Consider the following 56218-nt stretch of genomic DNA (forward strand, 5'->3'; position numbering starts at 1 on the left):
CATCTTCAAAAATACCTCGATGAATTCTGCTACCGATTCAACCGCCGTTTCTGGCCTGGGCAGGGCTTCGACCGCCTCTTGAGGGCCTGCTCCAGTGCCACCCCTGTCACCTATGCGGAGTTAAGGGGATAGCCACGTTTTTTTATGCTTTACCATAGGTTTGCTTGATAGTATGGATAATCGCTATGGATATCAGGCGGCTTGAAGCCTTTAAAAAGGTGTATGAACTCGGCAGTTTTTCCAAGGCGGGAGTTGAACTTTTCCTTTCTCAGCCCACCATCAGCGCCCACGTCCTTTCTTTGGAGCAGGAACTTGGCACCCAGCTTTTTGACAGACTGGGGAGGACCATACTACCTACTCAGGCTGGAGAAATTCTCTATCGGCACGCCTTGCAGGTTTTTGCATCCATCGACAGCGCCACAGCGGAGATAGGTCTTCTGCAAAAGCGGGTGGCAGGCGAACTCCTCCTTGGCGGAAGCACAATTCCGGCCACGTATTTGCTTCCCCAGCGACTGGCTGAGTTTACCAAGCTCTATCATGAAGTGCGCGTCCGCCTTACCGTGGGCGACTCCCAGGACATCATCAATGCGGTACAGGATGGCAGGCTTGCCCTGGGCGTGGTAGGCGCCGCGGCAAACGACCCTGACCTTGTGTTTTCCTCGCTGCTCGAGGATGAACTGGTCATAGTGGCGTCCAAGAAGCTGCCCGGCATGCAGGCTTTGATCGAATCCGGCGATCCCGTGATTGCCCCGGATCAGCTTGCGGCCTGGCCATGGGTGTTGCGCGAACAGGGGTCTGGAACCCGGAAGGCTTTCGAGAACGCTTTGGCCGAAAAAGGGTTGGACATTCGCTTCCTGACCCCCGTCATCGAGGCCAGGAGCCACGAAGCAGTGGTTCAATGCTCCTTGCATGGGCTTGGCCTGTGCGTCACTTCCAAACTCGCCGTGGGCCCATGTCTGACCAAGGGTGACCTTATTCCGGTGCGAGTGCCTGGCTTGACGATCCATCGCAGTTTCTACGTCGTTCGCCACGCCAAGCGGCATATCTTCCCGGCCATGCGCTACTTCATCGATTTCCTCAAAGACACTCAAGGATAACACGTCATGCTGAGCAGCCTGCGCCTGGTCGATACCGTCAAATCGGCCGGTTGAGCCGCCAAGCTGGCCCCAGGGGACCTGGCGGCGGTTTTGCGGGAACTCGACATCCCCGAGGACCATCGTTTGCTCACCTCCACAGGGGACAACGAGGACGCGGCTGTTTTGTCTTTTCCGCCTGGGAAGGCGCTCATCCAGACGGTCGATTTCTTCACTCCGGTGGTCAACGATCCCTTCCGTTTTGGTCAGATCGCCGCTGCCAACTCCCTTTCCGACGTGTACGCCATGGGCGGAGAGCCGTTCGCGGCCATGAACATCGTCTGCTTTCCGGCTAAGTGCATGCCTCTTGATGTGTTGAAGGAAGTGCTGCGCGGCGGGCTTTCCAAGATCCGCGAAGCAGGCGCCGCCATCGCTGGCGGACACAGCGTGGAGGATGCGGAAATCAAATACGGACTGGCGGTTTCCGGAACCGTCGATCCGAACAGGTTCGCATCCAACAGGGGGCTTAAGCCCGGAGACAGGCTCCTGCTGACAAAGCCGTTGGGCACTGGTGTCTTGGCCACAGCGGTGAAAGCCAACGTGCAAAATGCCATTCAACTGGAGGAGACCATCTGGCAGGTCGCCTCGCGGCTTAACGCCGCCCCGGGCGAGGCCATACAGAAGTTTGGTCTTGTTGCGGCTACGGATGTCACTGGGTTTGGCCTGGGCGGGCATGCCCTTGAAATGTCCCAAGCGTCCGGCTGGGCTATCGAGTTGACCGCCGCGACCGTTCCTTTGCTTCCGGACGCTTTGGATCTCGCCAGCAAGGGATATCTGCCTGGAGGGAGCCACTCAAACCGCCGATTCTTCTCGCCTAAAGCCCAGGTGTCGCCAGAAGCGGTTTCTTTACATGTTGACCTCATCTTTGATGCCCAGACCTCCGGAGGCCTTCTCCTGGCCGTGCCCGAACCCTTGGCCGATCAGGTCGCAAACTTCCTTGTCAGCGCCGGAGACATGGCGGCCGAAGTGGGCAGAGTGCTTGCCGAACCTACGTCCACGGGGCTATTGCGCATTCTCTAATCACATCCTGGGTCCTTCTGGTCCTGGACACCACCGCCGAAAAGTGCGAATAGGTTTCCTGCGGCATTGCCATGTTTTTTGCCGTTCAAATTTCTAGGAGGAGAGTCAATGAAGCCTGAGGAAAAGGTCGTATCCATGGATAATTACCGGAATCCCAAGGAGAATGAAGTGCCTTCAATGCAAGATGTCAATGCCAAGACTTCACAAGACATTAGCCGGATGGCTCTGTTGTTGGCTCTTCTGGCTGTTCTCATGGCGGGCGTATTGTTCTTTAAAGCCAACCAGAATCTCAACGTCCTCTCCCAGGATGTTTCCGGAATAAGCTCGAAGATAGGCACCATGGACGCCCGCATGGCGGAATTGGAAAACCTGCCCGCCAAGTCCAAGCGTATGGTCATGGGCACCATGATCATGGAAATGGCTCAGAAGGCCTCATACCTGTCCACTCAGATCGACAACCCCGAGCAGGCCGCCAAGCTCCTTCAGGCCATGGAGTTGCTGCAACAGGCCAAGCCCGAGTAATCGTTTTACGTTTCCTATTAGCCCAGCGCTGTTTACGCAGCGCTGGGCCTTTATTTTGGAGGATTCCTTGTCCCCTCGTCTCCTTGTTCTCCTGTTCTGTCTCGCGCTCGTCCCTACCGCCACCTCCGCCGCCGAGCCGCTCCAGAATCCCGATCCAGCGTATGCCCAAATGGCTGAATCGCTGAGCAGGTTTTATGAAAAGGACATGGCCAAGCATAAGGTGAAGGGCTTGTCCGTGGCTGTGGTGGATGGAGGGAAGGTGGTCTGGTCCAAGGGCTTCGGTCTGGCGGACGAGGCCAAGAATATCCCCATGGAGCCAAGCACGGTTGTCAATTTGGGGTCTGGCGCGAAGCTGTTTACCAGCCTCGGAGCCATGGCTCTGGCAGGCCAAGGCAAACTGGGTCTCGATGCGCCAGTGACGGGCGTCCTGCCGGGGCTTAAACTGGCCGGTGCCGTAAACGGCGAGGATTCGGGCGTGACGGCAAGAAACATCATGACCCATCACGCGGGTTTTCCAGCCAACTACTTGAAGGGGCTTCAGTCCCGTTCACAAAAACCCGCAGCGCTCACCCTGGACAATCTGGCCGACGTGCACATGGCCTTCACTCCCGGAACGGTCTTCTCGCATTCCAACATGGGCACGGCGGTCCTTGGCATGATGGTGGAAAAAACCGCTGGCGAGCCTTTTGCCCAATGGATGGACAAGTCAGTCTTTGCACCCTTGGGCATGACGGACACTGCCTATGTTCCGACCCCGAAGATGGAAGGGCGCATGGCTGTAAGCTATGGACACCAGGGGCCATACCCGCCGCTTGGCTCCAACCAGCCTCAAGCCGTGTCTCTCTTCACCACCGCCCTGGACCAGGCCCGTTTCCTGAACGTGCTTTTCGGGGCCGACCCCTCTGCGCTTCCTGAAGGCATAACGCCCGCCTCTCTTGAGTCCATGCTCGCCCCACAGAACTCAGGTGTGCCCCTGGATATGGATATGCGTGTCGGGCTTGGCTGGAACCTGAACCGTCCCGCCTTTGGCCCGCCCGGAACCGTAGCCTGGAATTTTGGGCGAAGCGGTGGGTTCCGTTCATTGGTCATGGCTGTTCCCAGCGCGAAGATCGGCGTTGTGGTTCTGGCCAACTCCAGCTCCGCGGAAGAGCCGCGCAACTGCATGATCGATCGGGTGGCCGAGGAAACCCTGCGCCAAGCTCTCGCCGTGAAGGGAGTCGCGCCTGCCAAGCCGGCCGGACCGTCGGTCTGTCGGTTCCTGCCCCTGGAGCAAGTGGCCGGATTATATGCCACGATCATCGGCGTGGTGCGTGTCACGGTGGAGGGCGGCAAACCCGTGGTGCGTCTGGATGGAAAAAATCTCGATCTGGATCCATGCGCGGAAGGCGTCTATGGTGTGAAATACCAGATGCTTGGCATCACCCTGTATGACGTGACCAAGAATCAGAGCGGCCTCAAGTTCTCCTTCGATGAGAATCAGGGGCGCACCTTTCTGGTGCTTCATCAGGGCGGGGAGCGCGAGCTGTTCGGGGTGAAGGTCGATCCTTACGAAATTACACCGGTATGGGAGGCGAGGTTCGGGAAATGGATCCTGGAGAACCAGGGCGACGATCTCCCCATGGTCAAGGAACTGGCCATACGTCTTGAAGACGGACTCATGCTTTATGAGTCCCGGCTGCCGACGGTTATGGATTTCAAGCAGACCATTCCGATTGTTCCCCTCGGGGAATCCTCCGGCAAGTTGGCAGGTATGGGCAGCTTCAGTCAGGCCATGGGCGATTACTTTCGCTTCGTGTCTGGACCGGACGGAGAGCGCCTGCACTATGCCGGCTACGTGTTCAAGAAGAAGCAGGGAGGAGAATCCGCGCCAGCGAAAGATGCATCCTAGGACGGACAAATGCGTTCGGACCGGACGCGAATTGTCCGCAATGCATTCAGCTGCTCTATGTGATGTCGAGAAAAGATAATTGGTCCGAGTAGTTTACAATTCGGAGACATTGGCCTAGAGAAAAAGGACCATAGGGGGGAATTTTTTCACAAGGGGCAGTCATGCGTATTTCGTTTTCTTTGAAGATCGCGATGCTGCTTGTTGTAAGTATCGCTGTGGTGAGTTTAGGAATTTTCTTCACAACCTATTATTTCATAACGGATGGCTTTGACAGCCAAGCGGTCCTCGAACTGGATGCGCGCCAAAAGGCCGTCCAGTCGAAGCTTGACGCTCTCAAAGAGGCGACACTGGCCGAATCCTTCCTTATCGCATCCGACCTCGCCATTGCCCAGGCCATTGAGAGGCGCGACGTCGAATTTCTGAAAAAGCTTGCCAAGAACATTCTTCAAAAAACCAAGATAGACTTCCTGACCATCACTGACACCGCAGGAAATGTCGTCGCCCGGGGGCATTCCGACAAGGTCGGCGATTCCGCCATGGACCAGATAGCCATCCAGAAGGGCCTCAAGGGCGAAGAGAACGTCGGCATAGAAGAGGGCACGGTGGTCAAGCTCTCGGTGCGCGGTGGCGCGCCCGTCAAGCTCGACGGAAAGATCGTGGGCGCCGTGGCCCTGGGCGAGAACCTCGGGAGCAATGACTTTGTCGACCAGGTGAAGCGCGACATGGGCGTGGAGTGCACCATCTTCAACGGCGACACCCGCATGAGCACGTCCATCATGCGCGAAGGCAAACGTGCGGTCGGCACCAAGATGGACAATCCCAAGGTTCTGGAAACAGTGCTCCAGAAAACCGGTATTTTCAACGCCCGGAACGCAATCCTAGGCCAGCTCTACGACACCGTGTACTGGCCCATCATCACGGCCAACGGCAAGGTGGGAGGCATGCTCTTCATTGGGAAGGACCGCAAGAGCATCGACTCCGCGCAGCGTGGCATTGTTCTTTCCATAGTCGGCTCCGCCGGTGTGGTGGGCCTTCTCATGCTGGGCTTTGGCCTCTTTGTGGCCGGCCGCCTCACCAAGCCGATTTCCACCACCACTGCCTTCGCTCAGGCCGTGGCCTCCGGCAAGCTCGACGAGGAATTGTCCATCAAACGCAACGACGAAATCGGCGACCTGGCCGACGCTTTGCGGGGGATGGTTACATCCATTAAATCCAAGATCTCGGAAGCCGAAGAGAAGAGCGAAGAAGCCAAAAAGCAGGCCGCCATGGCCGAGCTGGAAAAATGCAAGGCCGAGGAAGCCACGAACAGGGCCGAGGCCGCCAGGTGCGACGGCATGCTCCAGGCCGCGATCCAGCTTGAGAGCGTGGTGCAGGGAATAAGCGTGGTGAGCACGCAGCTGGCCAAACAGATCGACATGACCACTGAGGACATGGCGGTCCAGGAACGCCGCACCGCTGAAGCGGCCACGGCAATGGAGCAGATGAACGCTACCGTGCTGGAGGTGGCCCGCAGCGCGTCCAACGCGGCCCAGCAGGCTGCCCAGGCAAAAACAAAAGCCCTGGAAGGCCAGGGAGTGGTGAGCAAGTCCGTGAGCGCGATCGGGCAGGTGAACAAAATGACCGCCGAGCTCGAACAGGACATGTCATCTCTTGGAGAACAGGCACGTTCAATCAGCGGCATAATGGGAGTCATCTCCGACATCGCGGACCAGACCAACCTTCTGGCATTGAACGCGGCCATTGAAGCGGCTCGCGCGGGCGAAGCCGGACGCGGGTTTGCGGTGGTGGCCGACGAGGTGCGCAAGCTCGCGGAAAAGACCATGACCGCCACCAAGGAAGTGGGCGATTCCATCCGGGCCATTCAGGACGGAACCACCAGCAACGTGAACCGGGTCAAGTCTGCGGCAGAAGCGACCAAGAATGCGGCTACACTGGCGGAAAAATCGGGTGAGTCGCTGGTGGAGATCGTCGAACTCGTGGACGAAACCACGGGCCAGGTTCAGTCCATCGCTGCGGCCTCGGAAGAACAGTCCGCCTCGAGCGAAGAGATCAATCGCATCGTGGAGGAGGTCAGCAGGATTACCGCGTCCACGGCCACCGGCATGCGCGGTTCGTCTCAGGGCGTGACCGAACTGGCCGAACGCTCAAGGGAGCTGGAAGCTCTCATCAACTCGTTCCGTAGCGGCTAGGAGAGTATTTCGGCAAGCTCCGCCGGGGTATTCACGTTGAAAAAAGGGCGTGAGTCCCTGACGGAATAGACCACACAATGACGCAAGGCTGCCGGGATCGCTCGCGAGAGCTTCCGGCAGCCTTCCTTATTGGCGCGGCGCAAGATGGCGGCGGCTTCCGGCTCGTACACTGCCACCAGGGCCTCAATGAAGCCTGTCTCGGCCTGTTCGAACGTGGTGAGCACCGCATTTGCGGGGCGGGTGCGCCAGGCGGCCAGGAGCTTTGCCAAGGTGGAATCGTCGAGCAGGGGGAGGTCGCAGGAGAGCACAAGGCAAGGTTTTTGGTATCGTTCCAGGGCGGTGATTATTCCGCCCATGGGGCCGAGCCCGGGTTCGAGATCCAGAAACCAGGTCAAGCCGCTTGCCAGCAGAGAAGGGTCGCGCCCCGAGACTGCCACAACCGGACAGAAACGCCGGGCGAGCTCCACCATGCGCGCCAGCATGGGAATACCGTCCACCAGCACCGCCGCCTTGTCCTGGCCCAAACGGCGGCTTTTGCCTCCGGCCAGAATAACCGCGACTTCAGGAACCGTCACCGATGCGTCCATGAGTATCGGTGAAGATGCTGAAACGGTTTTCCCTGGAAAAGCCGACAAGGGTCATCCCGGCCCGGCGGGCGATGTCCACTCCGGACGTGGTCACTGCGGAGCGGCTGACCATGACCGAATAGCCGGACCGGACGGCCTTGCCCACGAGTGTGGACGTTGCCCGGGCTGTGACGAAGAGCACTTGCCCGCCCAAAGGACGCCGCTGTGAAAGAGCCCATCCGGCCAGCCGGTCCAGGCAGTTGTGGCGGCCGATGTCTTCCACGTGATGAACGAAAGCCTTGCTGGCTGGTTCGTAGAGGGCGGCCCTGTGGAAACACCCGGTCGCGTCCCAGCGGCCGGCCATTTCCATGAACACGGCAGCGCCGCGCAAAATATCTAGAGGACTGAGCGGTCCGGACCAAGGTACGGGGGGAGGGACGGCTCCGGGAGAGAAACGGACCCGGAATTCCTGCGGTCCGAGTTCGTCAACCTGTGGGAGCATTCCTTCCTGGCCCAGGTCCAGCAGGGCATGCCCCAGGGCCAGGCCGGCCAGGCCGTCCGGAAAGGCCCAGAGTTTTTTTTTGCCTCCGGACTCCAGTACAAGGTTTACGGGTATTTCAGGGGCTGCTTCGTCCTGGAAGGATCGCCAGGAGCCGTCCTTGAACTGCCTGCACGGGAGAAGCGCGAGATCGGTGGTGTTCTCTTTCATCTGTCAATCTTGACATAGTAAGGCGTCCGCTGGCAAGTATAGTGAAATTCTTCCCAACAAGGAAAGCAGTGATGAAAATAGGTTTTGTGCTGGTTTTACTCGCAACGGCCGTGATGAGTTTTACCCCTCTGGCACAGGCTCAGGAGAAAGTGTTGATGATGGCTACGACCACCAGCACAGAAGATACGGGGCTCCTGCCCGTGCTTGCAGGAGCATTCAAAAAGGCCTCCGGCATCGAATTGCGCTGGGTGGCCGTGGGAACCGGTAAGGCGTTGGAGATAGGCAAAAGCTGCGATGCCGACCTGCTCATGGTGCACGCTCCCGATGCCGAGAAGAAATTCATGGACGAGGGCGCGGGAAAAGCTCGTACCCAGGTCATGTACAACGATTTCGTTCTTATCGGGCCCAAGGCCGATCCGGCCAAGGTGAAGGGCAAAAGCTCGGCCGAGGCGCTGAAGGCCATCGCCGGGAACAAGGACACGTTCGTGAGCCGGGGGGACAAGTCCGGCACGCATATGGCTGAACTCTCCCTGTGGAAGGGCGCAGGCATTGAAACCCCGGACAAGGAGGCCTGGTATGTCTCCAGCGGGCAGGGCATGCTCCAGTGCCTGCGCATGGCGGGCGAGAAAGGCGGTTACGTCCTGGCCGACAGGGGAACCTGGATCAAGTTCGAGGCCACTCCGGAAGCCAAGAACCTGGGCATTCTCGTGGAGGGCGACGCATCCCTGCGCAACCAGTACAGCGTCATCACTCTGAACCCGGAGAAATGCGCCAAGGCCAAGCATGACGACGCGAATGCCTTCGCCAAATGGGTATCGTCCCCTGAAGGCCAGAAAGCGATCGCGGACTTCAAGCTCATGGACAAGCAGCTCTTTTTCCCCAACGCCGGGAAGTAATGGGCTACCTTGTAGACGGTCTTTCACGGGCCTTGGATCTATTGGCCAGTGGCGACGCCGAGACTTTTTCGGCCGTGGCCGCCACGCTTGAGGCCACGGCCCTTTCCATGGCGGCGGCGTTGGCCCTTGGCCTGCCTGCCGGGTTCTGCCTCGGCTATTTCCGTTTCCCAGGAAAACGGCTTGTCCGGATGGTCTCCGACGCCTTCATGGCCTTCCCCACGGTGGTCATCGGGCTTCTGGTCTATGCCATGCTCTCCAGACGCGGGCCCTTGGGCGAACTGGGACTTCTGTTCACCATAACCGGGATGTCCGCCGGGCTCACGCTGTTGGCCCTGCCCATGGTTGTGAGTCTCACCGCGTCGGCCGTCGAGCAGATGGATTCACGTCTGCGTCTGACGCTCCTCACACTGGGCGCGGATTCCCGGCAGCTTCTGCTGGGCGTGCTCTGGGAGGCCAGATACGGCGTTCTTGCCGGGGCAGTGGCGGCTTTCGGACGCGTGGTGTCCGAGGTGGGCATCGCCATGATGGTCGGCGGCAACATCAAATGGCACACCCGGACCATCACCACGGCCATAGCCCTGGAGACCGGCAAAGGGGAGTTCGCTCAGGGCATTGCCTTGGGCATGGTGCTCCTGCTCATCGCCATGATTCTTAACGCCGCGTTGGCTGTGCTCAGGCGAAGGGGGGGGCGATGAACACCCTGGTGTACGACATCCGGGATGTGGAACACCGCTATGGTGAGCGCCTGGCCCTTCGTTGCAACCGTTTGACAGTCGAGCCGGGACGGGTTGTGGGAATCCGCGGGCCCAACGGCGCGGGGAAAAGCACCCTGCTCGCGATAATGTCCTTTCTCATGGCGCCTGCCAGCGGAGAAGTGCTGTTTTGCGGCCAGCCCGGCCGCTGCGGCGATGTCGGCCTGCGCAGGCAGGCGGTACTTCTGCCCCAGGACCCTGCCCTCCTTGGCCGGCGTGTTGAGGCCAACGTGCTCTACGGGCTGCGGGCCAGGGGCGGAGTGGACAATGGGGCCGCCTCCAGGGCCTTGGAATTGGTGGGGCTTGAGCCAAAGCGCTATTTGCGGCGGTGGTGGTGGGAACTTTCCGGCGGCGAGGCCCGCCGCGTGGCGTTGGCTGCGCGTCTGGCGTTCAAACCCAAAGTGCTGCTTTTGGATGAACCCACGGCCAGTTTGGACCCCGAGAGCGCTGAATTGGTGCGCCAGGCAGTGCTGGCGGCGCGGGACCAGGAGGGATTGACCACCGTTGCGGTCAGCCATGACAGTGATTGGCTGGACTCGCTGTGCGACGATATGTACCGTCTGGACCCACGCAAAGACATTGAAAAGCTTTCCCAGGAAGGTGCCGCATGAGAGCCGTGAACATCGTCGGATTCAAGGATACGGGCAAGACAACCCTCTGTGCGGGGATTATTCGCGAGCTGGCGGCCATGGGAATGCAGGCCGGATCGCTCAAATTCACGCACCAGGCCGGTTTGGATAAGCCAGGCACCGACACCTCGAAGCTTTTGGAAGTCAGTCCGGCCGTGGCGGCCATTGGGGAATCCGAGTCGGCCATATTCTGGAAACGGAAGCGAAGCTTCGCCGAAATGCTTCCGCTATTAGGCCATGACCTGCTGGTGGTGGAGGGGGGAAAAGACCTGGGCGTCATGCCGCGAATCGTCATCGCCCGAGACGCTGCCGAAGCCCGTACGCTCGGTGCCGGGGAGCCAGGCCTCGCCCTGGCCGTATTCGGGCCCGAAGGTGTGGACCAGACCCCGGCCGTGAACGACATCCGGAAACTGGCTGAAATGATCATTGAACGGGCTTTTCTGCTGCCCGGACTCGATTGCGGCGGCTGCGGTCGCTCGGATTGTCGCGAATTGGCCATGGAAATCGTGGGCGGAAAGGCACGGGTGTCTGACTGCACGGCAATGGGTGGAGACATCTCCGTCATGGTGAACGGCGCTCCGTTGGGAGTGAATCCGTTCGTGTCCCGCATCCTGAGGGCGGGCATAGTGGCCATGCTCGGCGAACTCAAGGGATACGCTCCCGGAGACACTGTAATTACGCTTAAGGGTTAGTTTTTACACTTCTTCTTGTGTTCGATTTGGCTTGTGTGTACTGATTTGTTATCGCTCTAAAGTGTGCAGGCCAGGAGCCGGACATGGACTTACCAGGCAGTACCCATCCCCCGGCTGCGGAGCCGAACCAGCACGAGGTGCATCAGGCTCGTCTGGAGTTGGTTACCAAGCGCATTCAGGACAAACTGGGCAGCTACAAGTCGTACAACTTTACGCAGCTGCAAAGTGTCGCCCTGAACATCTTTTTCGATCTTGCCCAGGAATTTCCCAACATGGAGGACGTGTACGCCGTATGCGTCATGATCCCAAAATCCTTGTTCAACCTGGAGTGCACGCTCTACCTGATAGACGGCCAGCACGACATCCTAAGCTGCTGCGCTTCGCATTGTCCCCGTCCGGACCCCGCAGTCCACTTTACTGATGAGATTACCGTCAAGGACGGCCATCTGCTCATCCCCATCAAGGGCAACAAGGAACTCATCTCCCAGCTGCCGTTCACGCCCCACGGGGATATAATCGGCATGCTGGAGCTCTTCCCGGGGGACAGCCTCACCGAGCACGATAAGCTTTTCTGGGGCCGTTATGCGAACCGGATAGGATTTCAGCTGCACAACAGATTCGTGAGTTTAAAGAACAAGGAGCATGTTCAGTTCATACGAAATCTTGTGAAGGATATCGGGCACAATGTCATCGTCCCAAACATGTACTTCAAACTCTTCTACAAACGCCTTGAGGCGAGAATAGGCCTGATAAAACCCTTCCATGTGAAATTTCGACGCCTCATGGCCGAGTGCTGCAGGGATGACAAGACGATCATTGACGAGTTCGAACGCCTCGATCGCGATATCGATTACGTCTACAATTCCATCCAGGAGCAATACAAAGAGATCTTCAGCCACTACCAGAACACGAGCCTGTTTCTGGAGACCCTCTTGCGCACAAGCCATTTCGAGGAAGGGCGTTACGTTCTGGAAAAGCGCAAATGCAATTTCAAGAGCCAGATCATAGACCCCCAGGTGGAGCGTTTCCGTTCCCGATTCTCGGACAGGGGGATCGAAATAGACACCTCCATGGGAGGCGTTCCCGACAGGGAGACTGAGGTCGTTGTCGATCTGGGGCTTATCTCGCAGGTGTACGCCAATCTATTTTCCAACGTGGTCAAGTACACCAGGGAAGTGGAAGAGGGTGGGCGCAAGCGCAAATTCATGTCATACGGGTGGGATATTTTGAAGGATCACTTCGGCCCGGGGCTCGACGGCATTAAACTCAATGTCTTCAGCTCGGGCCCGCCCATTGGAACAAAGCAGAGCGAAAACCTGTTCAGCGAGGGTTTCAGGGCGGACAATTCCCAAGGTGAGTACGGCACGGGGCATGGGCTGTACTTCATCCGCGAAGTGGTGCTGCTTCATGGCGGGGTGGTCGGCTACGAGCCCACCGCCCTAGGCAATAATTTCTATCTCATTTTGCCCTTCGAACCCCCGGGGCAAGAGGAACAGCCTGAGGTTTAACCGCAAATGCCTTCGCGATATCTTGACGCGGTCCGCAAGCCCGGACAGACAGTGAACCCCCTCTTCAACTTTCTCGGTATTGATTTCAGGGAAGTAGGCCCGCAGCGCGTGGTGCTGGCGCTCCCGTTCAGGCCGGAATTCATTCAGGGAGCCGGGGCTGTGGCTGGCGGGATTATGGCTGCCCTGGCCGATGAAGCCATGGCCCATGTGATTCTGGCCAATCTTGCCGAGGGCCAAAAAACAGCCACCATAGAGATGACCGTGCGCTACCACCGTCCGGTGCTCGAGGGCGGGCTTACGGCCGTGGCCGAAGTGGTGAACAAGGGGCGTCGCATCATTTCCGCCGAGGCCGTGGTCTCGGATTCCAAGGATCGCAAAGTGGCCAAAGCCGGAGGCTCTTTCTTCATTTTGGAATAGCCGGGGAACGTGGTCTGGCTCTGAAGGCGCAAAGGGAGAGCCCCGGTGAGTGGATCCTCATCGGGGCCTTTTCATTTGGAAATTGGCGGATACGAAATCAGCGTATAACCAGCACGGAACACTTGGCATGGGCCACCACTTTGCTGGCCACGCTTCCTATGAGGAACCGGTCCAGACCGGTCTTCGCGCGGCTGCCCATGACGATGAGGTCCACACCTTCCTTTTCCGCAAAGGTCAGAATGGAGTCCGCCGGCGACGAACCGTAGTCCATCACCGTTTTGGCCTCCACGCCCAGGGATTTGGACATGCGTCCGGCAGACTCCAGGCTCTTTTCAGCCTGCTTTTTAATCTGCTCGGTCAAGGCCAGGGTGATCCCCTCGCCGAAATCAATGAAGTCTTCAGCCACGGTGAGCAGAATAAGCTCCGCCTTCTGCCATTTGGCCAGTTCCACGGCTTTTTCCACAACGAGCTGGATTTGAGAGGAGAGGTCGAGACAGGCTAAAATCTTCATGGTGCACCTCCCGCCGGTTCAGCGAACCGGGCTTATGATTCGGCGTCAGCCCCGGGGAGGGGCGAATCGCCGGAAGAGAGAATGACCATGTCGCCAATTTTGCAGGAGCCCGAGACAATGCGCGCGGTGGCGTCTTCGGACATGCTCGCGGTCACTTGAGCTTCGCCGATCGCCTGGCCGGCCGTGTCGTAAATGCGCACGGTCATTCCCGGAGAAAGGCCCTGTTTTGATCCAAGAGAGAAGGCGATATCAGAACCTTCCTCGGTCTTTTTCAACATGTAGATTAGCGCCTTTCCTTCAAGAGTCAACATCCTGTCGATACGTCTGCTCAGAAGAAACCCTCCGAACCCTCCGGGCACGGCGAGAAGAACGCAGAAAACGCACGCCGCGAAGGGATTGTAGCCGAACGTGCGAGTGATGAAAGATTGGGAGGCCAGGCGCAATGAAAGCTCGTCTTCGTGAACGGTGACCAAGAACGTTATGGGACCAGAATTTTTGGAAGGCTTTTCAAGAGGAGGTCCTTCGATGACTATGGTTCTCGCCCCGGGCTTAGCAGTGCTGGACACGACGAAGGAGCCGCGCCACATGTTGCCCCCGAGCCAAAAACCGGAGAACAGGCTTTCGGGTACCAGGCTGACCGCCTCGTCCGCGCCCCGGATGCGCATCTCCTCGATGGTGGTGGCCCCGGGTGGGAGATAGGAAGTCACCGGAATGGTGGTCCCGGGGATGGCCTGGAATTCGCGCCCCTCGCCCTTGAAGCCCATGGCCAATGCATCAGCCAGGCACGCCAGGGCGGCGAAAAGCAGCGCTGCAGTTACCCAGCCGAGTGCTTTTCGGAGTTGCAGCGCTTGATAAATGTTCATGAACCCGAGGCTGCTTCCGGCGTGGGGCTATTCTTGTCGCGCAGAAGCCTGATCAGGGTAAACCCGGCGATCAGGGTGGGCACGAGGAGCGTGAAGAAGCTTCTGCAAAAGGCCACAGTAAAGTTGTCGGGATCGAGGGAGGCGGAGTGCATGCCCACGCATAACTCGGCCAGTATGGCTACGTCTACCGCGATTACCGTCAACTTCTGCCGAGTGTTCATGTCTTGATCTCCTGTTGGAATCCGGGGCCGGAGGGCCGGTGGAGTTGGGGGGGCCGATTGAACCGGCCCCCCGGCCTCGGACGGTGCGGCAACCCGGGCCCGGTGGGGTGTGGGCCCGGGAAGCATTCTACTTCTTGAAGATGTCGGTTTTGGTGATGTTCATGAACCTGAGGGATTTGCCGTCTTCCTTGTAGTACACGCGGATTTCGTCGCCGGCGTCCCAGGCGGAATCAGGCAGGGCCATGTATTCGTCGGGCACACTGAAGGTGCACAGCATCTTCTGGCGGCCGGAATAGATGGTCACGGTCTTCTTGGCCTTGTCGACCTGCGGGAACACCTTGGCCTTGCCGGTATCCTTGTCGAACACCAGGGGGTGGTTCCTGTCCACGTTCTCCTGGAGGTCGTGGATCTTGAAGGCGATGGTCTTGAAGGCCTGTGCCTGCGGATCATACAGCACGATCTGGCTCTTCTGCGTGTCGAGCTTCATGCGCAGGCCGGCCTTGGGCTCCGGACCCATTTCCTCGTAGACAGTCGGGATGGAGTAGGTCACCGCGGGCAGGCCCGTATAGTCGGGATTCATGGGTTCGGCTTTCTTGTCACGGATGATCGTCACTTTTCCGGCCTGCTTGTCGAAGGCCACCACACGGCCTTGGTCCACCTTGCCGTACTCGCCGCATCCGAAGAGGAATGCCAGCGACAAGGCGGCCACGAGAAGGGATATACGCTTCATGTTCATTGCTCCTTGGCTTGTCGCCTATTTCGTGGCCTTCTTGGCGGCCAGTTCCCTCTTGGCTCCCTGCACCATCTTCACGGCGATGTATAAACTCATGGCGGTGACGAGCCCGAGGACCAGGGTGGTGGAGGCGACGTCCATGGCCTTGTTCAGGTCCTTGTAGGCGGCTCCCAGGAGCTTCATGGCGATGGAGACGGCGCAGCCGATGACCGCGAGGCCGAAGGCGATGCGGATGCCGTAGCCCTTGATGTACTTGGTGGCCACTGCGCCCACCTGGGCCCCGACGGAGGCGCCGCAGAGCATGATGATGGCTGCCACCAGCTCGGTGCGGCCTTTATACGTGTAGGAGCCGGCGCCATACAGACCGGAGATCATAACCTCGAACAGGTCGGTGCCAACGGCCACGTGGGTCGGGCAGCCCATCAGGTAGATAAGGGCGGGCATGCGGATAAGGCCGCCGCCGATGCCCAGAATGCCTGCCAGCCAGCCGGTGAAGAAGCTCACCATGATCGGGAGCCAAGCGGAGCAGTAGATGCCCGCGACTTCCAGGTTCACCATGGGAGGAATCTTAATCTTGTGCAGGGTCTTGTGCCATTCAATGCCGGTGGCCAGAGCGTCCACTTCCTGGCCGGCGGCCTTGGCGGCCTTTTCTTTCTGGCGGCGCTTGTTGACGTCATGGAACACCATCCAGGCGATGGCGAACAAGAGGCCCAGATAGATGTAGCGCACGACTTTTTCGACACTGCCCAGGCGTTCAAGCCACATGATCATCTGGGCGCCCACTTCGAAGCCGCCCACTGTGCCCACGATCATGATGACGCCGAGCTTGTAGTCCACGTTGCCGAATTTACCGTGGCGCAGGGTGGAGATGAGGGACTTGCCCGCCATGTGGGCGATGTCCGTGCCGATGGCGAAGGCCATGGGGAAGCCCAGGATGTTAAGGCCCGGGGTGACCATCCAGGCGCCGCCCATGCCGAAGAATCCGCCGATGATGCCGACGCCCACGCCCAGGATCACCAGGCCGGGCCAGAAGATTTTCACGCCCGCGATGGGCATCAGGATATAGAGCCATTCCATGTCGTATCTCCTTTAGCGGCTTAGTGTTCCGCCAAATCGCGGGACTTGAGGTCCAGGCCAATCCAGTTCATCACGATGTCCGCCAGCACGCCGAAGAGGATGCCGATGGTGGGGATAAGGATGACTGTAAGAACGGTGAAGTACAGGTGGCTTTCATTGTAGAGATTGGCCCACCAAGCCATGATTCCGTCGAGCTTGCGGGTGTCGGCCACGATGACGATGGGGGCTCCGCCTCCGCCTGCCGCCAGGGCCAGGCCCGGCACGGTCAGGGCCAGTATCAGGGCCCAGAACAGCTGTTTGATTCTTTTCATGGTCTTCTCCTTAATATGGTGTTCTGTTACCTGATGACCAGGACGGAGCACGGCGCGTGGCTCACGACCTTGGACGTCACACTGCCAACCAAAAATCTGTCGATTCCTTTCTTGCCCCTGCTGCCCATGATGATGAGGTCGATGCCCTTGTCGGTAGCGTAGCGGACGATGATGTCAGCTGGAGAAATTCCCTGTTCCACCTCGGTCTTGGCATCGATGCCCATGCCCTTGGCCGCGGCCTTGGCTTCTTCCGCGGCTTTCTTGGCTGCGGATAAGAACTTGTCGGTAACGCTGGCCGAGTCCATGAAATCGCCGATGTCCTTGAAGTCCTCGGCCACAGTGAGCAGGATAAGTTCAGCTCCCTGTTGCTTGGCTGTTGCCACCGCCTTTTCCAGGACTGTCTTGGACGATGCCGAGAGGTCCAGTGCCGCCAGAATTTTCATACGTCCTCCTCCACTAATTGTGTGGTTTATGAACACGCTTGCGGCCTTCGATAGCAACCAATGTGCCACGAAATAGAACTTGACGGATTCATTGATGAATTCTAGGGTCGCGCAAGAATGCGCCAGGGTGTTGCTGTGTATGGCGCGTGATTGTTGCGCGTCTTGCGCATTTGTCGCGCAAGCAAGGAGAGGGTCATGGGGTTTCTCACGCCGCAACGTCCCATTCGGGGCAGCATGGTGGACCGCCTGAGCGACATGTCCGGCTGGAGTCTGCGCACAAAGCTTCTGGCCGTCATCCTCCCTTTGATCACGTTAGTGCTCCTTGGCACTGGTTACGCCACGAAGGTGGTTTCCGGCCGGTATTTGGGCATGGCTTTGGAGAGGACCACCAAAGTCCTGACCATGGGGCAGGCCGATGCCGTAGCCGATCTTTTCGAGCAGGCCCGGCAGGATATCCTCCTGTTGGCCCGTGGGGGGAGAAGCGCGGAAGCCATCCGTCAGTTCATGGGCGTTCAGTCCCACATCAAGCCCGGCGTCTACCGGGAAGTCGCTTATCTTTCAGTGGGAGGTGAAACCCAGGAACTCTTCGTGCATACCGGCCGGGATCTCTGCGCCGTGGCCAGGGAGCAGGCACACAGGATTATCAACTCAGCCATACTGGCGCCTGCCAAGATGGTTGATCAAAGACCCGGTATCGTGGATTTGCTGGATATTACGGAAGTCATTTTCCCTCCAGGACTTCTACAGGGGGCAGGCGCCGGCATAACCTTCACAGTGTACCGGCTGGTTACCCCGGTCGCGGACGCGCAGGGAAAAATTGCCGGATATTGGATACTTTCGATGGATGCCCGGGCTTCGCGGGATGTCCTCTCTCTCTACAATTCACCCCAATCTCCTTTGGCCGCATTTCCGCGCACCTCGGAAAAACGCTACAGTTTCTTCTTCGACCACAACGGATGGATCCTTTTTCAATCAGGGAATATGGAGGAGCGCGAGCTTCCACTCTCCACGGATTTGGCCCGGTCCGGCCTCACGGGGGACCACGGCATGCCGGGTTATCCCGGGGCCTTCCGCCCATCTGCCGCCAACGAAGCCTATTGGCGCATGGTTGTGGACATTCAGGCCGGGCGTACCGGCATTGAAAGCGTGAGCCCGGAACTGGATATCACCATGGGTGGCCCTGGCAGTTATTCCCTCGGTTTCGCGCCGGTGCTTTTCCGGACCGACCCGGACAGGCCTCCGGAAGTCTTTGGCGGAGTGGCCTTCATGGACAAATCCCGCCTGTTGCTGGCTGCGGATTACCGGATATACGACGTGTTGCTGGTGATATTCATCATTGCGGTAACGCTCACCGGGGCGATCGTTTTTTTTGTCGGGCGCAGCATCACGCGGCCCTTGTTCAACCTGGCCGCGAGCGTGAGAAGCATGCCCGGTGAGGGGGGACTCAAGCCCATAGACCTGCCCGTTCGCGACAAGGAGACCACAATCCTGAAGGAGTCCATCAACCATCTTGTGGAAGCGATTCTGTACCAGCGGGAGGAATTGCGCCTCAAGGACGCGCATCTTCAGGACCAGTTGCGCCGCCAGCCCCTTGACCTGGAGGAGAAGCTTTCCTCATCTGTCGATATAGAGCCCATGGAGGGAATCATCGGAGCAAGCCCGGCCATGCGCGATTTGAAATGGCTCATCCGAAAAGCCGCCTCCGTCGACCCGGACGTGCTCATCATCGGGGAAACCGGTACCGGCAAGGAAGTTACCGCCCAGGCCATCCACAAACTTTCCAGCAGATCGGGCGGCCCGTTCATTTCCATCAACTGCGGGGCTCTGGACGAAAACCTGCTTCTGGACGCCTTGTTCGGCCATGTGAAGGGAGCCTTCTCCGAGGCGAAGGGGGACCGGAAAGGAGCTTTTCTGGCAGCCCACGGTGGCACGATATTGCTGGATGAAATCGGTAATGCATCGGCCAAAGTACAGCAGGCTTTGCTCAGGGCCTTGGCAGCTCGAACCATCATCCCGCTGGGCAGCGATACGGAAGTGCCCTTTGACGCCCGCATCATCGCGGCCACCAACGTGGAACTTCTGGATTGCGTGGAAAATGGCACGTTCAGGGAAGATCTGTACTATCGGTTGCGGGTATTAACCCTGCATACACCTCCATTGCGCGATCGCATGGAAGACATCCCTTTGCTGGCGGACGCCTTTTTGAAGGAATCGGCCAAGGTGATGAACAAACCCGTGCTCACCCTTTCGCGAGGAGCTTGGGAGCGCATAGCCACGCACGACTGGCCTGGAAATGTGCGCGAGCTCAAGCACTGCCTCATGCGGGCGGTCGCCATGACGGATTCCAACATGATTTTTGTGGAAGACCTGCGTTTTGACGCGCAAACGCCCTCTTTGGAATGGAAAGTATCCTCCTCGGAACGTCCCAAGGAGCTGCCCTCGGCAGCCAGCAGCGCTCCCGACAAAAGCGCCCTGGGGCAAGATGACGGGCTGAACGACCGCCAGCGCAAAGGTCTGGTCTATCTTCGGGAAAACGGCACCATGTCCCGGTCCCAATACCAGGCGATCGTTGGCCAAAATGTTCCGCCTAGAACCGCACAATATGATCTGCGCGATCTTGTGGAACAGGGATTGCTGCAGGTAAAAGGACGTGGACCAGCTACGCGGTATATTCTGGCCGGAGACCAGTCTGGCGTGAAATGAGAGTCTCTTTTATGGCTTTGCGCAGATAATTGCGCAATACGGGAGGGGGAATGGCCGGAATACAAAGCCCGATCCTAAAAAATCTGAAAAGATTCTTGCGGCCGGTTTTGGGACTGCCAGCTGAACAGCCAGTTCACGATCAAGCGACATTTAGGTTTAAGTACACTAATTTCCAGGAGCTTTTGGAGTCAAACGCGGAGCTTCTCCGGATAATTACCGCTATTGAAGAAAAACGTTCCGGCCGGGAAATTTTCGGCATGGCATTTCTTCATTCCGCTGCCAGCCAGGCTGTTTTTCACTGTCTGCGCATGGTGCGCGGTTTTGAAAACCTTTCCGGGAGAGAACAGCGCGTTTTGCGCGATCGCATAGAAACCGTGCGCGAGGAACTCAAGAAATCCCTTGCCAGCGAACCCCGGCCCCTTGGTCCTTGGTTCAAGGATTTTAGTGAGATAGTGGCATCAGATGCCGAGTTGGTTGGCGGCAAATGCGCCAATTTGGGTGAATTGCGCAATCGCGCAGGACTCCCGGTGCCCGAAGGTTTCGCGATTACCACCTCGGCGTTTCACGCATTTCTCTCCCAATCGGATTTGGCCGCTGAAATCGCCAAAAGAACCATGTCGCTCGATCCCGCCGATACCGGTTCCATTCAGGAAGCCAGCGAAGACATTCAGCGGCTTCTTCTGCTCGCGCCCTTTGCGGATGGCTTCGAGCAACAGTTGCTCGGCCATCATGAACGTTTGGCCGAGCGTCTGGGGGGGACGCCCGAAACCATTTCCGTGGCCATGCGCTCCAGCGCTGTTGGAGAAGACAGCGAGTTGACCTTCGCGGGACAGTATCTCTCGGTTCTCGGAGTCACTCGGGCCAAACTGGCGGAAAGCTACCGCTATGTTGTGGCCAGCCTCTTTACCCCGAGAGCCATGGCTTACCGGCTCCTCAAAGGTGTTCCCGATGAAGCCACCGCCATGAGCGTGGCCTGTCTGGCCATGGTGCCTTCAAAGGCGAGCGGAGTCATGTACACCCGCCATCCCTTCAATCCCGAGGATCAGAACATACTGATCAATGCCGTGTGGGGGTTGGGACCATACGCTGTGGACGGCGTGGTCACTCCGAACCGGTATGTTGTGCGCAAACAATCGCTGGACATAGTCTCGATGGATATCGCCGAGCAGCCCGTGCTTCTTTCTTGCCAGCCTGGGGGGGGAGTCGCCCAGGCGACAGTGGAGAATGCTTTGGCCAAGCAGGCGTGCTTGACCGAGGACCAAATACGCACCCTGGCCGAGTGGGGCGCTCGTCTCGAAAACCACTACGGCAAACCCCAGGATGTGGAATGGGCCTTGGACGACAAGGATCAGTTCGTCCTGCTGCAATCGCGTCCGTTGGGAGGACCTCTCCTGGAAGCATCCCACCACCGCGGGCCTGAGCCTGCAGTTGCGGGGCAAAAGGTGGTGCTTGAGGGGGGAGACGCCGCCTGCCCAGGCAGTGGAAGCGGCGAAGTGTTCCATTACAGCAAGGATGACGACTTGGCGGGATTCCCCGACGGCGCCGTCCTGGTCGCTCCTCACTCATCTCCAAAATTCATGGTGGTCATGACAAAGGCGAGCGCCATCGTCACGGATCATGGGAGCGTAACCGGCCATATGGCGTCGCTCTCCAGGGAGTTCAATGTCCCCACCATTCTGGGCATTGAAAACGCCACCAAAGTATTGCGATCCGGCACCATCGTCACTGTGGACGCCGATAACCGCCGTATCTATTCGGGAAGGGTCGCGGAGTTGCTTGATTCTAAGCCCCAGGCCCCGACCCCCATGATCGGTACGCAAGTCTACGCAATGCTGGAGAAGGTCTTCGCCCTTCTCGCACCGCTGAACCTCATCGACCCCAAGGCTCAAGAGTTCAGCCCCTCGCATTGCCGGACTTTGCACGACATCACCCGTTACCTGCACGAGAAATCCTACGCCGAAATGTTCACGCTGGGCGACCAGGCCTCCGGGATGGGCGGAATGGCGGTTCGCCTGGAAGCCGGTGTTGGTCTCGATCTTCATGTCATCGATCTGGGCGGCGGATTGGCGGAGGGTGTGGCTGAAAAAGAGAGTGCACAGCTTTCAGAGGTTGTTTCCAGGCCCTTCAAGGCGGTGCTGCAGGGCCTGGCTGATGAAGAATTCGTGGCCAAGGGGCCAAGGCCGGTCCAGCTTCGGGGGTTTCTGTCCGTCATGGGGCGGCAGATGGTGGACGGGGCGAGCATGTCCGCTGAACGTTTCGGGGACAAGAGTTATGCCATCGTGTCGGATAAATACCTGAACTTCAGCTCGCGGGTCGGCTACCATTACGGAGTTCTCGACAGCTACTGTGGAAACTCCGTGAGCAAGAACTACATAACCTTTGCCTTCAAAGGGGGGGCGGCCGGTGAGGACCGCCGGGAACGCAGAGCCAGGGCCATCGCCCTTATTCTGGAAAAGCTGGGGTTTGCCGTGAACGTGAATGCGGACAGGGTTGAGGGAAGATTCCAGAAATACCCGGCGGATCTTATTGAAAGCCATCTGGTGCAGTTGGGGAGGCTGCTGCAGTTCACGCGGCAGACGGACATGCTCATGACCAGCGAACACGCGGTACAGGCCATGGCTGAAAGCTTTTTGCGCGGGGAGAGGGTGTTCGGCCAGAAACGGGAAGAATAGGCAGGCAGCCGGCCTCTTCGGCCGGCGCCCGGCCTAATCTCGACGCGCCTGGGCTTTCTACCGCACTGACCGTGCGGCCCTGCGTTCCATGGCCGAAAGGATCTTGGCTTCCACTTCTCCAGTTGGGCAGGGTTTGAGCAGGTAGTCCGACCCCCCTCTGCCCATTATTTCCGCAGCGATATCCACCGAGGCGTGGCCAGTGAGGATGATCACCTCCAGTTCCGGATCGAGCTTCTTGAGTTCGGCCAGAAGGTCCACCCCGGAAATTCCCGGCATCTTGACGTCCAGCAGGGCGACGTCGAACTTGCCCGGCTCGAAGAGCTCCAGGGCTTCTTCTCCGCTCTGGGCCGTTACGACCTGCATGTTCCTCAAGGTCAAGAGCCTTGCCAGGGTGGTTACGAAACGTTCTTCGTCGTCCACGCAGAGAAGCCGTATCGGGGTGGTCATTGTTTGGTCTCCGTTTGCTTGGTGGCCACGGGCAGAGAGATGGTGAAAGCCGCGCCTTTGCCCGGCTGGTTCGCCGCACTGATGAACCCGCCCAGGCGGTCCACGATTCGCTGGGTTATGGAAAGCCCGAGGCCAGTGCCTTTTCCCGGGGCCTTGGTGGTGAAGAATGGGTCGAAGACGCGGCTTAAGTTTGCGGCTGGAATGCCGGGGCCATCGTCCATCACCCGCACGAATACATCGCCGTCCGGGGCGCGTCCTGTACGGACGGTGACGTTTCCGTCCTTGCCCACGGCCTGTACGGCGTTCACCAGCAGATTGAGCACTGCCTGCCTGAACAGGGGAGGGTCGAGCGGGACCTTGGGAAGGGACGCCTCGAAGTCTCGGATCAGGGCAATGTTGTTTGGCTTGGCTTCGCGTTCTACAAGGCGGGCCATGTCCTCGACGCAACGGTTCAAGTCCGTGGGCTGCCGGACAGGTTTCCAGGTGCGGGCCAAGTTGAGCAGGTTATGGGTGATGTCCGCGCAGCGGTTCACCTGCGACTGTACGGACGACAGACTCTGGCGCACATCGTCTAAGGGCGGCGCCTCAAGGGAGAGCAGATGCGCCATCCATTCAGACTCCTGGGTGATGACGGCCAGCGGGTTGTTTATCTCATGGGCGATACCCGAAGCGATCTCTCCGATGGCGGCCAGTTTTTGTGATTGGAACAATTGTTCGTCTAGGGCGCATTTCTGCGATTCGGAACGGCTCAGGCATGCCTTGAGCTCCTTAAACGATAGCCAAGCGGACCAGGCCGCCAGCAATGCCAATGCCAGGGACCACGGCGTGGGAGCAAGGGCGGCCCCCACAGCCAAGATTCCGGTAGCGATGGTAAGCGTGTGCGGATTAATCATTCCCGGCAACGATGATTTTGCGTTCGTACGCTTGTGCTATGGCCCCGAGAAGCTCTTCAAAGTCAACTGGTTTGATGAGGTAGGCGTTGGCTCCCATGGACATGCCCTGGACGCCCGATTCCACGGATGCGTGCCCTGTGAGCAGGATTACCTCCACACCCGGATAACGCCTCTTCACCTCCCTGAGAACCTCGATGCCGTCCATGCCGGGCATCATGATGTCCAAAAGGGCCACGTCGAACGCCTGCCGGGACAGGATTTCAAGCGCGGCAGGTCCTGAAAGCGCGGTTTCCGCGTAAAAACCCCGGCGCGTCAGGCGCTTCACGATGGTTTCGTTGAAGTCCCTCTCATCGTCAACGACTAGAACCCTCGCCTGTACCATTCTGTCCCCCCCGGTTCAGACTGATGCTGGAATGATTACTGTGAATGTCGTTCCTTCGCCCACGGTGCTGGTCACGTTGATGCGGCCTCCGAGCTTTTCAATAATGCCGAAGGCGATGGACAGGCCGAGTCCGGTGCCTTCACCAGGCTTTTTGGTGGTGAAGAATGGGTCGAATATATTGTTCAGTGTCTCAGGAGGGATACCGCATCCAGTATCCGTGAAGACAGCGGATATTTCATGGCGGGAACTGTCGTAGCTGGTGGTGAGTGAGAGTTGTCCGTTCTTGCCGATGGCGTCGATGGCGTTGTCGATGAGGTTCAAAAACACCTGTTGCAGCTGGGTGGGGTCGGAATTGGTGGTGGGCAGATTATCGGCAAGATTATGGCGGATGTCGATATTTCTGAGCAGTGCCTCGGTCTTTAGGAATTGAACGGTTTCGGCGAGCAGCTTGCTCACGTCCACGGCCTGCATGACAGGTTCCATGCGCCGGGCGAAGCCCAGCATGCGGTGGGTGACGTTTTTTGCCCGCTCCACGTGGTGCTCGATGCGGTGAACCGAGTCCGAAATCTCCTTGAATTGCGGGATGGCCTTGACCTCGGGTTCCTCCATGAGGTCTTTGATCCAGCCCGCCTGCTCGCGGATGATTGCCAGCGGGTTGTTTATCTCATGGGCAACGCCCGCGGCCATCTTGCCCAAAGCGGCCATCTTGCCGGACTGGGTGAGGTTGGCGTCCAGGTTCGCCTTTTCGCGTTCGGCGTTTTCCAGCCTGCGGACCATTGAGTTGGTGACCAGAACCGTTCCGGCGATGATAAGGGCCACGCCTCCGGCCAGTACGATCCAGATAAGGTGTTCAGCCTCGAACAGAGGGCGCAGTTCCTCCTCCGGGTCCTCCCGGATGACCAGAAGCCAGTCCTTGTTCTCGATCCAGGTCCAGCCGTAGAGGTAGCGGCGGTGGTTCACCACCAGATCCTGCACGCGTGCTCCTGAAAACCGGGTGTCCACCCTGAAAGGCAGTTCCATGTCCTCCATCACGTTGCCGCCGAAACGGGGCTTGGTCTGGAGCATATGCTTGTCGTTTATGAGGAATGCGTCGCCTTTGCGTCCCATCTGGACTCTTTTGACAAACGATTCGAAGGCGTCGGAGTCGATGGTGGCCCGCAGAATCCAGGATTTGCCACCTTCGCGGCGCAACACTGCGATGATGATGTGGGGGTATTGCCGAAACCCCATGAAAACGTCGGAGATGTACACTCCTTTGGCCACGACCTTGGCAAACCATTCTTCATTCTTATAGTTTATGCCGCCCAGATTGTACGGTCCGGCGTAAGCCAGATGGTTGCCGTCCAGTCCAATGACACCCAGGTCGATGTAGTACCGTGAAGTGGTCTGCATCTGGGTGAACAGGCGCTCCAGGTTCTCCCGGTCCGCGGCTTCTTCATAGGTGAGGGCGCTGGCCAGGGTGGAAAGCTGGGCCATGCGTTCCGTCAGGAAAAGGTCGATGGCGTTGCGTTTGCTTTCAACGAGGGTGCGGAGGCTGCCCTGGAGGGCGTCCTGGTAGGCGCTGGAGAAGCGTTGCTTCACCCCCAGGCCCAAAACCAGAAGAGGCAAGAGCGAGAACCCCAGGGTGAACAGGATAATGACGAAACGAAGGCGCTTGAAGTCCAGTGTTTTCATTATGCTACCAGGCTGATGTTAGATCGCGTCTCACCTTCCGTTCACCCTATCCTCAATGGACAGGGACGGGCAAGTCTGTCAATGCTGGCGTGACCGGAACTTTGAGGTTTTTGCATGACTCTTTTGGGATTTAAGGGGGTGCACCCCCTCATGGTACTCTTTTTCCCCCTCGCCGCGGCTGCGGTTCTTGGTGGTTTCTGGCTGCTCAAACGCTGCCACACCAGGATATCCACAAGACTCCGCCATGGCTATTACTGGATTTTCGGTCTGTTATGCCTGGCTGGAGTAATTGTTTACCCGCTGGTCGCCTCCTACGACTCATATCGCGTGCTGTATTTCGTATGCACCCTGGCCTGCTTCGGGGCGCTCAATGCCGCACTGGGAGCAGCCCTGCTGTTCGGATACGTTGCCAGGCCTCACCACCATGTCTCATCGAGAAGGCGATTCATGGCGGGCGGCATGATGGCCGCGGCCGGGTCCCTGGTGTCCATGGCCGGAGTGGACGCTGCCACCGGAGAAGGGCGGGAAGTGGCAGATCGCCGGATAACAGTGAAAAGACACCCTGATGCTTCGCGCGGGCGCGAACTGCGGGTGAGCCTGGTGTCCGATCTGCACGCCGGTTTTTTCCTTCCCACAAGCCATCTGCAAGCAGCCATGAATCATATTGTGGCATTTAAGCCCGACGTTGTCCTTTTCGGTGGCGATCTCGTTGAATACGAGCTCTCCGCTCTGGACGAAACCGAATCATTTTTCCGCCAGCTCGCCGGTCTGGCCCCTGTGTATGCCGTCATCGGCAATCACGATTGCTACATCGATGCGGACGCCGTGGCAGCTTTCCACAGGGGTAACGGCGTCACCCCCCTGCGCGGAGAGGCGGAGGCGCTTCAGGGACCATGGGGGCGTTTCACCCTTCTTGGCCTTCGCGACGTCATGGAGACCGCCGACAACTGGCAGTGCGCTCTGGAGCATGACCTTGCCTCCACCATCATGCTGGTCCACAACCCCCAGACCGTTCTGGACATGCCGGCGCAATCCGCTCCCTGGCTCTCGTTGTCGGGCCACACCCACGGCGGGCAGATGCGCCTGCCCCTGACCGGGACTCTCATCAACCAGGCAGACAGGCGGATCGTTGCCGGACTCAATGCAATCGACGGCCGGCGCATCGCTGTCACCGCTGGACTCGGATATTCCGGTTTGCCGGTCAGGCTTCTGTGCCCGCCGGACGTGACCAATCTTGTGATCTCATGACGCGGGAGCCAAGGCCCGTTCAACCTTCTGGAGCGCCAATACCCGGTGTTGCCGAGGGGGGGAGCCCTGCAAGGGAGGTGGCCTGGGACGGCCTGGGGCTTAGCGTGCCTGCGGACTGGGAACCCGCGCGTCTGGGTTTGGGCTACATGATGCTCGAAAACCCGGCCGGGCCGAAGCTCACCTTGCGTTGGCAGCGTTTGAAGAAGGCTCTTGGGCCAGAAAAGGTCCTCAAACGTTTGGCCAGGCAAAAGATACTCAAACCATCCGGAAAGCCCCAGGGGGCTGTGGCGGCCATGCTCTCAGCGCTGCCCGCACAGTGTTCGGCTATTGCCTGTGCGGACGCCACCGGGCGCGGAGCCGACGCGGTGCTTTTCGTCCTTCCAGGTGAGAGTCTTGCAGTACTGGCGGCGCCCCATGCTCTCCCGGACGAAAAAGCTTCGCCCTGGACCGCTTCGGTCGCATCGCTTGGCGCCACCAGCCCTGGAGCGTTTCGTCTCTTCGACGTCTGCGGCGAAGCTCCGGAAGGGTTCAGGCTGGCTGCCTTCAGTGTCCAACTGGGGCATTTCCATTTCCAGTATGCCTTTCGAGGAGAAAGCTTGGATTATTATCGATTTGCCCCCTCCGAGGTAATCCTTCGCGGAAAATCGTTCGACAGCTGGGCCGGCGGTGTCTTTTCCCAAACATTGGTGAAGGCGAGGCGGTTCGAGCCCGGGTACTTCGAGGGCAATCCCTCGGTGCGCTATGCGGATAGAAACCCGGAAGGGCTCGCAGGCGTGGTTCGAAGCCTGACCGCACGGATCTTTGCAGGCGCCAGGTTCGCCAGGGCCATGGCCTGGCGTCCTGACGGGTCGAAAATTCTGGCTGCTGTGGCCCGTCACAAGGGGGGACTGTCTCCCGAAAATTTCGAAGAGGTCTGCCGCAGGTATGTTGTTCAAGCGTCGTAAGAGGGTTTCCACATCGAAAGCTCCCACTGCCGAAGGGGGTCGCAGTCGCAAGGAAAGCCTGGCCATGAGTCCGGCTCGCAGCAAGCTTGTCAAGGAGGAAGTCCTGGAAGGCGGGCTCGTGCGGCTCACATATCTATCGGCCTACAAACCCTGGTTCGCGGGCATGGCCAAGCGGTTGGGAGTCTGGGACGGCAGGCCGCTTGAAAGGAAGCTGGAGCTGGACGAGCTTGGGACGTTCTGCTGGAATCTGATCGACGGCGACCGCCAAGTGCGGGAAATGGCCAGGATTCTGGCCGAACGCTACGGCTTGCCGGCCCGAGAGGCGGAGTTGTCCGTGGCCGCGTTTTTGCGTGAACTTGGGAAGAGGGGGATAATTGGGGTCAGGGAGACTTGATGGGGGAGGAATATGCCTCCGGCGGCCAAAGGTTGACTCGGGCCGTCCTGGCCCTCGCCCTGCGGGCGCTGCAAGCAGCGCCTAATTCCGCTGTCCTGCGGAATTGTCAGTGGCCCTTTGGAATCCCTTGTAGCTGCCGCGTCGGGGCAGGCAAATCCTGGATAACGTGGGGCACCAGGCTGTTTACAGAGCCCCGATTATCGTCTCCACCAGAGCGCACAGCTTTCCTCCGGCTTTTTCAGCCACGGCCAGAACCTCCTCAATGGTCACCTCGGCCATGCAGTCGGGCAGGTTTTTGTTCACCAGACAGGAAATCCCCAGTATCTCCATGCCCATGTGCTTGGCCGCCAAAACCTCCATCACCGTGGACATGCCCACGGCGTCGGCCCCCATCGCGCGCAGCATCCTGGTCTCGGCCGGGGTTTCCAACTGAGGGCCGCGCACCCCGGCGTACACGCCTTGTACCAGCCTCATCCCGAGGCGCATGGCCTTTTCCTCGGCAAGTTCCAGAAGTCTTTGAGAATAGACCCGGCTCATGTCCGGAAAACGCGGACCCCAGTGGTCCACGTTGGGGCCAACCAGCGGACTCTCCCCGGTCAGATTGACATGGTCAGTAATGACCAGTAATTCACCAGGTTTGTGGAGGGGGTTAAGGGCTCCGGCCGCGTTGGTGACGATGAGCGTCTTGACCCCGAGCAGGGAGGAAACCCGCACCCCCATGCAGACTTCGGCCGGGGTGTAGCCTTCATACAAGTGGAGCCTGCCCTGCCAGACGAGAACCTCCACGCCGGAGAGGCTTCCGGCGACCAGGCGCCCGGCGTGCCCCGGCACGGTGGAGCGCGGAAATCCGGCGATTTCCGTGTAGGGCAGGATGGAAGTGTTTTCCATGGTACAGGCCGCCTGCCCAAGACCGGTGCCGAGGATGACGGCGGCCTTGGGGCGAAATCCCTTGGGCAACTTTTCTTTGACTTGCTCTGCGGCCTGCGTAACCGATTTGATGTCTTGCATGTCCTTCGCCTTTCGGAATGTATTGATCGACTGGAGAGGTGATTGATGGATATCGCAACCCTGCTCGGGTTGACCACGGGCATCGGCATGGTGATCGCGGCCATTCTCATAGATGGCTCGCTTTGGCAGTACCTCGACGCCCCGGGAGCCATGATCGTCTTCGGCGGCACATTGGCCGCCATCTGCGTCAGCCATCCGATGGAAGAGGTGATACAGGCCTTCCATGCGGGCTTCAAGATTTTCGCTTCGCGCACGGTCGCTTCGCAAGAAGTGGTCAACGTCATGGTGCGCATCGCGGAGATTTCCCGCAGAGAGGGCCTGCTGGCGCTTGAGAACATCCGCACGGACAACGTGGTGCTCAAGAAAGCCTGCAAGCTCATCGCGGACAACGCGGGCCCTCAGCTGATTCAGGACACCCTGCGCATCGAAATCCATTCTCTCAAGCGTCGCCACCAGATCGGCGAGACGGTGTTCAGATCCCTGGGCACCTTTGCTCCGGCCTTCGGGCTGATCGGCACCCTTATCGGCCTGGTGCAGATGCTCGCGCGTTTGAACAATCCCAAGAGCCTGGGCGGGGCCATGGCCATTGCCCTTCTGGCCACCTTCTACGGGGCGCTTTCAGCCAACCTCTTCTTTCTGCCCGTGGCGGGCAAGCTGCGGGCGCGCACCCAGCAGGAAGTGCTCAACCTGGAGATTATTTTCGAAGGCGCCCGCTGCATCCTGCAGAACAACAACCCCTTGCTGGTGAGGGACAAACTGATGTCCTTCGTGCCACCCAAGGAGCGCACGGTTGTCCGCTAACCCGGATCCGGTCGGCGAAGAACTGGACGATCCGCACGCCGGACCGCCCATTGTCTGGCTGATCAGCCTGGCAGACATGTCCATGCTGCTCATGAGCTTTTTCATTTTCATGTTTTCGCTCTCCACCACCGACCCGGCCGGAGTCACCGAGACACTGGAAAGCGTGCGCGAGCGTCTGCGCTCTGAATCCAAGTCCACGCCCAAAACCCCCGCCGCACAGTCGCTCAAGGAAAAGGTTGTCGAGCAGATGAACATGCGCGAGCAACTCATCCTGCGTGAGCGTCAGGTCTATGAAGACCTCACCGCCTTTTTCAGGGGACGCGGCGAAACCAACATGCGCACCAAGCTCGATGGTCCGCGCCTGACCATCTCGGTGCCCACCGCGGGAATGTTCTCAGAGTCGGATGTGACGCAACTTACCGACCTGGGGAAGCAGCGCATCACCACAATCAAGGACTTCATGGCCAAACACCCGGACCAGCGCGTTCACATCAAGGGCTTCACTGACGACACTCCTCCTCCCCCCCAGTCCCGGTTCAAAAACAACTGGGAAGTCTCCTCCTTGCAGGCGGTTGCAGCCTTGCGTTTCCTCATGTCCCAGGGAGTGCCTTCGAACCGGTTGACATCCACCGGGTTAGCTGATTTAGAACCGCTTCTCCCCAACACGAGTGACGAAAACCGGGCTCGTAACCGAAGGCTGGATTTCGTCTTGGAAGTACAGGTTGAGGGATGAAAGAAAAACCACTGTTTACGTATGAGCCGGCTTCCGAAGTGCAGCGCCAGGCGTACCGCGCCCGGGTGCCGGGGCTCATGGCAAGGGATGTCGCCAACCAGGCGCGGTTTCACGTCCACGACATCAGCGCGCTCGGGTTATCGCTGGAAGATCCGGGGGGCGCACTGAAACCTGGAGACGCCCTGGTGGTAGATATTCAACTCAAGGACCAACCCATCATCGTGGGGCTTGGGGCCCAAGTGGCCAGACACCATGCTTCGGTGGCGGGTCTTAAGTTCACGGATCTGTCGCAGCGCCAGGAAGAGCGCCTGGACAAGCTGGTGCTCGAGGTCCAAAAATACCTCATATCCAAGAGCAAAACCTGCGGGAGCCACATTGACGACGAGCACAAGACATAAAGTATTGGTGGCCAACCGGGGCGAGATAGCCATGCGCATCATCCAGGCCTGCCGTAAGCTGGGCCTGGATTTTGTTTGCGTCTTCACCAAGGAGGACGAAGCCTCTGGGCATCTTTCCCTGGCGCGTGAGCTTGGCGGCCAGACCTTTCGCATTAGTTCCTACCACGACGCCAACGAACTCATGGCCGTGGCCGACAATGCCGGGGCCACGGCGGTGCATCCCGGCTACGGTTATTTCGCCGAGGACTACCGCTTCGCCAGGCGCGTGTGCGAGCGCACCAGGCCCATGGTCTGGATAGGACCCAGTTGGCGGGTGATCCGCACCCTGGGGGACAAGATCAACACCAAGCGCCTGGCCCGCAGCATCGGGGTGCCCACGGTGCCCGGTTCTGACCGCCCGGTCTACGACGAACTCGAAGCCGAAGAGATCGCTGATTCGTTGTTCCGCTTCCAGGCGGAGCAAGGCATCGACCATGCCCGCGTCCTGGTGAAGGCATCCGCTGGCGGCGGCGGCATGGGCATAGAGGAAGTCCAGAACATCGACCACTTCAAAACGGTGTACCGGCGCATCCGCAACTACGCCAAACGCCAGTTCCATGATGAAGGCGTGCTCATCGAGCAGCGCATCCTGGACTTCAACCACCTGGAAGTGCAGATCGTGGCCGACCGTCACGGCGTTATCGCCCATTTCGGCACCCGCAACTGCACCATCCAGTCCACCGGGCGTCAAAAGCGGGTGGAGATCGCCCCGGGCTTCGCACCTGACCAGATCAAGTACGGTTTCGACGCCGCTCAGGTCATCACCGACATCACCAGCCACTCCCTGGCCATCGCCAAGGAGGTAGGCTACGACAACGTGGGCACCTGGGAATGGATCGTCACGCCGGCGGGCCAGCCTTTCCTGATGGAAGTGAACACCCGCATCCAGGTGGAAAACGGGGTGTCGGCCGCCATCGCCCGCATCAAGGGCCAGGACGGGGTGGATATCATCAAGGAGCAGATCCGAACCGGCCTTGGCGAACCCATGGGTTTCACCCAGGACGACATCACGTTCGAAGGCATAGGCATCGAGTACCGCATCATTGCCGAAGACCCGGACAACCGCTTCACCCCCTGGGTGGGACGCATCGACCGCTTCGCCCCCCCGGAAGTCTCATGGGCGTCGCTGCATTCCCAGATTCCACGGGACGTCCCTTACGACATCCCCACGGAGTTCGACCCCAACCTGGCCCTGGCCATCATCTGGGGCAAGGATCTGGCGGAAGCCAAGGCCAGGGGCGTGGAGTACCTGGACAAGCTGGTGCTCACCGGGCAGGATCAGGACGGCAACGCCATGAAGTCCAACATCGCCTTCCTGCGCGAGAAGACCGCGAACATTCTGGTGTTTTAATGAACGCCCCAAGTCGTTCGCGCATCCGCCTCCACGATGGGACGGCGGTAACCACCACAAGGCCGGAGAGAGGAATCCCCTCGTCCGGCGCGGCGTAAGCTCTTAGCGCCGTTACACACAAAGCCAAGCCAACCTATGGACATAGAAAAAAGCATTCAGGAGCTTGCCGACAGGCTCCAGTACATCCAGGATATCTTCGGCTCCCGTCAGCCTGAGGACGTGGGGTTGCTCACGTCCAAGCTGGCGGAATTCCGCGACCGCGAGACAGTCGCCACCATGGCCCAGAAGGTCAAGCTGCTTTCCCAGCTGGAAGACCTGTTCGTCTTCGTGGAAAAAAAGCTCGACCCCATGCTCACCCCCATGGACAAGGTGCGCATCGTCCGTCACCCGCAGCGGATAACCCTTAAGGACATCCTTGAGTTCTGCTACGACAATTACACCGAGATAGGCGGTCTGGACGAATACTCCATCGATCCGTCCATGGTCATCGCCAGGGCCTACGTCACCCGTCGTCAGGGGGACAAGATCCACAACCAGCCGGTGATGGTCATCGGGCAGGAAAAGGGGCACGGCCAGGAGTTCCGCAACGGCGGTTCGGTGAAGCCCTGGGGCAACGCCAAGGCCTTGCAGTACATGAAGGTCGCCGAGACCGAGAACATTCCCATACACACCTACGTGTTCACTCCCGGGGCCTTTCCCATCGAGGACTACCCCGGAGCCGCCCAGCAGATAGCGCGCAATCTCTATGAGATGTCGGCGCTTCGTGTCCCCGTGATCGCCTGTTTCTCCGAGGGCGGTTCGGGCGGAGCCGAGGCCATCGCCCTGGCCGACACGCGGCTCATGCTCTCCCACGGCTACTATTCTGTCATCTCTCCCGAAGGGGCCGGCGCCATCGAGTCCGGTATTCGTCAGGGCCAGCGCGCACCGGCTGAGATGATCGAAGAATGCGCCGAGCGGCTGAAAATTACCGCCGAAGACAACCTGCGCATGGGGTACATCGACCGGGTGGTGCAGGAACCCCCGCTTGGTGCCAGGCCGCTCCATTACGACTTCTTCAAGCGCCTGCGCCAGGAAATGATCATGGCCACGGACGAGGCCTTCCTGTCCGTCAAGGGCATGAACCTGATCCGGGCCATGGCCATCAAGCGCCGCAAAAAGGCTTCTCTGGCCGATGCGGAATCATTCTTCGTTCGTTGGGTATTGGACGAGCGGGCCCAAGAGAGACTGGTGTGGAAACGCTACAGCAAGTTCCGCAACATGGCCCAACAGGCCTGCGTGGACAAGACGCCGTATTCCAGGCGTCTGGCGGACTCGCTCCAGCAGCTGTCCTGGTCCACCTATTCGTATTTCCGCTACGAGTTCCTGCGCACCTACGGCGAAAAGCTTCTGCACTTGAAGGAAGAGGCCGAAGCCGAAGTGAGGGTGGTGACTGACAGGGTTCTCAAGCCCTTCAGGAACGGCCGGACCAAGAAGGTGGACAACGAGACCATCCAGAAGCTCACTGAACTTTCCTGCGCCGAAGAGGGTATCTGCCTGACCGGTGACTGGGCCGACGGCTACGTGAGCCCCAAGGCTCGCGAGGACAAGGCCGTCACCTGTCCCAACGCCCGCACGCATGGATGCCTGGATCTCTGGGCTCCGGACCTTTTTGGAGATTTTGCCGGCGTCTGCCAGTACTGCGGCCACCACTTCCCCATGGAATACCAGTGGTTCCAGCACAACGTGCTGGATAAGGATTCCATCATGGAGTTCAACCAGGGAGTGGAAGCTGGCAATCCTCTGAGCTATCCCGGCTTCGACCAGAAGCTCGAGGACGCCAAGAAGAAGCTCAAGCTCAAGAGTTCCTGCGTCACCTACGAGGCCTCCCTTGACAACATCAAGGTGGTTATCGGCATGCTGGTGGCTCCCTTCAGGGGCGGTACGGTCGGTGCGGCCGAGGGCGAGAAGTTCATCAGGGCCTTGGCCAGGGCGCGCAAGAAACACTATCCTTTCCTTGCCTACGTGCACGGCACGGCCGGCATCCGCATCCAGGAAGGCACCAACGGCGTCATCCAGATGCCCAGGGTGACCATGGCCGTTCGCCGCTACATCGAGGCGGGCGGGCTTTACCTGGTGCTCTACGACACCAATTCCTACGCCGGTCCGGTGGCCAGTTTCCTGGGCTGTTCGCCTTACCAGTTCTCGGTGCGCTCGGCCAACATCGGCTTCGCCGGTCCCGGCGTCATCAAGGAGACCACGGGAGTGGACATCGCGCCGGACTACCACTTGGCGTACAATGCTCTGGCACGCGGCCATATCCAGGGCATCTGGGACCGTCGCGAGATCAGAAACAACTTGGTGCAGGCCTTCCAGATAATCGGCGGCCGCAACCTCTACTACCGCTAAGGGGTCAGCCGTGCAGGATGTGAAAGCCATACTCGAGGAGATAAAGGCCTCCCCCTACGAGGAGGTCGAGGTTATCGCCCCGCACACCGGGGTGGTCGAGTTCAAGGTTACGGAAGAGGGCACCAAGGTTCAGGCCCCCAGCGGCACCTGGAAGGAAAAACCAGGCACGCTTCTGGTCACCCTTGGGCGCGAGCGTAACGCCAAGCCCATCCATTGCTCCCGCAAGGGCGAGGTGCAGAAGATCCACGCCCATTTGAACGGCAAGTTCGTGGAAGCGGGAACGCCACTCATGGTGCTGCGTCACTTCTTCACCAAGGATGAGGTCACCCAGCTCATCCTGAAGAAGGTGCTCTTTCTCTTCCCCGCGCCCGAGCGCGCCAAGTACTATTTCGTTCCGGAAACGGACAAGAAGGTCAAGGTGACGGGCTGCCAGTCCATCAAGGTCAAGGACGGCATGGACCTGTTCATCGTTTCGCGCATGAAGCGTGAGAAACCGTTGTCCTATGTCGGCCCGGAAGGCATCATCTATGCCACGTATTTTTCCCACGACCAGAACGTGGATGCGGGGCAGCCTCTCATAAGCGTCTGCCCCGAGGCCCAGATGGGCGTCATACGCGACGTGGTGAACCGGGTGCAGTCCGACTGGGAAGAGCGCGACTAGCAGCCTGTTGAAAAATTCCCGCTGGCGGCGTTGCCGTGCAGAAGTCAAACCTTCGCGTATGTCAAATACGCTTCAGCCTTGACTTTTTTCTGCTCCTTGCCAGCTGGTTTTTTGAACAGGCTGCGAAGATCGTCTTTGACAATGGACTGCTGGCGGTCGAAGCTGGAGGAGAAGATGCCTCCGGCGGCCAAAGGGACGAAGTCCCTTTGGAAGCCCGTATTGCTTCGCGTTCCGGCTCGAAGCGGCTCACGATTCCCGCGAAGCCGTATGAGGGTCCAGGGAGACGAACGTCTCCCTGGCGGGTGCAGGGCAGAGCCCTGCCAGGGTGCGGGGCAGCGCCCCGCCTCCCAAGGAGGTCATCCATGGGAAAGCTTCTGCAAGTGCGCGTAAGCGTCTCCACCATTGACCCGGGAAAGGTGGAGGATGTGTGGCCTCTCCTCTCGCACCTGGCTTACCCTCCTGGCCACGGCTACGCCCCGGCCCAGCGCGGCGTTCTGGAACTCGTGGACACGCTCCGGGCCAGGATTACCGCCGGGGAAGTCCCTGCCGCCGTGGCCGAGCGCATCCGGCCGGGTGTCGAGGCGGTGGAAAAGGTCGTGCAGAGCCTTCGCGAAGCCCTGGCTTCCTGGCAGCCGGAAAAGGCACAGCAGATCACCGAGAAGATCGAGGACAGTCTGGACGACCTTGAAGGTCTGGCCGGATACCGTTAGAATTTTTGAAAAGACGCTTGTTAGTCCTGTGGCGGCATCGCTACGGAGAATTCGATTCAATGACGCTCGCATTCCAGCTTGGGACCGCGCGTCAAACATACCAGGAGGCGCCCCATGGCCGGTAGCGTGAACAAGGTGATTCTCGTTGGCAGGCTGGGCCAGGACCCCAAGTTGACCTATCTGCCCTCCGGCCAGCCGGCGGCGGAATTTACGCTGGCCACGGACGAGTCCTTCAAGAACCGCGAGGGCCAGAAGGAAGAGCGCACCGAGTGGCACCGCATCAAGGTGTACGGCAAGCAGGCCGAAGTCTGCGCCAACTACCTGGGCAAGGGCCGGCTGGTGTACATCGAGGGTGGGCTGCGCACCCGCAGCTGGGAGGACCAGCAGGGCCAGAAGCGCTACACCACGGAGATCGTGGTGTCCGCTCCCGGTCATACTGTGCAGTTCATGGATTCCAAGGGTGGCGGAGTGGAAGCGGCACCCGGGGAAGGCGCAGCAGAGCGCCGTTCGGCTCCGCCTCAACAGCGCCAGCAGAACAACCGTCAGCAACGCGAGGACGACCACGGCCCGGCTTTTCCTTCTGAGGCCTCGGGCATGGACGACGTGCCGTTCTAGAGGGCATTCGAATCATCGATGTGGATTAAAGCCCAGCATGACATGCGCATGCTGGGCTTTTTCTGTTTTTCCCGTGACCGCCGTATGGTGTACACTTGCCTCATAGAAGAGGGCGGATGTGAACGGCTCTTCTTGGTTCAGCAGGTTCATGGCATGGATGGGCTGGAAAGAGTAACGTGAACAAGTCTTGGAGCGACAAGGACTCAGGGCTGAACTGAACAGTGCCGAAAACCCTAGGGTCAGGTCCTGACGGACATTCCGGCTCCTCGACGAACGGAATTCATGGAGGCAAATCATGAAGCGCCTTCTGGTCTGTGTCTGCTCTCTGATGCTCTGCTCCTGCGCGGTCTATAAGGACAAGGACGGGCAAACCCATTACGAGTTTCTCCCTCCGCCTCCGGCGGTCTACTACGCTCCGCCCCCGGTGGTGTATTATCCGCCTGCCCCGCCGCCCCCGGTGTACTATGCTCCCGCGCCTCCGCCATACTATGGCGGCTACTATTATTACCCGAGGTATTACTACAGGCAGAGGTGGTAGCGCCAAACCCAGCATCATGGGATGACTCGGTCCATGAAACAACAAGGCCGGCTCTGGGAAGAACCGGCCTTGTTGTCTGTATGCTCAGCTTATGAAAAGCCATGGGCTAATCGCTGTCAGGCTTTTCTTCTCCGGCCTGGAAGTGCTTGAGGAACACCGGGTAGTCACCGGCATAGTCGCAATTGCCCGAATGGATGAATCTGCTCAGCACGTCGGCGTGGATTTCGCCGCCTAAGGCGGTCCACCGCTTGCAGAAGGCGTAATCCTCGGGAAGGTAATCCCGATTCACAGGATCAATGGCCGTGTCGAAGAACGCGGTGTACTCCATGCCTTCCTCACCGGTGTTGACGTAGGCGTTGCGGTAGCGCAGTTCGGGGTAGGCTTCGGCGATTTTCTCCAGTACGTGCCGTTTGATCATCATGAAACCCGTGGAGCCGTATTCCACGGGCACCAGCCCGAATTTGTCCACCACGCATCCGGACTTGAGCTTCACCGTGTAACTGAGAGACGCGGCTACGGCGTCCAAAGTCGACAGTTCGTCAGGCATGCGGCGCAATTTGTCCACGTCCAGATGCTTCACCGGGTAGATGCCGCAGACCACGTCCTTGTCCGAGCGCAGGTAGCGCAGGGCTGCTTCAGCGGGAAAGCCGATGTCCGCGTCGATGAAGAGAAGATGCGTGAACTCTTTCTGGCGCAGGAATTCGTTGGCGATGTAGTTTCTGGCTCGGGTGATGAGGCTCTCGTAAGCCAGGGGCTGGAAACCCGTATGGATTCCGGCCGAATTCAGGATGTCTTGCATCTCGAGCACCGAGCGCATGTAGTTGAGGGTGACGGAACCGTTGTAGCTGGGGGTGCCGATCAGGATCATCGTGTTTTGCTCCTTGGTCGCGCCGCGCACGAAATGAAAGCGCTTTGTAATCTTGAGTGCGGCGGGAGCGTCCGGGTCACACCAGGACGTTCAAGCCGGAATGTTTTCCGGTGATTTCCTTGAGAACAATGTCCGGGGAGAGACTCACCACGAGGAACGCGCGTTCAAGTCCGAGATTCGAATCCTGGGATACCTGCGCCAGCAGGCGGTGCCCGTCGATCTGCACCCAGGCCAGGCCGGATTCATCCCACTGCTGGATGGTTCCCGAGACTTTTTGCCCAACGCGGTGGGCTTTACGGAAGCGTTCCGAGCGTTCGGACTCCCGGTGTTGGCCCCCTGATCCGAAGGAGGATGAACCTCGGCCGCGTATGCGCATGGGGTGTGTTTACGAAGCCCGAGAGGTCAGGCTTTGGCTTGCGATATGATAAGCGCGACTTCGTCCTGGGAGAGCCCCGTGGCCTTGGCCAGATCCCTGGCGGACTGCCCCTTCTTGATTCCCGCAATGACAACCTGGCGCAGAAAATCCGGCGAGCGGCTGATTTCTTCGGCCTGCTTTAAAAGCGTGGACAGTTCCTTTTCCCGGATGGCGAGCTTGTCCTCGAGGCGAATCAGCGCCCGCTGGCGGTCTTCGAAGGATTCGAGGAGCTCTTGTTCCAACTGGGCGCTTTTCTGAAGCTTGCCCATGAGCTCCGCCTGGTTGTTCTGCAAAGACGACAGCATGTCTTCCGAACGTCGAAGCCTCGCGAAGAATCCGACGACAAGGATCAAAAGCACCAGCTCACTGCCGGTGAGGAGTATGAGAAGCCATTCTTGGAGGGACACGGCTAGACCTTTTTGTTGATGAGATGACCGAGCCAGGGCGAAGCGGACGGCGGGGCAGAGTCACCGTCCTCTGGAGCGTCCTTTTTGGCCTGGCGATTGCGCTGGTGCATATGTTGTTCGCCGCCTCGCCCTTCCTTCTCGTCCTTGACGGCTTCGCTGCCTTCCTGCTTATCCACCTTCTGCACCTGGTGCATCTGCTCTTTCAGGCTCTCTTGGGCAAGCTGGGCGGCGAATACCTGCTGCGCCTCCGGATGGGCAAGCTGGGCTCCGGCCACTCCCTGGAGGTTGGGCAGCTGGGCGATGGTGGTCGTGATGTTTATGTCGGACATCATTTCACCAGAAGTTCCTCGAAAAGGATCTGATCCACCTGTCCGGTGTTCAGATAGTTGTTCACAACGCCTCGAAGTTCCTCTCGCAGAAGCTCCACTCCGTCCTTATCGGTCAGATTCGCAAAAGATTTATTCCTTAGATTATAATACAGGCCATCGCGTAGCGCAAAGTTCTTTGACTGGATTTCCCTGGTCAGGCGCTGGTCGTCTTTATAGACGAGCTTTATCTTGAGCGAGAGAATCCTGGTCGCCCCTTTGGCGTCGGTCTTTTCCACAAGAAACGCATCCATGGGGACGAAGGCTTCCGGCGGAGCGGGCGGAGCCGCGGGTTTTTCCGGCTCGGTAACCGGAGGTGGTGGAGGAGGTTCCTCTTTGGGCACCTTGACTCCACGGAAAAAGAACCACCAGACGATCAAGATTATGAGCAGCAGAAGAGCAGCTCCCCCGCCCAGGACCACCTTCTTGTTCTTCCAGAAAGGAAGCTTGATCTGTTCTTCGAATTCCTGCGGCGCTGGAGCGGGAATGTCCTCGTCTGCCGGTGGGGGGGCCTCGTCGTCCTCAAGGAACGGAGCGTCGTCGAGATCCAGCTCCACCTTCTGCATGGCGCGGGGGGAACCGACGTTGAGTTCGGTGTCGTCTAGCTTGGCTTTGTTGTCTTGTTCGTCAGAAGACGCGGGCGTCTGCAGGGGATCACCCGGAGAGCCGGAGCCGTCAGACGGGGGAGGGAGCATGAGTGGTTAGGGCGGGGGGCTGCCCCCGCCCGGGGCTATTTGTCGAAGATCTTTTCGATCTTCTGGCCGAGCGTTTCCGCTGTGAACGGCTTGACGATGTAGTTGGAGACCTTGGCCTGAACGGCTTCGATGATGTTCTCCTGTTGAGCCTCGGCCGTGACCATCAGAAAGGGCATGTTGGCGAATTCCTCGCTGGAACGCACCTTCCTGAGAAGCTCGATGCCGGGCATCTTGGGCATGTTCCAGTCGGAGATGACGAATTCGATCCTGTCCTTGTTGAGGATTTCCCAGGCCGTGGTGCCATCGTCGGCTTCAACGATGTCGGTGAAACCCAGCTGGCGAAGAATGTTCTTGATGATGCGGCGCATGGTGGAGAAGTCGTCCACGACAAGCACACGCATGCTTTTGTTCACGGCCATATGATGGTCTCCTTTTACAGTGCCCGCTACGGGCGGGTTTCAACGCCTCTTATTTAGGCGTCCACAATGCCGTATCGAGCATGGAACTTGCTTCGCAGCTTGGCCAGGGCTTGGGAATGCAGCTGTGAAACCCGGCCCTCGGTGATACCCATGACCTCGCTGGTCTCGCGCATGTTCAACTCTTCCACGTAATACAAGGACAGTACAAGCTGTTCCCTTGGCGTCAGTTCATCAATAAGCAGAGCCAGTTTGTCAACGATTTCTTTGAGTGCGGTGGATTTGTACGGCTCATTGTCAATCTGCTGTTGCTTAAAAGACGTCAAGTTCTCCGTAATGGCATCGAGGCTCAGGCACAGCTGGCTTTGCATGCACTCCAGGGCCTGCGAAACCTCTTTGTGGGTCAGGCCGGTGGTCTCGGAGAGCTTCTCGACACTTGGAACCTCGTCGGAGACCGCCTCCAGCTTGCGCACCGCGTCGTCGATAACGCGAACCCGGTGGCGCTGCCCCCGGCTGAACCAGTCGAGCTTGCGCAGTTCGTCGAGCATGGATCCTTTGATGCGTGATTCGGCGAAGGTCTCGAACTTGATGCCCAGCTCGGGCTTGAAGCGCCCCAATGCCTCCAAAAGGCCCAAGGCGCCGGCGCTCATGAGCTCGCCAAGCTCCACGCTGGGCGGGAGCTTGGCTTTCATGCGCAGGGCCAGAAGTTTGATCTTGGGGGAATAATGCCGGACGATCTCCTGACGGTCAGGGTGCGCAAAGTCCTCCCAGGACTTGGCTCCGGCTTCGAAGCTAAGCCACGGACTGCTCTTGGAAGAGGAGCTTTTTCCAGAAGAACTTGATATTTCCATCGAGGTGCGCGCCCGAGTCCCAGCTGGTGATTTTTCGCGCCATGCTCACAACTTGCAGGCTCGCTGGCGCGTCCGGTGCCAAATGGCAGAATGGAACCTGCTTGATCACCGCCTGTCTAACTGTTGTATCATGCGGGATAAAGTCCACAAAATCCAGCGAAATTCCGTCGAGGAAGTGGTCGCAAGCCGCGTAGAGCTTGCTGAAGACCTGCCTGGCCGCCTTTTCGTTGGGGGCCATGTTCACAACCACACGGAACCTGTTCACCGCATGGTTCAAATGCATAACCTTCACGAGGGCATAGGCGTCGGTAAGCGATGTCGGTTCGGTCGTCAACACCAGCAGGCGTTCGCGGGCCGCCAGGTTGAAATAGACCACATTGTCGCCGATGCCGGCGCCGGTGTCCACGATCAGGTAGTCGATCTTGTCCTCGAGGTAGTCCATGGCCTCCAGAAGCTCGAGCTTCTGCCCTGTGGACAACGAGAGCATCTCGGACACTCCCGAAGAGGCCGGAAGGATGTGGAAGCCGAAGGGGGTCTTGAAGAGCACCTTCTTTAAGTTCACACCCTTGTGGAAAAGATGGAACAGATTGAGCTCAGGGGCCATGCCCAGAAGAACGTCCACATTGGCCAGACCCAGGTCCGCGTCCAATAAAACGACGCGTTTGCCCATCTTGGCCAGGCTTACGGCCAGGTTCACGGAGATGTTGGTCTTGCCCACGCCACCTTTTCCGGAGGTGACGGAAAACACCAGGGGAAGATTGCCTTGCATGGTTGGTTGTCCGTTTACGCGGCCTTTTCCACGTTAGGGTTGGACGAGTTCGCTGCCCCAGGCATCTGATGGGAGAACACGAGCCTCCACAATGTCTGGGATTCGGCGGCAGCCATGGCCCCCACCACTCCGGGACCGAAGGACAGAGCCGACGCGGGCAGTCCGGTCATTTGCGCCACGTTGATCAGATTTCCAAAACTACAGGCTTCGTCCAATTTCGTCCAGATGATGCTTTTGACCAGGTCCGAACGGTACCTTTCCCATATGGTACGGTAGTGCGGCGTTGAGAAATAGGGGGTGAGCGTCAAGTGTATGGCCACGTCGTCGCGCAGGGCCAGGCTTCTTTCCCCTGTCCATTGGCCCAGGCTCTCGCCCTGGAGCATGGCCGGGAGGTCCACGAAGATCACGTCAAAGTTTCGGCAAGCAAGAAGCACTTTGACGAAATCCTCGGATTCCGGGGCTTCGGCATAGGTCAGGCCGGAAAGCTCGGCGTAGCGTTTCAGGATTGCCTTGCCACCCGCACCACGGCCATCACAGTTGAGGATGCCTATGCGCTTGTCCGGGGAGGCCTTCTTGGCGGCAACGGCCATGCGAAGCAGTGCCGTGGTCTTGCCGGAACCTGAGGGTCCGGCCACCATCTGGAATTTCTCCGTGAACTGGCCATAGGGCTTTATCCGGGCAACCTTGCCAAGTTCAGTCAGCAAGGACGCCCCGCGGGCGTTTTGGAGCTGGCGGAAGAGGCCGAGCATGATGGGTTCCTCGACGCCTTCGCGTTCGAGGTATTCCATGGCCATTTTTTGACGGGGAGGGAGGCTGTCCAGGTTCATGTGGGGTTTGAGCAGGGCCGAAAGGTGCCCCTTCATCTCGCACCACTCCCGTTCCCACCCGGAGTGCGAGACCAGCTGGGCCGCGCCGGGAGCTCCGTCCGCAGAAGGCTCCGGAAACCCCTGGTCGGGTTCCACCGCGGCCATAATCTCGCAGATGGTTGAGCCGTCTTCCCGGCGTGTCTGGTTGGAGAGGATCACGGCCTCGGGGCCGAGTTCCCTCTTGATCTGGGCCATCACCTGGGTGGTGCTGGAACCTCTGAATGTCTTAACCCGCATGGCTCAGTCCTATGGTTGCTAGGGATTGCAGCCTGATTTCCGCCGGTATTTCCGCCTGTGAGATCACCGGGAGCGTCGGGAGGAACCTATTCAAGAGCTGGGCCAAGTGCGGCCTGGTTGCGGGAGCAACCAGCAGAACGGGCTGGCCTTCGCTGACCAGGGCCTTTTCCATTTGCTGGTTGATGCTGGAGATAAGGTTCTGTGCGGAGCCAGGGTCCATGGCCAGGAACGCGCCGTGGTCGGTCTGGCGGATCGATTCCTGAACCATGCCCTCCACGGATGGAGCCAGGGTGAAGATGGGCAGGGTGGAATCGCTTGTGAGAAACGGCTTCACGATGGACCTGCCCATGCGCGAGCGCACGTACTCGGTGAGCTGGTCTGCATCCTTTGTGGACAGGCCGTAGTCCCCCAACGTTTCGACTATGGTCAGCATGTCGCGGATGCACACGCCTTCGCGCACCAGATTCTGCAGCACCTTTTGCAGCACTCCGAGCGAGAGCACGCCGGGAACGAGTTCCTCCACGGCCTTGGGGGCGCGCTTGTGGAGGTTGTCCAGCAGCGCCTGCACTTCCTGGCGTCCGAGGAATTCGTGGAGGTTGCGTTTGAACACCTCTGTCAGGTGCGTGGATATCACGGTCGACGGGTCCACCACGGTGTAGCCTGCCAGCATGGCCTCTTCCTTGGAAACCTCGGGAATCCACAGCGCGGGCAGGTTGAAGGCAGGCTCGCGTGTTTCCACTCCCTGGATGCGCAGCTTCGCGTCGCCTGGGTCCATGGCCAGGTAGTGGTCGATGAGAATCTCCGCGGAAGCCACTTCGTTGCCTTTGATCAACACGGCGTACTGGCCGGGCTTGAGCTGCAGATTGTCGCGCAGATGCAGCGACGGAATAATCACACCCATGTCCAGGGCGAACTGACGCCTGATTGAGCGGATGCGGGCCAAGAGGTTGCCGTTCTGCTCTTCGTCCACCAGCGGGATGAGGCCGTAGCCCACCTCCAGTTCCAAGGCGTCCAGAGGCAGGAGTTGTTGCACTTCCTCGGGAGTTTCGAGTTCCTGGGGGGCGCTTTTTTCGGCCTGTTGGCCGTCGGCGAGGATGTCTTGCTGCTTCTGGCTCACCCGGGAGAGCCCGAAGAGCAGGACGGCAAGGATAGAGAAAGGAATAAGGGGCATGCCCGGAACAAGCCCGAAGACGAAAAGCATGCCGCTGACCAGTTGCAGCGCCTTGGGATGTCCGGTGAGCTGGGCGATGAATTCCTCGCCCATCTTAGCCTCGGCCGCGGCCCGGGACACGATGAGGCCTGCGGAAACGGAGATGATGATCGAAGGGATGATGGAAACCAGACCGTCGCCGATGGTCAGGATGGTGTAGGTGGATGCGGCGAGCTTCCAGTCCATGCCCTTTTGCAGCACGCCAATAAGGAAACCGCCCACGATGTTGATGACCGTTATGAGCATTGTGGCTTTCACGTCACCGGAGACGAACTTGCTCGCACCGTCCATGGCGCCGTAGAAGTCGGCTTCCTTGCGTATCAGCTCGCGGCGCCTGTTGGCTTCCTGTTCGTTGAGCAAGCCGGCGTTCAAGTCCGCCTCGATGGCCATCTGCTTGCCTGGCATGGCGTCCAGGGTGAAGCGTGCGGCCACTTCAGCGATGCGCGTGGTACCGGCAACGATGACGGTCTTGTTGAGCGAGAAGAGGATCAGGAACACAACTATGCCGATGACGTAGTTGCCTCCCACCACGAATTCTCCGAAGGATTTGATGACCTGGCCGGCAGCCCCGGTGCCTTCGTCTCCATGCAGGAGAACAAGGCGGGTGGAGGCCACGTTCAGGGCCAGGCGCAGCATGGTGGTGACCAGAAGAAGCGATGGATAGATGGAGAATTCCAAGGGCGAAGTCATGAACATGGAAGTAACCAGAACCACCAGGCTCACCGATATGGACAGGGTGAGCATAAGGTCGATGATAATGGTCGGCACTGGCACAAGCATGACGAACAGGATGATCACCACGCCGAAGGCCAGCATGAAGTCGCCCTGCTTTGTGAACTTGGCGTAGTCGAAATTCACTGCCAGTGATTTTGCCATATCTTTGACACCTTTTCGGTTTAGCGTTGTCCACGCTTACGGAACTTATCAAGCTGGGCCAGCACCGCGGCCACCGCCTGGAACAGCGCCTCGGGAATCATCTCGCCGATCTCGGCATCTTTATACAATGCCCGTGCCAGGGGCTTGTTCTCGCGGATGGGAATGCCGTGTTCGCGGGCGACTTCCTTGATTCTTTCAGCCATGTGGTCCGCGCCCTTGGCCAGCAGGATGGGCGCGGGCGCCAAGAGCGCGTTGTATTGAAGAGCAACGGCGATATGCGTGGGGTTGGTGATTATGACGTCGGCTTTGGGAACATTCTTGAGCATGCGCTTGCCCATGACCGCGAACATCTTCTGGCGCTGCTTGCTTTTAATCTCCGGGTCGCCCTCGGCGTTTCTGGCTTCATCCTTGACCTCGCTCTTGGTCATCTTGAGGTTTTCCTCATAATCCCAGCGGGTGTACCAGGTGTCGGCCACCGCTATGAGGATCATGGGCACCATGGAATACCAGAGCATGGTCATGGTGTTGGTCAGGATGTAGGCGGCCAGACCCTGGGCGTTGGCGTAGAAAAGCGGCATGAAGTTGCCGAACTCGTTCTTGAGCACCAGATACGGCGCCACGCCGATGGCCAAAGCCTGACCCACCTGCTTGGCCAGCCGGACCAGGGTCTTGGGGTCGAGCATGAGCTTCTTTATGCCGGCCATGGGATTGAAGAGCTTTTCGAAGCTGAAATTCTCCCAGGGCAGCACCCACAGATTGCCCACCTGCAGGCGCAGGACGAGATAGGCGGTGGCAGTGAGGATGATGAGGGTGGGCAACAGCATCTTGGCCATGCGCCAACTCAAATCCTGCAAGAGAATGTTGACGGTGGTGGTGGTGATGGTGAGCTTCATCCCGTCGGTCAGGAACCATCGGAATATCTCGCTCATCTCGCGTTCGTATATGCCTAGCGTATATTTCGTGGCCAGCATGCCAAGCAGAAGCGCGGCCACTTTGGGCAGCTCGGCGCTTTTGGGTACCGATCCCTTTTTACGTGCGTCTCCCCGGCGTTTCGGGGTCGCTTTTTCTGTTCTTCCCGGTTCTCTTTCGGCCATTGGCGTCTTAGTGGAGAATGGGCCTGTTCATCACCGCCGTGAACATCGGGCCCAAATCCGACAGGTAGTCCCCCACGAAGTGGGAGAGGGCGGTGAGGGTGAGGGTCATGAACAGAAAACCGACGCTTATCTTCACGGGAAAGCCGATCTGAATGACGTTCATCTGCGGCGCGGCCCGGGAAACCAGGGCAAGGGCCAAGTCCACAAGGAAAAGCGATGCAAGCACTGGTGCGCTTATTTTTAGGGCCAGGACGAAGATTTCTGCGGAGAACTTGAGTACCGAATCAGCCAGTGCCGGGGTGATGAAAAGCCCGCCCGGAGGCACCAGTGCGAAGCTTTCGGCAAGGCCGGAGAGCAGGAAGAGGTGCCCGTTCATGGATAAAAACATCAGGATGGTGCACTGGTAGAGGAGCTGGGCAGTGACGGATTCGGACGTGCCGGTCATGGGGTCTAAGACGTTCATCATGGCAAACCCCATGGAAAAGCCCACAAGGTGGCCGCCGGTCATTACCGCGGCGAAGAGAAAACGGATGATTATGTCTATGACCAGCCCAAGCACCAGCTCACCCATCATCATGAGAATGAGTCCAAGGGCGTCCAAAGGCAGAAGACTTCCGGGGAAGGAGAGCCTGGGCCAGATGGAGACGCTCAAAACGAGGCAGAAGGCGCCTTTGACGGCGTTGGGGATCGAGCCTGCACCAAAAAAAGGCAGCATGAACACAACGATGCTCACGCGCATGATCGTCAAAAAAAAGCTGTAGAATTGTGAGGCGTTGAGATTGAAAAGCTCCATGCGACGCTGACTAGCAATTCCCAGGCCAGCCTGGGCGTCGGGTGGAGCTAAGGTGACAGTCTGTTCCTGGTTGGTTCCCTGACATCTGCTTCCATTGTCCTGGAAGCACCGGGTTCGCCGGTCCGGACGGATGACGGCGCTGTGGCGGAGAGCTGGTCTGGCGGAAGATATGTGATCGAGGCTGAGTGATGCTCTCCGGGGGGCCAGGAGTCATTCAGCTAGGGGAGATATTTTTTCGGATCGACCGGGATGCCGTGCAGGTGAACCTCATAGTGCAGATGCGGGCCGGTGGAGCGTCCTTCCTGCCCCACGGAGCCAATGTCCTGGCCACGTTCAACACGTTCGCCGGCTTTCACTTCAAGGCGCTGCATATGGGAAAACGTGGTCACGTAGCCTCCGCCATGCTCCAGCACGACGGCCTGGGTCCCCTCGGCGTCCTCGCCCGCAAAGGAGACCATCCCCGGGGCCGGGGCCCGCACGGGCGATCCCGCCGGAGTCATGATGTCCACGCCTTTGTGGAACTCTTCCTGACCGGCGAAGGGCGAGAGCCGGACTCCGAATTCGGAGGAGATGATTCCTTGCGCGGGCCAGGCATCCGGCGCGGTGCCCATGGGGGAGGGGTTTCTTGCGAGAATATTTAAGATGGGCTCCGAATCGACGACCTTCATTTTCACCGGACGATTCAAGGCGCGGATATAGGCCGCCTGGATCTCCATTCGGTTGAGCAAGGCTATCTGGTCGAGGCGCTGTTCGCCGCCGTCGCCAACGCCCTGAGCCACGTGTCTGGCTCCTTTGTCCAGCTTGATCATTTCCCGCAGGCTTGAGTCGCCCGCGCGAAGCCGCTCCACCCCGTCTTCGGCCTCCTTGGTCTTGGCCGCGACGCGTTCCAGGGCCTGGGCGCGAAGGGTTGTGGATTTGACGAAATCCTCCAGTTCCTCTTCGTAATATGGCTTCATCAGGGTTGCGGAGAGCCACCAGATGTTGCCTGCCAGCACCAGGGCCAAAAGAACCGTGGAGGCCCAAATAAGGCGTGTTCTGGGGGCGATGCGGGTATAGAGGTTGCCTTCGTCGCGGAAGATCTCAAACTTTGATGAATCGGGCATGGTGTTCGTTCTTTTGTGCTGAATACAACGCGGAACAAACAGGCTAGGTCGGGGGCTGGGCCGTGTCAAGCTGCCAGCGGGTGAGCGCGCCGAAGGAGTTGGCCCTGAACCGCTTATCCTTGGCGAACATGTCCTTCAGCCATATTTCGAAGTCGGCGCGGCGGGTGTTCCCGGCCGAAGGGCAGGGGTTGGCCCAGATGGGCAGGTCCCACTGGCGGGCGGCCCGCTTGATGTGGTCCTTCTCCACGGTGAGCAGGGGACGTATCATCCGAAGCTTGCCCTGGAAGAACGGCTCTGAGGCGGAGAGCCCTTGGACCTTGCCGGTCTGGAAAAGGTTCATGAAAAAGGTGACCACCAGATCGTCGGCATTGTGTCCCATGGCCAGGTGCGTGAGCTTGTAGTGCTCGCACAGCTGGAAAAGCCGGGTGCGCCTGAGCATGGCGCAGAAGAAGCAGGCCGATGCCTTGCGGTTTTCAGGGGAGTGCGCCCGTGGTCCGTGGTCCGTGCTTTCGGCGTGCAGGGCAACTCCGTGTGAAGCGCACCAGTCTATGAGAGGGGCATGGGAAGCATTGTCGAAACCGGGATTCACATGCAGGGCCAGAACATCGAACTTGAAGGGCACGATGCGCTGGCGCAGGCGCAAGACGTTCAACAAAACGAAGCTGTCCACGCCTCCGGATACGGCCACGCCCACCCTGGAACCGGGCTCGAGCATGGAGAGCTGGCGCATGAGCTTGCCGGCCTGGCCCACGCACATCTTCTGGGCATAGGTGGATTTTTCTTTCTTGACGCGTTTGAAGGACATGTTGACCTCGCTTGAAACGGCAGCGGGGTGTATCCGGGCCCGGCCCGGAAGGCAAGCGGTTACGAACAGACGCCGGTTCTTAATTTGCGCCGGGCTTCGGCCTCGGCGTTGCGGCGGCGGTCATCGTCGGTTTCGAGGATGAGGGCCGGGGCCGGTGTGGGTGCGCCGCTGGTGTCCAGAGCCACAAAGGTGAGATAGGCCGAGGCGGTGTGGCGGATATCGCCGGAAAAGAGGTTCTCGGACTCCACCCGGACACCGATCTCCATGGAGGTGCGCCCCACATGGTTCACCTGGGCCCGAAACGTCACCAGCTCTCCCACCCGGGAGGGAGCCAGGAAACACACCTGATCGATGGCCACGGTGACCGCGTTGCCCCGGCAGTGGCGCATGGCGGCCATGGCAGCGGCGGCGTCGATGTGTTTCAAGATCACGCCGCCGTGGATGGATCCGTAGGGATTGGCGTCCTGGGGAAGCATGGCCACGGAGAGTTCGGTCCGGCTTAATGAAGCGGGCTTGCCAAGTGTCACGGGCTCGTCCATATGGGGGGCTCCGGTTACTCCGTCCTGAGCGAGGTGTCGCTCCGGAGTTGAGTCGTATTGTTATTGACCGCACCCTGAAATGAAGGGGCGCACTGGTACGTATACCTACTAGCCCAGGCCGGGGGCTCGCGCAATCCCGGCCATTTTTCGGAGGACGATACATGGAACCCGTGAATTCCGGCGCCCCGTGCGCCTTGTCCAGGCACGGCGGTTCCTGGAACGCGTCCCTGGCCGTCGATCTCGCCGACAGGCCCGGCGCCTTGTCCGATCTCGCTTCCCTGGCCGGGAGGTTCGGGGTGAACATCGAGCGCCTGCTGTACGACAGGGGCACCCATCCCAATCGCGTGGAACTGGAACTCTCCTGCGAGAGTGCCGTTCTGGCCGCAAAGGTGCTGGACTCCCTGGCCACGCGCGGGCTCCTGGATCCCTTGCCCGGAAAGAGCGGAGAACCTGAACTGATCACGGATGTGGCTGGTGTGCTCAGCTTCAAGGTGGCCCTGGAGAACAGGCCCGGGGCCCTTGCGGCCTTGGCTGGTCATTTCAAGACGCTTGAAGCCAACGTCATCCACATGTCCTACGACATCTCCAAGGACCGCGAGATGGCCGAGGTCTCGGTGGCCACCAGCGGCGCCCGCCAGGTGTCGTCCTTGCTGGGGGAATTGACCAGGGCCGGCTACCACTACCATGTGCTCTGGCGCGGCGGGGACGATTCCGACGTGGACGAGGCCCTGGGGCTTTCGGGAGTGGAGGCGTTCCTGTTCAAGCTCAGGCACGTGCTGCCTTCGGAGCGCATGAACACGCTGGAGGAGCTCTTCAGCACGTCCCAGGCGATCCGCCAGGCCCTGGCCGATTTTCGAAGCGCATCAGGAGTTTCCGGGGAGGCCCTGGCCGCATCCGAGGTTTTTTCCAATATCCTGCGGCTGGCGGCCATGGCCGTGGGAACCACCGGCGAGCGTTTCACCCTGCGCCTGACAGGGCCGGTGCGCGTGACCCTGGGGGTGAGCCTGTACATGATCGCCTGTCCGGAGGGGGCCAACAGCTACCTTCTGTGCCACAAAGACGGGCTGGCCATGCTCGACACCAACTTCGGCGTCTATTTCGAGGACGTCATGGCCTGGCTGGCCTCCCATGGGTTCGATCCCGCGCGCATCGACACGGTGCTGGCCACGCACCCGGACGCGGACCACGCCGGCTGGACCGGACGTCTCCAAACCCGGTACGGGGCCAGGGTGCTCATGCACCCGGAGAGCGCAAGGGTCTTTGCCGAAGAGGACAGAACATTGGGCAGGGGCCCTCTCAAAGAGATCAACGGGCCGTTTACCCGCCTCGTGGTGCGGCTCTCCGATCTCGTTCCTCCCCAAAGGGTTGACGCTTTCGAACCCGCGGGAGGCAATTACGGGGGGTTCCCGGTGATCGGAAAGGTGCGTGTGGCTGATCTTGAGCTGTTGGTCTTGGAAAGCCTCGGAGGGCATTCGGCCGGACAGGTGTTCTACTTCAACCCCTATCTTGGCATCCTGTTCTCCGGCGATTACTTGCTGGACGCGGCCAGCCTGTCGCCACGGGAACGCGAAGCGCTGTCCGTGCACAAATCGCTTCTCACCAGCACCAATGCGGATTCGACCATTTTCAGCAAGGAGATGGGGATGCTGCAGGCGCTCATGAAGAAGACCGACGCTGATCTGTCCGCCAAGGGCAAGCGGGCCATGGTCTTTCCGGGGCACGGCGATTTCTACGGGGTGGAGCAGGCCGGATGGTAGGGGTCATGCATCGGGGTCACGGGCCGCGATCGCTTCGCACCTGAGCTGGCGGAGCAGTTCTCCGGATTTCTCACCCAGATCGCGTTTGTCGTCAGGCAGCTTCACCTTGCGGATGGCCCGCAGATCCCGCTTGGCCCGGCGCAGAAGGGCAAGGTCCTGGTTCTGGCTGTCCGCGGCCGCAAGCTTGAACATCCTTGTGGTGAGCCTCTTGGCTTCCATCCTCAAAAGCAGGTCCACCTTGGTGCCCGTGCGCAATCTCTCGTAATCACTCACCAGCATGTGCTCACCGGCGGCCATCATGCCAGCGTCGATGAACGATCTGGGCAAACGCAGCCGCAAACCAAGCGTTTGCGCCAATCCCACGCCTGCCTTCTCGTGGCCGTGGTGGCTGGGCCAGACTTCACGTGGGGTGAGAGTCTTGCCCAGGTCATGGGCCAGGGCCATCCAGACGGCGAGCGGGTCCCCTGCCAGGCGGTCCATAATTTCGCAGGTGTGGCCGAACACGTCCTTGTCGTGGTGTTCAGGCGGTCCCGCAGGGACATCAATGCAGGCGAGCAATTCTCCGAACCAGGGTGCGAGGCAGTTCGTGCGTTCCAAAAGCTCGAAGAACCGCGACGGGCATGGCGCGGCCAGGGCTTTGGACACTTCTCGGCCCACCCGCTCGGCGGCGTGATCATGGAGCAGGCCTTCCGCAGCCGCAACGCGCATCTGGGCCAGAAGTTCCGGACTGGGCGAGAAGTTCGGGAATTGGGCCGCGAACCGGGCCGCGCGAAACACTCGCACCGGGTCGTCCTTAAGCGAAGATGGAGAGCAGGGCCTCAATACTCCGGCCTGGAGATCGGTGATGGCCGTGGGGTGCGCGTGCAGCATGCCGCCTTCGCCCAGGGCAATGGCATTGATGGTGAGATCGCGCAGAAGGAGGTCCGCCTCGAGCGAGCCGCCTCGTGGCCAAGCATATTCGCTGCCGTCGAGGATGAACACCGGAAAGGACTTGCCCACCAGGCGGGCCGTGGGATACCGCCCTGTGAAGGCGGCTTGGTCAGCGTGGTCCACGAGGTAGTCGCGGTCGGTGACGGCCCTTCCGAGAAGGATGTCCCGCACCGCGCCGCCAACCAGATATATTTCCATGGAGGTTTCCAATCCGTGACGCAGCTTCAAGGTCCCCGGGTGCCGGGACCAGGCGTGCTCCTTTGGGCGAAGGGGCGTGAGGAGCTGGCTGATCCTTTGACTCCCGAAATGTTGGCCGGATGTCATCCTGGCTGGAGCGAAGATGCGCGTAGACTCGGACCTTGGCAAGAGGTTTCGGTCCCGTGGTGCTCCGCCTGCGAGCAGGAGACGTGGTGGATTTCGGGCGGGAAGGCCAGAGGCAGAACCGTTGTTTGCGGACCGTGCTCGTCGAGTTTGGACGTGGCCCGTCCGTTGGCCGAAAATGGCATGATCGAACCCTGGGATTCGGTGCTTGCGGTATCCCAGTGGTCCGGGCGCGGGCAGCTGCGCCGCCAGTGGCATTCTCCCCCCGGAAATCTCTATGCGACGCTTGTTCTGCCTCCGGTGGAGCCGGACTTCGACAGCCTGTTGCCTTTGATTGTCGGATACTGCCTGGCGGGTTTTTTCCTGGGAAAGAAGGCGGAGGTCCGCATCAAATGGCCCAACGACATCCTGGTGAGCGGGGTCAAGGTGGGCGGCGTTCTGGTGGAGGAGCGGCGCGGCGTGCTCCTGGCCGGTATCGGGATCAACCTGGCGGTTGCTCCCGCCCCAGCACTTCTGCGCGAAGAACACGCCGTGCCTGCTGGGGATTTGCGGTCCTTGGGCCTTGCGTCCACACCTTTGGGATTGTGGCTCGAACTTGTGGATTTTATGCGAATATGTTATCAAACGAGTCTTACCCAGGGCCCACCCCGTAGCGTGACGTCTTTGATCGAGCCGCATCTGTGCTGGCTCGGCCAGGAGGTCTTGGTCCGGGAGGGTGGTGAGACCCCCTGGCCCGCGCGTGTTCTCGGGCTTGCCCCGGACGGGGCGCTCCGGGTCAGGCCAGCAGGTAAATCGGACGAGCGGCTTCTCACCTCCGGCAGCATCTGGCGGGCTTAAAACCCCCCGTAAAAGCATTCAGGTTAGGTATACCCTCATGGCCGTTAAGACCTTTCAGGACGTTCTCAAAGAAATTCAGGGCAAAAAGATACTCGTCGCAAACCGGGGCATAACCGCCCGGCGAGTGCTTCGTTCCATTCGTGAACGCTTCCAGGCCGTACCTGTGCTCACCGCCACCAAGGTGGACATGACCTCCCCGTCCGTGGCCGGGGCGCACGAACTCATCCTTCTGGGCGAGGACCCCAGAGCCTATCTGGATCTGGACCTCATCATCCGCGAGGCCAAGGCCCAGCGCATCTCCGCCATTCACCCGGGCTGGGGGTTCGCCTCCGAGGATCACGCTTTCCCCAAAAAATGCGCCGAAGCCGGGATAGTGTTCGTCGGCCCCACCTCCGAGGCCATGAACCTTTTGGGCAACAAGGTCGCTGTTCGCAACGTGGCCAAGGAACTCGGAATCCCCGTGGTGCCCGGGTCCGAAGGCGCGGTAAGCGTTCCCGAGGCGCGCGAGATCGCAAGCCACATCACTTTCCCCATCATGCTCAAGGCCGAAGGCGGCGGTGGCGGGCGCGGCATCTACGTGGTGCACGAGCCCAAACAGCTGGAGGAGGCTTTCTCCAAGGCCTCGGCCCTGGCCCTGGCCAGCTTCGGCAATCCCCGTCTCTACGTTGAGAAGTACCTGCGCAGCGTGCGCCATATTGAGATTCAGGTCATCGCCGACAAGCACGGCAACGTGCTGGCCCTGGACGAGCGCGACTGCACCGTGCAGCGAAACCACCAGAAGCTCGTGGAGATCACCCCGTCGCCTTGGAAAGGGATGACCACTGAGCTTCGCGAAAAGCTCAAGGACTGGTCCGAAAAGCTCATCAAGAGCGTGGGCTACTACTCGCTGGCCACGGTCGAGTTCCTGGTGGAGCCCGACGGCACTCCCTACCTGATCGAGGTGAACACCCGGCTCCAGGTGGAACACGGGATCACCGAATGCCGCTACGGCATCGACCTGGTGGAGGAGCAGATCGCCGTGGCCTTCGGGGCCAAGCTCCGCTACACCAAGAACAACACCAAGCCCTACAACTGGGCCTTGCAGGTGCGCATCAACTGCGAGGACCCGCGCGCCGGGTTCACCCCCAACGCCGGGCTCATCACCCGCTACATCTCTCCCGGCGGTCCCGGCGTCCGCCTGGACTCGTGCATCTCCGCGGGCTACGAATTCCCCTCCCAGTATGATTCAGCGGGCGCGCTGCTCATGACCTACGGCCGCTCCTGGGAGAAGGTGCTCGGCACCATGGACCGGGCTCTGCGCGAATACATCGTGGGCGGGGTGAAAACCACCATTCCCTTCCATCTGCAGGTGGTGAAAAACGCCCGTTTCCGTTCCGGCGACTACGACACCAACTTCATCGCCACCGCTCCCGACCTGCTCGAATACCGCGACGTGGAGCCAGAGGCCTTCCGCCTTGCCCGGCTCACGGCCGAAATTTCGGCCAAGGGCTACAACCCCCACGTGCAGCTGGGCGAATACCGCGGCCGCCAGGACAAGCGCGTCGGCCGCTTCAACCCGGCCATGCCCATCCTGGACCACAAATCCTGGAACGCCCCGTACCCGCGCGGAGACCGCCAGGCCCTTCTGGACCAGATCCGCGATTCGGGAATCGTGCACTTCGTGGACACCACCACCCGCGACATCACCCAGTCCAACTCCGGCAACCGCTTCCGCCTGGCCGAGGACGCCCTCATAGGGCCCTACCTGGACAACTGCGGGTTCCTTTCCCTGGAGAACGGCGGCGGGGCGCACTTCCACGTGGCCATGATGGCCAACATGACCTACCCGTTCACCGAGGCCGAACAGTGGAACTGCTTCGCGCCCAAAACCTGCAAGCAACTGCTCATCCGCTCCACCAACGTGCTTGGATACAAGCCGCAGCCCAAGAACCTCATGCGCCTGACCGGCGAGATGATCTGCGAACACTACGACATCATCCGCTGCTTCGACTTCTTGAACCACATAGAGAACATGCTCCCCTTCGCGGAGGTGGCGCTCAACTCCAAGGGCAACATCTTCCAGCCCTCCATCTCGCTCTCGTGGGCCAAGGGCTTCGACGTGCCGCATTACATGGGCGTGCTTGAGGACATCCTGGAGATGTGCGCCAAGGTGGCCGGGGTTTCCAAGAAGAAGGTCTCCAAGATCATCATCCTCTGCCTGAAGGACATGGCGGGCATGTGTCCGCCGCGTTTCGTCTCCGCGGTGGTGAGCGCCATCCGCGCCAAGTATCCCGATCTGGTGATCGACTATCACCGCCACTACACCGACGGCCTGTTCGTTCCCGCTGTGGGCGCGGCGGCCAAGGCCGGGGCGCACATCGTGGATGTGGCCATCGGCGCGGCAGTTCG

At 59.6% G+C, this 56218-nt stretch carries 57 protein-coding genes (1 of these 57 cut by a window edge); 27 read left to right on the forward strand and 30 right to left on the reverse strand.

From position 1 onward, the window contains the following. Positions 1-185 precede the first annotated feature (185 nt). The 5 genes from HY795_01545 to HY795_01565 all read left to right on the forward strand — a co-directional run bounded on the left by HY795_01545 (position 186) and on the right by HY795_01565 (position 6752). A complete protein-coding gene (locus HY795_01545) occupies positions 186-1097 on the forward strand; it encodes a LysR family transcriptional regulator (GenBank protein ID MBI4803898.1) in 912 nt (303 codons plus the stop codon). A gap of 9 nt (positions 1098-1106) precedes the next feature. Beyond that, the gene (selD, locus tag HY795_01550) at positions 1107-2153 is read left to right on the forward strand and encodes a selenide, water dikinase SelD (protein MBI4803899.1); all 1047 of its coding nucleotides are present in this window, start codon (positions 1107-1109) and stop codon (positions 2151-2153) included. 177 nt (positions 2154-2330) lie between these two features. Beyond that, positions 2331-2675, forward strand: coding sequence for a hypothetical protein (locus tag HY795_01555; protein MBI4803900.1), 345 nt, complete (start codon positions 2331-2333; stop codon positions 2673-2675). 67 nt (positions 2676-2742) lie between these two features. Beyond that, positions 2743-4563, forward strand: a complete 1821-nt coding sequence (locus HY795_01560) for a beta-lactamase family protein (protein MBI4803901.1) — start codon at positions 2743-2745, stop codon at positions 4561-4563. 161 nt (positions 4564-4724) lie between these two features. After that, complete coding sequence (locus HY795_01565) at positions 4725-6752, forward strand: cache domain-containing protein (GenBank protein MBI4803902.1); 2028 nt, start codon at positions 4725-4727, stop codon at positions 6750-6752. Here the strand turns inward: HY795_01565 and HY795_01570 are convergent. Together HY795_01570 and HY795_01575 are read right to left on the reverse strand one after the other, a co-directional pair. Next, complete coding sequence (locus HY795_01570) at positions 6749-7339, reverse strand: molybdenum cofactor guanylyltransferase (protein ID MBI4803903.1); 591 nt, start codon at positions 7337-7339, stop codon at positions 6749-6751. The two genes, HY795_01565 and HY795_01570, sit on opposite strands and share 4 nt — an antisense overlap. Further along, a complete protein-coding gene (locus tag HY795_01575; GenBank protein ID MBI4803904.1) occupies positions 7314-8027 on the reverse strand; it encodes a formate dehydrogenase accessory sulfurtransferase FdhD in 714 nt (237 codons plus the stop codon). The genes HY795_01570 and HY795_01575 overlap by 26 nt, the downstream gene beginning before the upstream one ends. A 71-nt stretch (positions 8028-8098) precedes the next feature. Here HY795_01575 and HY795_01580 point away from each other — a divergent pair, with 71 nt between their 5' ends. The 6 genes from HY795_01580 to HY795_01605 all read left to right on the forward strand — a co-directional run bounded on the left by HY795_01580 (position 8099) and on the right by HY795_01605 (position 12921). Further along, positions 8099-8923: a substrate-binding domain-containing protein gene (locus HY795_01580; protein ID MBI4803905.1), complete on the forward strand. Its 825-nt coding sequence runs from the start codon at positions 8099-8101 to the stop codon at positions 8921-8923. Further along, positions 8923-9618 carry an ABC transporter permease gene (locus HY795_01585; GenBank protein ID MBI4803906.1) on the forward strand — a complete coding sequence of 232 codons (696 nt, stop codon included), beginning with the start codon at positions 8923-8925 and terminating at the stop codon, positions 9616-9618. The genes HY795_01580 and HY795_01585 overlap by 1 nt, the downstream gene beginning before the upstream one ends. After that, on the forward strand, positions 9615-10286 hold the full coding sequence (locus HY795_01590; GenBank protein MBI4803907.1) for an ABC transporter ATP-binding protein: 672 nt from the start codon (positions 9615-9617) through the stop codon (positions 10284-10286). The genes HY795_01585 and HY795_01590 overlap by 4 nt, the downstream gene beginning before the upstream one ends. Then, positions 10283-10996 carry a molybdopterin-guanine dinucleotide biosynthesis protein MobB gene (locus HY795_01595; GenBank protein MBI4803908.1) on the forward strand — a complete coding sequence of 238 codons (714 nt, stop codon included), beginning with the start codon at positions 10283-10285 and terminating at the stop codon, positions 10994-10996. Before HY795_01590 ends, HY795_01595 begins: the two co-directional genes overlap by 4 nt. Positions 10997-11079: 83 nt before the next feature. After that, complete coding sequence (locus tag HY795_01600) at positions 11080-12504, forward strand: HAMP domain-containing histidine kinase (protein ID MBI4803909.1); 1425 nt, start codon at positions 11080-11082, stop codon at positions 12502-12504. Between the two features lie 6 nt (positions 12505-12510). Next, complete coding sequence (locus HY795_01605) at positions 12511-12921, forward strand: PaaI family thioesterase (GenBank protein MBI4803910.1); 411 nt, start codon at positions 12511-12513, stop codon at positions 12919-12921. A gap of 97 nt (positions 12922-13018) precedes the next feature. Here the strand turns inward: HY795_01605 and HY795_01610 are convergent, their stop codons facing one another. The 7 genes from HY795_01610 to HY795_01640 all read right to left on the reverse strand — a co-directional run bounded on the left by HY795_01610 (position 13019) and on the right by HY795_01640 (position 17080). Beyond that, positions 13019-13432 (reverse strand): universal stress protein, encoded by a 414-nt coding sequence (locus HY795_01610; protein ID MBI4803911.1) that lies wholly within the window; start codon positions 13430-13432, stop codon positions 13019-13021. Between the two features lie 32 nt (positions 13433-13464). After that, positions 13465-14295, reverse strand: coding sequence for a hypothetical protein (locus HY795_01615; protein MBI4803912.1), 831 nt, complete (start codon positions 14293-14295; stop codon positions 13465-13467). Beyond that, entirely contained in the window at positions 14292-14516 is a 225-nt protein-coding gene (locus tag HY795_01620; GenBank protein MBI4803913.1) for a hypothetical protein, read from the reverse strand. Before HY795_01620 ends, HY795_01615 begins: the two co-directional genes overlap by 4 nt. Positions 14517-14643: 127 nt before the next feature. Continuing rightward, positions 14644-15252, reverse strand: a complete 609-nt coding sequence (locus HY795_01625; protein MBI4803914.1) for a DUF4881 domain-containing protein — start codon at positions 15250-15252, stop codon at positions 14644-14646. 18 nt (positions 15253-15270) lie between these two features. Beyond that, positions 15271-16326 (reverse strand): sulfite exporter TauE/SafE family protein, encoded by a 1056-nt coding sequence (locus HY795_01630; protein ID MBI4803915.1) that lies wholly within the window; start codon positions 16324-16326, stop codon positions 15271-15273. 20 nt (positions 16327-16346) lie between these two features. Then, on the reverse strand, positions 16347-16637 hold the full coding sequence (locus HY795_01635; protein MBI4803916.1) for a hypothetical protein: 291 nt from the start codon (positions 16635-16637) through the stop codon (positions 16347-16349). Between the two features lie 26 nt (positions 16638-16663). Beyond that, positions 16664-17080: a universal stress protein gene (locus HY795_01640; GenBank protein ID MBI4803917.1), complete on the reverse strand. Its 417-nt coding sequence runs from the start codon at positions 17078-17080 to the stop codon at positions 16664-16666. A gap of 195 nt (positions 17081-17275) precedes the next feature. On the opposite strand from HY795_01640, the gene HY795_01645 reads away from it, so the two are divergent. Beyond that, a complete protein-coding gene (locus tag HY795_01645) occupies positions 17276-19783 on the forward strand; it encodes a sigma-54-dependent Fis family transcriptional regulator (GenBank protein MBI4803918.1) in 2508 nt (835 codons plus the stop codon). A gap of 257 nt (positions 19784-20040) precedes the next feature. Continuing rightward, positions 20041-22455 carry a hypothetical protein gene (locus HY795_01650; protein ID MBI4803919.1) on the forward strand — a complete coding sequence of 805 codons (2415 nt, stop codon included), beginning with the start codon at positions 20041-20043 and terminating at the stop codon, positions 22453-22455. Positions 22456-22512: 57 nt separating this feature from the next. Here the strand turns inward: HY795_01650 and HY795_01655 are convergent, their stop codons facing one another. The 4 genes from HY795_01655 to HY795_01670 are packed head-to-tail and all read right to left on the reverse strand — an operon-like array spanning position 22513 to position 25851. Continuing rightward, entirely contained in the window at positions 22513-22902 is a 390-nt protein-coding gene (locus HY795_01655) for a response regulator (protein ID MBI4803920.1), read from the reverse strand. Next, positions 22899-23795 carry a two-component sensor histidine kinase gene (locus HY795_01660; GenBank protein ID MBI4803921.1) on the reverse strand — a complete coding sequence of 299 codons (897 nt, stop codon included), beginning with the start codon at positions 23793-23795 and terminating at the stop codon, positions 22899-22901. The genes HY795_01655 and HY795_01660 overlap by 4 nt, the downstream gene beginning before the upstream one ends. Then, on the reverse strand, positions 23788-24177 hold the full coding sequence (locus HY795_01665) for a response regulator (protein ID MBI4803922.1): 390 nt from the start codon (positions 24175-24177) through the stop codon (positions 23788-23790). The genes HY795_01660 and HY795_01665 overlap by 8 nt, the downstream gene beginning before the upstream one ends. A 15-nt stretch (positions 24178-24192) precedes the next feature. Beyond that, entirely contained in the window at positions 24193-25851 is a 1659-nt protein-coding gene (locus HY795_01670; protein MBI4803923.1) for a two-component sensor histidine kinase, read from the reverse strand. Positions 25852-25965: 114 nt separating this feature from the next. On the opposite strand from HY795_01670, the gene HY795_01675 reads away from it, so the two are divergent. From HY795_01675 to HY795_01685, 3 genes are all read left to right on the forward strand, one after another. Then, positions 25966-27099, forward strand: coding sequence for a metallophosphoesterase family protein (locus HY795_01675; GenBank protein ID MBI4803924.1), 1134 nt, complete (start codon positions 25966-25968; stop codon positions 27097-27099). Positions 27100-27176: 77 nt separating this feature from the next. Beyond that, positions 27177-28043 (forward strand): hypothetical protein, encoded by an 867-nt coding sequence (locus HY795_01680; GenBank protein ID MBI4803925.1) that lies wholly within the window; start codon positions 27177-27179, stop codon positions 28041-28043. Then, on the forward strand, positions 28024-28437 hold the full coding sequence (locus HY795_01685; protein MBI4803926.1) for a PqqD family protein: 414 nt from the start codon (positions 28024-28026) through the stop codon (positions 28435-28437). Before HY795_01680 ends, HY795_01685 begins: the two co-directional genes overlap by 20 nt. A 183-nt stretch (positions 28438-28620) precedes the next feature. Here HY795_01685 and HY795_01690 read toward each other — a convergent pair whose 3' ends face one another. Beyond that, positions 28621-29445 carry a purine-nucleoside phosphorylase gene (locus HY795_01690; GenBank protein MBI4803927.1) on the reverse strand — a complete coding sequence of 275 codons (825 nt, stop codon included), beginning with the start codon at positions 29443-29445 and terminating at the stop codon, positions 28621-28623. 45 nt (positions 29446-29490) lie between these two features. Between HY795_01690 and HY795_01695 the strand changes: the two genes are divergently transcribed. From HY795_01695 to HY795_01730, 8 genes are all read left to right on the forward strand, one after another. Then, complete coding sequence (locus HY795_01695) at positions 29491-30246, forward strand: MotA/TolQ/ExbB proton channel family protein (GenBank protein MBI4803928.1); 756 nt, start codon at positions 29491-29493, stop codon at positions 30244-30246. Next, a complete protein-coding gene (locus tag HY795_01700; GenBank protein ID MBI4803929.1) occupies positions 30236-30979 on the forward strand; it encodes an OmpA family protein in 744 nt (247 codons plus the stop codon). The genes HY795_01695 and HY795_01700 overlap by 11 nt, the downstream gene beginning before the upstream one ends. A 252-nt stretch (positions 30980-31231) precedes the next feature. Then, positions 31232-32767, forward strand: a complete 1536-nt coding sequence (locus HY795_01705; GenBank protein ID MBI4803930.1) for an acetyl-CoA carboxylase biotin carboxylase subunit — start codon at positions 31232-31234, stop codon at positions 32765-32767. A 135-nt stretch (positions 32768-32902) separates the two neighbouring features. Then, entirely contained in the window at positions 32903-35152 is a 2250-nt protein-coding gene (locus HY795_01710) for an acetyl-CoA carboxylase carboxyl transferase subunit alpha/beta (protein ID MBI4803931.1), read from the forward strand. Between the two features lie 10 nt (positions 35153-35162). Beyond that, on the forward strand, positions 35163-35813 hold the full coding sequence (locus HY795_01715) for a biotin attachment protein (GenBank protein MBI4803932.1): 651 nt from the start codon (positions 35163-35165) through the stop codon (positions 35811-35813). Positions 35814-36175: 362 nt separating this feature from the next. Beyond that, positions 36176-36523 (forward strand): formin-like protein 18, encoded by a 348-nt coding sequence (locus HY795_01720; GenBank protein ID MBI4803933.1) that lies wholly within the window; start codon positions 36176-36178, stop codon positions 36521-36523. A gap of 114 nt (positions 36524-36637) precedes the next feature. Further along, positions 36638-37138: a single-stranded DNA-binding protein gene (locus HY795_01725; GenBank protein ID MBI4803934.1), complete on the forward strand. Its 501-nt coding sequence runs from the start codon at positions 36638-36640 to the stop codon at positions 37136-37138. A gap of 295 nt (positions 37139-37433) precedes the next feature. Continuing rightward, positions 37434-37676 carry a hypothetical protein gene (locus HY795_01730; protein ID MBI4803935.1) on the forward strand — a complete coding sequence of 81 codons (243 nt, stop codon included), beginning with the start codon at positions 37434-37436 and terminating at the stop codon, positions 37674-37676. 106 nt (positions 37677-37782) lie between these two features. Here the strand turns inward: HY795_01730 and HY795_01735 are convergent, their stop codons facing one another. The 15 genes from HY795_01735 to HY795_01805 form a co-directional block, all read right to left on the reverse strand. After that, complete coding sequence (locus HY795_01735; GenBank protein ID MBI4803936.1) at positions 37783-38544, reverse strand: hypothetical protein; 762 nt, start codon at positions 38542-38544, stop codon at positions 37783-37785. A 76-nt stretch (positions 38545-38620) separates the two neighbouring features. Continuing rightward, positions 38621-38920 carry a hypothetical protein gene (locus HY795_01740; GenBank protein ID MBI4803937.1) on the reverse strand — a complete coding sequence of 100 codons (300 nt, stop codon included), beginning with the start codon at positions 38918-38920 and terminating at the stop codon, positions 38621-38623. Positions 38921-38946: 26 nt separating this feature from the next. Next, positions 38947-39366: a hypothetical protein gene (locus HY795_01745; GenBank protein ID MBI4803938.1), complete on the reverse strand. Its 420-nt coding sequence runs from the start codon at positions 39364-39366 to the stop codon at positions 38947-38949. Positions 39367-39368: 2 nt separating this feature from the next. Beyond that, complete coding sequence (locus HY795_01750; protein MBI4803939.1) at positions 39369-39695, reverse strand: hypothetical protein; 327 nt, start codon at positions 39693-39695, stop codon at positions 39369-39371. Continuing rightward, positions 39695-40426, reverse strand: a complete 732-nt coding sequence (locus HY795_01755) for a flagellar basal body-associated FliL family protein (protein ID MBI4803940.1) — start codon at positions 40424-40426, stop codon at positions 39695-39697. The genes HY795_01750 and HY795_01755 overlap by 1 nt, the downstream gene beginning before the upstream one ends. A 35-nt stretch (positions 40427-40461) precedes the next feature. Beyond that, entirely contained in the window at positions 40462-40845 is a 384-nt protein-coding gene (locus HY795_01760) for a chemotaxis response regulator CheY (GenBank protein MBI4803941.1), read from the reverse strand. Positions 40846-40898: 53 nt separating this feature from the next. Further along, entirely contained in the window at positions 40899-41693 is a 795-nt protein-coding gene (locus HY795_01765; protein MBI4803942.1) for a FliA/WhiG family RNA polymerase sigma factor, read from the reverse strand. Then, positions 41635-42462: a MinD/ParA family protein gene (locus HY795_01770; GenBank protein MBI4803943.1), complete on the reverse strand. Its 828-nt coding sequence runs from the start codon at positions 42460-42462 to the stop codon at positions 41635-41637. The genes HY795_01765 and HY795_01770 overlap by 59 nt, the downstream gene beginning before the upstream one ends. A gap of 14 nt (positions 42463-42476) precedes the next feature. Next, positions 42477-43565 carry a hypothetical protein gene (locus tag HY795_01775; protein MBI4803944.1) on the reverse strand — a complete coding sequence of 363 codons (1089 nt, stop codon included), beginning with the start codon at positions 43563-43565 and terminating at the stop codon, positions 42477-42479. Next, complete coding sequence (gene flhA / locus HY795_01780; GenBank protein ID MBI4803945.1) at positions 43555-45651, reverse strand: flagellar biosynthesis protein FlhA; 2097 nt, start codon at positions 45649-45651, stop codon at positions 43555-43557. The genes HY795_01775 and flhA overlap by 11 nt, the downstream gene beginning before the upstream one ends. Positions 45652-45671: 20 nt before the next feature. Beyond that, positions 45672-46745 (reverse strand): flagellar biosynthesis protein FlhB, encoded by a 1074-nt coding sequence (locus HY795_01785; GenBank protein MBI4803946.1) that lies wholly within the window; start codon positions 46743-46745, stop codon positions 45672-45674. A 7-nt stretch (positions 46746-46752) separates the two neighbouring features. After that, positions 46753-47538: a flagellar biosynthetic protein FliR gene (gene fliR, locus HY795_01790; protein MBI4803947.1), complete on the reverse strand. Its 786-nt coding sequence runs from the start codon at positions 47536-47538 to the stop codon at positions 46753-46755. 218 nt (positions 47539-47756) lie between these two features. Then, the gene (locus HY795_01795; protein ID MBI4803948.1) at positions 47757-48641 is read right to left on the reverse strand and encodes a M23 family metallopeptidase; all 885 of its coding nucleotides are present in this window, start codon (positions 48639-48641) and stop codon (positions 47757-47759) included. 43 nt (positions 48642-48684) lie between these two features. Next, complete coding sequence (locus tag HY795_01800; protein ID MBI4803949.1) at positions 48685-49446, reverse strand: tRNA 2-thiocytidine biosynthesis protein TtcA; 762 nt, start codon at positions 49444-49446, stop codon at positions 48685-48687. A 59-nt stretch (positions 49447-49505) separates the two neighbouring features. Beyond that, positions 49506-49985, reverse strand: a complete 480-nt coding sequence (locus HY795_01805) for an acyl-CoA thioesterase (GenBank protein ID MBI4803950.1) — start codon at positions 49983-49985, stop codon at positions 49506-49508. 161 nt (positions 49986-50146) lie between these two features. Here HY795_01805 and HY795_01810 point away from each other — a divergent pair, with 161 nt between their 5' ends. Continuing rightward, complete coding sequence (locus HY795_01810) at positions 50147-51742, forward strand: MBL fold metallo-hydrolase (GenBank protein ID MBI4803951.1); 1596 nt, start codon at positions 50147-50149, stop codon at positions 51740-51742. 3 nt (positions 51743-51745) lie between these two features. On the opposite strand, the gene HY795_01815 is transcribed toward HY795_01810, so the two are convergent. Next, entirely contained in the window at positions 51746-52870 is a 1125-nt protein-coding gene (locus HY795_01815) for an HD domain-containing protein (protein ID MBI4803952.1), read from the reverse strand. A 279-nt stretch (positions 52871-53149) separates the two neighbouring features. On the opposite strand from HY795_01815, the gene HY795_01820 reads away from it, so the two are divergent. Continuing rightward, positions 53150-53830 (forward strand): hypothetical protein, encoded by a 681-nt coding sequence (locus HY795_01820; protein MBI4803953.1) that lies wholly within the window; start codon positions 53150-53152, stop codon positions 53828-53830. 37 nt (positions 53831-53867) lie between these two features. Continuing rightward, positions 53868-56218, forward strand: partial view of a pyruvate carboxylase gene (locus tag HY795_01825; GenBank protein ID MBI4803954.1) — the 5' portion only. The gene runs 1351 nt beyond the window's last position; 2351 of the gene's 3702 nt are visible here — the first part of the coding sequence; its start codon is at positions 53868-53870; the stop codon falls past the right edge of the window.

Source organism: Desulfovibrio sp. (assembly GCA_016208105.1).
Lineage (GTDB): Bacteria > Desulfobacterota > Desulfovibrionia > Desulfovibrionales > Desulfovibrionaceae > Fundidesulfovibrio.

What these genes read in the sequence shown, in the direction of transcription:
- HY795_01705 (MBI4803930.1), top strand. Translation starts at nt 31,232, where the DNA reads ATGCTTCGGTGGCGGGTCTTAAGTTCACGGATCTGTCGCAGCGCCAGG.
- HY795_01690 (MBI4803927.1), bottom strand. Translation starts at nt 29,445, where the DNA reads ATGCAAGACATCAAATCGGTTACGCAGGCCGCAGAGCAAGTCAAAGAA.
- HY795_01740 (MBI4803937.1), bottom strand. Translation starts at nt 38,920, where the DNA reads ATGCGCATACGCGGCCGAGGTTCATCCTCCTTCGGATCAGGGGGCCAA.
- HY795_01650 (MBI4803919.1), top strand. Translation starts at nt 20,041, where the DNA reads ATGGCATTTCTTCATTCCGCTGCCAGCCAGGCTGTTTTTCACTGTCTG.
- HY795_01775 (MBI4803944.1), bottom strand. Translation starts at nt 43,565, where the DNA reads ATGCGGGTTAAGACATTCAGAGGTTCCAGCACCACCCAGGTGATGGCC.
- HY795_01765 (MBI4803942.1), bottom strand. Translation starts at nt 41,693, where the DNA reads ATGGAAATATCAAGTTCTTCTGGAAAAAGCTCCTCTTCCAAGAGCAGT.
- HY795_01585 (MBI4803906.1), top strand. Translation starts at nt 8,923, where the DNA reads ATGGGCTACCTTGTAGACGGTCTTTCACGGGCCTTGGATCTATTGGCC.
- HY795_01755 (MBI4803940.1), bottom strand. Translation starts at nt 40,426, where the DNA reads ATGCTCCCTCCCCCGTCTGACGGCTCCGGCTCTCCGGGTGATCCCCTG.
- HY795_01615 (MBI4803912.1), bottom strand. Translation starts at nt 14,295, where the DNA reads ATGAACATTTATCAAGCGCTGCAACTCCGAAAAGCACTCGGCTGGGTA.
- HY795_01810 (MBI4803951.1), top strand. Translation starts at nt 50,147, where the DNA reads ATGGAACCCGTGAATTCCGGCGCCCCGTGCGCCTTGTCCAGGCACGGC.
- HY795_01815 (MBI4803952.1), bottom strand. Translation starts at nt 52,870, where the DNA reads ATGGAAATATATCTGGTTGGCGGCGCGGTGCGGGACATCCTTCTCGGA.
- HY795_01785 (MBI4803946.1), bottom strand. Translation starts at nt 46,745, where the DNA reads ATGGCCGAAAGAGAACCGGGAAGAACAGAAAAAGCGACCCCGAAACGC.
- HY795_01655 (MBI4803920.1), bottom strand. Translation starts at nt 22,902, where the DNA reads ATGACCACCCCGATACGGCTTCTCTGCGTGGACGACGAAGAACGTTTC.
- HY795_01620 (MBI4803913.1), bottom strand. Translation starts at nt 14,516, where the DNA reads ATGAACACTCGGCAGAAGTTGACGGTAATCGCGGTAGACGTAGCCATA.
- HY795_01805 (MBI4803950.1), bottom strand. Translation starts at nt 49,985, where the DNA reads ATGGACGAGCCCGTGACACTTGGCAAGCCCGCTTCATTAAGCCGGACC.
- HY795_01670 (MBI4803923.1), bottom strand. Translation starts at nt 25,851, where the DNA reads ATGAAAACACTGGACTTCAAGCGCCTTCGTTTCGTCATTATCCTGTTC.
- HY795_01750 (MBI4803939.1), bottom strand. Translation starts at nt 39,695, where the DNA reads ATGTCCGACATAAACATCACGACCACCATCGCCCAGCTGCCCAACCTC.
- HY795_01685 (MBI4803926.1), top strand. Translation starts at nt 28,024, where the DNA reads ATGTTGTTCAAGCGTCGTAAGAGGGTTTCCACATCGAAAGCTCCCACT.
- HY795_01725 (MBI4803934.1), top strand. Translation starts at nt 36,638, where the DNA reads ATGGCCGGTAGCGTGAACAAGGTGATTCTCGTTGGCAGGCTGGGCCAG.
- HY795_01605 (MBI4803910.1), top strand. Translation starts at nt 12,511, where the DNA reads ATGCCTTCGCGATATCTTGACGCGGTCCGCAAGCCCGGACAGACAGTG.
- HY795_01625 (MBI4803914.1), bottom strand. Translation starts at nt 15,252, where the DNA reads ATGAACATGAAGCGTATATCCCTTCTCGTGGCCGCCTTGTCGCTGGCA.
- HY795_01580 (MBI4803905.1), top strand. Translation starts at nt 8,099, where the DNA reads ATGAAAATAGGTTTTGTGCTGGTTTTACTCGCAACGGCCGTGATGAGT.
- HY795_01640 (MBI4803917.1), bottom strand. Translation starts at nt 17,080, where the DNA reads ATGAAAATTCTGGCGGCACTGGACCTCTCGGCATCGTCCAAGACAGTC.
- HY795_01610 (MBI4803911.1), bottom strand. Translation starts at nt 13,432, where the DNA reads ATGAAGATTTTAGCCTGTCTCGACCTCTCCTCTCAAATCCAGCTCGTT.
- HY795_01555 (MBI4803900.1), top strand. Translation starts at nt 2,331, where the DNA reads ATGCAAGATGTCAATGCCAAGACTTCACAAGACATTAGCCGGATGGCT.
- HY795_01770 (MBI4803943.1), bottom strand. Translation starts at nt 42,462, where the DNA reads ATGCAAGGCAATCTTCCCCTGGTGTTTTCCGTCACCTCCGGAAAAGGT.
- HY795_01575 (MBI4803904.1), bottom strand. Translation starts at nt 8,027, where the DNA reads ATGAAAGAGAACACCACCGATCTCGCGCTTCTCCCGTGCAGGCAGTTC.
- HY795_01675 (MBI4803924.1), top strand. Translation starts at nt 25,966, where the DNA reads ATGACTCTTTTGGGATTTAAGGGGGTGCACCCCCTCATGGTACTCTTT.
- flhA (MBI4803945.1), bottom strand. Translation starts at nt 45,651, where the DNA reads ATGGCAAAATCACTGGCAGTGAATTTCGACTACGCCAAGTTCACAAAG.
- HY795_01730 (MBI4803935.1), top strand. Translation starts at nt 37,434, where the DNA reads ATGAAGCGCCTTCTGGTCTGTGTCTGCTCTCTGATGCTCTGCTCCTGC.
- HY795_01645 (MBI4803918.1), top strand. Translation starts at nt 17,276, where the DNA reads ATGGGGTTTCTCACGCCGCAACGTCCCATTCGGGGCAGCATGGTGGAC.
- HY795_01665 (MBI4803922.1), bottom strand. Translation starts at nt 24,177, where the DNA reads ATGGTACAGGCGAGGGTTCTAGTCGTTGACGATGAGAGGGACTTCAAC.
- HY795_01710 (MBI4803931.1), top strand. Translation starts at nt 32,903, where the DNA reads ATGGACATAGAAAAAAGCATTCAGGAGCTTGCCGACAGGCTCCAGTAC.
- HY795_01695 (MBI4803928.1), top strand. Translation starts at nt 29,491, where the DNA reads ATGGATATCGCAACCCTGCTCGGGTTGACCACGGGCATCGGCATGGTG.
- HY795_01635 (MBI4803916.1), bottom strand. Translation starts at nt 16,637, where the DNA reads ATGAAAAGAATCAAACAGCTGTTCTGGGCCCTGATACTGGCCCTGACC.
- HY795_01760 (MBI4803941.1), bottom strand. Translation starts at nt 40,845, where the DNA reads ATGGCCGTGAACAAAAGCATGCGTGTGCTTGTCGTGGACGACTTCTCC.
- HY795_01720 (MBI4803933.1), top strand. Translation starts at nt 36,176, where the DNA reads ATGGGAAAGCTTCTGCAAGTGCGCGTAAGCGTCTCCACCATTGACCCG.
- fliR (MBI4803947.1), bottom strand. Translation starts at nt 47,538, where the DNA reads ATGGAGCTTTTCAATCTCAACGCCTCACAATTCTACAGCTTTTTTTTG.
- HY795_01600 (MBI4803909.1), top strand. Translation starts at nt 11,080, where the DNA reads ATGGACTTACCAGGCAGTACCCATCCCCCGGCTGCGGAGCCGAACCAG.
- HY795_01570 (MBI4803903.1), bottom strand. Translation starts at nt 7,339, where the DNA reads ATGGACGCATCGGTGACGGTTCCTGAAGTCGCGGTTATTCTGGCCGGA.
- HY795_01800 (MBI4803949.1), bottom strand. Translation starts at nt 49,446, where the DNA reads ATGTCCTTCAAACGCGTCAAGAAAGAAAAATCCACCTATGCCCAGAAG.
- HY795_01565 (MBI4803902.1), top strand. Translation starts at nt 4,725, where the DNA reads ATGCGTATTTCGTTTTCTTTGAAGATCGCGATGCTGCTTGTTGTAAGT.
- HY795_01545 (MBI4803898.1), top strand. Translation starts at nt 186, where the DNA reads ATGGATATCAGGCGGCTTGAAGCCTTTAAAAAGGTGTATGAACTCGGC.
- HY795_01795 (MBI4803948.1), bottom strand. Translation starts at nt 48,641, where the DNA reads ATGCCCGATTCATCAAAGTTTGAGATCTTCCGCGACGAAGGCAACCTC.
- HY795_01660 (MBI4803921.1), bottom strand. Translation starts at nt 23,795, where the DNA reads ATGATTAATCCGCACACGCTTACCATCGCTACCGGAATCTTGGCTGTG.
- HY795_01735 (MBI4803936.1), bottom strand. Translation starts at nt 38,544, where the DNA reads ATGATCCTGATCGGCACCCCCAGCTACAACGGTTCCGTCACCCTCAAC.
- HY795_01630 (MBI4803915.1), bottom strand. Translation starts at nt 16,326, where the DNA reads ATGGAATGGCTCTATATCCTGATGCCCATCGCGGGCGTGAAAATCTTC.
- HY795_01595 (MBI4803908.1), top strand. Translation starts at nt 10,283, where the DNA reads ATGAGAGCCGTGAACATCGTCGGATTCAAGGATACGGGCAAGACAACC.
- HY795_01590 (MBI4803907.1), top strand. Translation starts at nt 9,615, where the DNA reads ATGAACACCCTGGTGTACGACATCCGGGATGTGGAACACCGCTATGGT.